The 57,671-nt window shown below is 35.7% G+C and carries 57 protein-coding genes and 1 pseudogene (2 of these 58 running past the window's edge); 17 read left to right on the top strand and 41 right to left on the bottom strand.

Annotated features, from left to right (window positions below):
* A protein-coding gene (gene trmD / locus CLV55_RS01430; protein WP_112111953.1) for a tRNA (guanosine(37)-N1)-methyltransferase TrmD crosses the window boundary here: on the bottom strand, nt 1-359 show its 5' portion. The gene continues 328 nt to the left of window position 1, outside the view; the window shows 359 of its 687 coding nt (coding positions 1-359); its start codon is at nt 357-359; its stop codon lies beyond the left edge, outside the window.
* Between the two features lie 236 nt (nt 360-595).
* Here trmD and CLV55_RS01425 point away from each other — a divergent pair, with 236 nt between their 5' ends.
* Nucleotides 596-1,504 carry a PorP/SprF family type IX secretion system membrane protein gene (locus tag CLV55_RS01425; protein ID WP_112111952.1) on the top strand — a complete coding sequence of 303 codons (909 nt, stop codon included), beginning with the start codon at nt 596-598 and terminating at the stop codon, nt 1,502-1,504.
* On the top strand, nt 1,437-3,449 hold the full coding sequence (locus CLV55_RS01420; protein WP_245902664.1) for an OmpA family protein: 2,013 nt from the start codon (nt 1,437-1,439) through the stop codon (nt 3,447-3,449). Before CLV55_RS01425 ends, CLV55_RS01420 begins: the two co-directional genes overlap by 68 nt.
* Before the next feature lie 3 nt (nt 3,450-3,452).
* On the opposite strand, the gene CLV55_RS01415 is transcribed toward CLV55_RS01420, so the two are convergent.
* Both CLV55_RS01415 and CLV55_RS01410 read right to left on the bottom strand, forming a co-directional pair.
* On the bottom strand, nt 3,453-4,250 hold the full coding sequence (locus tag CLV55_RS01415; protein ID WP_112111951.1) for a class I SAM-dependent methyltransferase: 798 nt from the start codon (nt 4,248-4,250) through the stop codon (nt 3,453-3,455).
* Between the two features lie 7 nt (nt 4,251-4,257).
* On the bottom strand, nt 4,258-4,707 hold the full coding sequence (locus CLV55_RS01410) for a DUF1569 domain-containing protein (RefSeq protein WP_112111950.1): 450 nt from the start codon (nt 4,705-4,707) through the stop codon (nt 4,258-4,260).
* 87 nt (nt 4,708-4,794) lie between these two features.
* On the opposite strand from CLV55_RS01410, the gene CLV55_RS01405 reads away from it, so the two are divergent.
* Nucleotides 4,795-5,727: a peptidylprolyl isomerase gene (locus tag CLV55_RS01405; protein WP_112111949.1), complete on the top strand. Its 933-nt coding sequence runs from the start codon at nt 4,795-4,797 to the stop codon at nt 5,725-5,727.
* A 62-nt stretch (nt 5,728-5,789) separates the two neighbouring features.
* Complete coding sequence (locus CLV55_RS01400) at nt 5,790-6,080, top strand: c-type cytochrome (protein ID WP_112111948.1); 291 nt, start codon at nt 5,790-5,792, stop codon at nt 6,078-6,080.
* A gap of 57 nt (nt 6,081-6,137) precedes the next feature.
* Here the strand turns inward: CLV55_RS01400 and gap are convergent, their stop codons facing one another.
* The 9 genes from gap to recF form a co-directional block, all read right to left on the bottom strand.
* A complete protein-coding gene (gene gap / locus CLV55_RS01395; protein ID WP_112111947.1) occupies nt 6,138-7,136 on the bottom strand; it encodes a type I glyceraldehyde-3-phosphate dehydrogenase in 999 nt (332 codons plus the stop codon).
* Nucleotides 7,137-7,170: 34 nt separating this feature from the next.
* Nucleotides 7,171-8,055 (bottom strand): lipoyl synthase, encoded by an 885-nt coding sequence (lipA, locus tag CLV55_RS01390; RefSeq protein ID WP_112111946.1) that lies wholly within the window; start codon nt 8,053-8,055, stop codon nt 7,171-7,173.
* A 162-nt stretch (nt 8,056-8,217) separates the two neighbouring features.
* Nucleotides 8,218-9,021: an energy transducer TonB gene (locus CLV55_RS01385; protein ID WP_112111945.1), complete on the bottom strand. Its 804-nt coding sequence runs from the start codon at nt 9,019-9,021 to the stop codon at nt 8,218-8,220.
* 238 nt (nt 9,022-9,259) lie between these two features.
* On the bottom strand, nt 9,260-9,811 hold the full coding sequence (locus CLV55_RS01380) for an RNA polymerase sigma factor (RefSeq protein ID WP_112111944.1): 552 nt from the start codon (nt 9,809-9,811) through the stop codon (nt 9,260-9,262).
* Entirely contained in the window at nt 9,802-10,908 is a 1,107-nt protein-coding gene (locus CLV55_RS01375; protein ID WP_112111943.1) for a glycosyltransferase, read from the bottom strand. Before CLV55_RS01375 ends, CLV55_RS01380 begins: the two co-directional genes overlap by 10 nt.
* A 192-nt stretch (nt 10,909-11,100) precedes the next feature.
* Complete coding sequence (murB, locus tag CLV55_RS01370; protein ID WP_112111942.1) at nt 11,101-12,114, bottom strand: UDP-N-acetylmuramate dehydrogenase; 1,014 nt, start codon at nt 12,112-12,114, stop codon at nt 11,101-11,103.
* An 87-nt stretch (nt 12,115-12,201) separates the two neighbouring features.
* Nucleotides 12,202-12,876 (bottom strand): DUF2461 domain-containing protein, encoded by a 675-nt coding sequence (locus CLV55_RS01365; protein ID WP_112111941.1) that lies wholly within the window; start codon nt 12,874-12,876, stop codon nt 12,202-12,204.
* Nucleotides 12,877-12,908: 32 nt separating this feature from the next.
* Nucleotides 12,909-13,631 carry a thioredoxin domain-containing protein gene (locus CLV55_RS01360; protein WP_112111940.1) on the bottom strand — a complete coding sequence of 241 codons (723 nt, stop codon included), beginning with the start codon at nt 13,629-13,631 and terminating at the stop codon, nt 12,909-12,911.
* A gap of 55 nt (nt 13,632-13,686) precedes the next feature.
* Nucleotides 13,687-14,766 (bottom strand): DNA replication/repair protein RecF, encoded by a 1,080-nt coding sequence (gene recF / locus CLV55_RS01355; RefSeq protein WP_112111939.1) that lies wholly within the window; start codon nt 14,764-14,766, stop codon nt 13,687-13,689.
* A gap of 144 nt (nt 14,767-14,910) precedes the next feature.
* Here recF and CLV55_RS01350 point away from each other — a divergent pair, with 144 nt between their 5' ends.
* The 6 genes from CLV55_RS01350 (at nt 14,911) to CLV55_RS01325 (ending at nt 21,008) form a co-directional block, all read left to right on the top strand.
* Nucleotides 14,911-15,705 carry a tetratricopeptide repeat protein gene (locus CLV55_RS01350; RefSeq protein WP_112111938.1) on the top strand — a complete coding sequence of 265 codons (795 nt, stop codon included), beginning with the start codon at nt 14,911-14,913 and terminating at the stop codon, nt 15,703-15,705.
* A gap of 67 nt (nt 15,706-15,772) precedes the next feature.
* Nucleotides 15,773-16,273, top strand: coding sequence for a 6,7-dimethyl-8-ribityllumazine synthase (gene ribH / locus CLV55_RS01345; protein ID WP_112111937.1), 501 nt, complete (start codon nt 15,773-15,775; stop codon nt 16,271-16,273).
* Nucleotides 16,274-16,423: 150 nt separating this feature from the next.
* A complete protein-coding gene (mutL, locus tag CLV55_RS01340; protein ID WP_112112208.1) occupies nt 16,424-18,274 on the top strand; it encodes a DNA mismatch repair endonuclease MutL in 1,851 nt (616 codons plus the stop codon).
* A complete protein-coding gene (locus tag CLV55_RS01335; RefSeq protein WP_112111936.1) occupies nt 18,271-19,032 on the top strand; it encodes a rhomboid family intramembrane serine protease in 762 nt (253 codons plus the stop codon). The genes mutL and CLV55_RS01335 overlap by 4 nt, the downstream gene beginning before the upstream one ends.
* A gap of 15 nt (nt 19,033-19,047) precedes the next feature.
* Nucleotides 19,048-19,911: a rhomboid family intramembrane serine protease gene (locus CLV55_RS01330; protein WP_112111935.1), complete on the top strand. Its 864-nt coding sequence runs from the start codon at nt 19,048-19,050 to the stop codon at nt 19,909-19,911.
* Nucleotides 19,912-19,961: 50 nt separating this feature from the next.
* Nucleotides 19,962-21,008 carry an endonuclease/exonuclease/phosphatase family protein gene (locus CLV55_RS01325; protein ID WP_112111934.1) on the top strand — a complete coding sequence of 349 codons (1,047 nt, stop codon included), beginning with the start codon at nt 19,962-19,964 and terminating at the stop codon, nt 21,006-21,008.
* 9 nt (nt 21,009-21,017) lie between these two features.
* Here the strand turns inward: CLV55_RS01325 and CLV55_RS01320 are convergent, their stop codons facing one another.
* The 13 genes from CLV55_RS01320 to CLV55_RS01260 form a co-directional block, all read right to left on the bottom strand.
* Nucleotides 21,018-21,632, bottom strand: a complete 615-nt coding sequence (locus CLV55_RS01320; RefSeq protein ID WP_112111933.1) for a WbqC family protein — start codon at nt 21,630-21,632, stop codon at nt 21,018-21,020.
* 25 nt (nt 21,633-21,657) lie between these two features.
* Nucleotides 21,658-23,211: a signal peptidase I gene (gene lepB, locus CLV55_RS01315; RefSeq protein ID WP_112111932.1), complete on the bottom strand. Its 1,554-nt coding sequence runs from the start codon at nt 23,209-23,211 to the stop codon at nt 21,658-21,660.
* Nucleotides 23,212-23,258: 47 nt separating this feature from the next.
* Nucleotides 23,259-23,621: a four helix bundle protein gene (locus CLV55_RS01310; protein WP_112111931.1), complete on the bottom strand. Its 363-nt coding sequence runs from the start codon at nt 23,619-23,621 to the stop codon at nt 23,259-23,261.
* Between the two features lie 21 nt (nt 23,622-23,642).
* A complete protein-coding gene (gene dapB, locus CLV55_RS01305) occupies nt 23,643-24,353 on the bottom strand; it encodes a 4-hydroxy-tetrahydrodipicolinate reductase (protein ID WP_112111930.1) in 711 nt (236 codons plus the stop codon).
* Nucleotides 24,354-24,403: 50 nt separating this feature from the next.
* Nucleotides 24,404-24,970: a DUF5683 domain-containing protein gene (locus tag CLV55_RS01300; RefSeq protein WP_112111929.1), complete on the bottom strand. Its 567-nt coding sequence runs from the start codon at nt 24,968-24,970 to the stop codon at nt 24,404-24,406.
* Nucleotides 24,970-25,869: a ParB/RepB/Spo0J family partition protein gene (locus CLV55_RS01295; RefSeq protein ID WP_112111928.1), complete on the bottom strand. Its 900-nt coding sequence runs from the start codon at nt 25,867-25,869 to the stop codon at nt 24,970-24,972. The genes CLV55_RS01300 and CLV55_RS01295 overlap by 1 nt, the downstream gene beginning before the upstream one ends.
* Nucleotides 25,866-26,639 carry a ParA family protein gene (locus tag CLV55_RS01290; protein ID WP_112111927.1) on the bottom strand — a complete coding sequence of 258 codons (774 nt, stop codon included), beginning with the start codon at nt 26,637-26,639 and terminating at the stop codon, nt 25,866-25,868. The genes CLV55_RS01295 and CLV55_RS01290 overlap by 4 nt, the downstream gene beginning before the upstream one ends.
* Nucleotides 26,640-26,852: 213 nt before the next feature.
* Nucleotides 26,853-27,734: an SDR family oxidoreductase gene (locus tag CLV55_RS01285; RefSeq protein ID WP_170122228.1), complete on the bottom strand. Its 882-nt coding sequence runs from the start codon at nt 27,732-27,734 to the stop codon at nt 26,853-26,855.
* Nucleotides 27,735-27,812: 78 nt separating this feature from the next.
* Nucleotides 27,813-28,379, bottom strand: coding sequence for a hypothetical protein (locus CLV55_RS01280; protein ID WP_112111926.1), 567 nt, complete (start codon nt 28,377-28,379; stop codon nt 27,813-27,815).
* Complete coding sequence (locus CLV55_RS01275; protein ID WP_112111925.1) at nt 28,367-29,005, bottom strand: outer membrane beta-barrel protein; 639 nt, start codon at nt 29,003-29,005, stop codon at nt 28,367-28,369. Before CLV55_RS01275 ends, CLV55_RS01280 begins: the two co-directional genes overlap by 13 nt.
* Before the next feature lie 55 nt (nt 29,006-29,060).
* Nucleotides 29,061-30,188: a methionine aminotransferase gene (locus tag CLV55_RS01270; RefSeq protein ID WP_112111924.1), complete on the bottom strand. Its 1,128-nt coding sequence runs from the start codon at nt 30,186-30,188 to the stop codon at nt 29,061-29,063.
* 3 nt (nt 30,189-30,191) lie between these two features.
* A complete protein-coding gene (locus CLV55_RS01265; protein WP_112111923.1) occupies nt 30,192-30,392 on the bottom strand; it encodes a DUF4287 domain-containing protein in 201 nt (66 codons plus the stop codon).
* 261 nt (nt 30,393-30,653) lie between these two features.
* Nucleotides 30,654-31,427 (bottom strand): HNH endonuclease, encoded by a 774-nt coding sequence (locus CLV55_RS01260; RefSeq protein WP_112111922.1) that lies wholly within the window; start codon nt 31,425-31,427, stop codon nt 30,654-30,656.
* A 159-nt stretch (nt 31,428-31,586) separates the two neighbouring features.
* Here CLV55_RS01260 and CLV55_RS01255 point away from each other — a divergent pair, with 159 nt between their 5' ends.
* Nucleotides 31,587-32,150: a hypothetical protein gene (locus tag CLV55_RS01255; protein ID WP_245902663.1), complete on the top strand. Its 564-nt coding sequence runs from the start codon at nt 31,587-31,589 to the stop codon at nt 32,148-32,150.
* A gap of 35 nt (nt 32,151-32,185) precedes the next feature.
* Here the strand turns inward: CLV55_RS01255 and CLV55_RS01250 are convergent, their stop codons facing one another.
* The 13 genes from CLV55_RS01250 to CLV55_RS01190 form a co-directional block, all read right to left on the bottom strand.
* Nucleotides 32,186-32,593, bottom strand: a complete 408-nt coding sequence (locus CLV55_RS01250) for a hypothetical protein (RefSeq protein WP_112111921.1) — start codon at nt 32,591-32,593, stop codon at nt 32,186-32,188.
* A gap of 132 nt (nt 32,594-32,725) precedes the next feature.
* Complete coding sequence (scpA, locus tag CLV55_RS01245; protein ID WP_112111920.1) at nt 32,726-34,852, bottom strand: methylmalonyl-CoA mutase; 2,127 nt, start codon at nt 34,850-34,852, stop codon at nt 32,726-32,728.
* A gap of 12 nt (nt 34,853-34,864) precedes the next feature.
* Nucleotides 34,865-36,550, bottom strand: coding sequence for a T9SS type A sorting domain-containing protein (locus CLV55_RS01240; protein WP_112111919.1), 1,686 nt, complete (start codon nt 36,548-36,550; stop codon nt 34,865-34,867).
* Nucleotides 36,551-36,558: 8 nt separating this feature from the next.
* Entirely contained in the window at nt 36,559-37,920 is a 1,362-nt protein-coding gene (locus CLV55_RS01235) for a methylmalonyl-CoA mutase subunit beta (RefSeq protein WP_245902662.1), read from the bottom strand.
* Nucleotides 37,921-38,100: 180 nt separating this feature from the next.
* Nucleotides 38,101-38,460, bottom strand: a complete 360-nt coding sequence (locus CLV55_RS01230) for an FtsB family cell division protein (RefSeq protein WP_112111918.1) — start codon at nt 38,458-38,460, stop codon at nt 38,101-38,103.
* 12 nt (nt 38,461-38,472) lie between these two features.
* A complete protein-coding gene (gene udk / locus CLV55_RS01225; protein WP_112111917.1) occupies nt 38,473-39,081 on the bottom strand; it encodes a uridine kinase in 609 nt (202 codons plus the stop codon).
* Nucleotides 39,082-39,191: 110 nt separating this feature from the next.
* Nucleotides 39,192-39,956, bottom strand: coding sequence for a TIGR02757 family protein (locus tag CLV55_RS01220; protein ID WP_112111916.1), 765 nt, complete (start codon nt 39,954-39,956; stop codon nt 39,192-39,194).
* Nucleotides 39,925-41,649 carry an LIC_10190 family membrane protein gene (locus CLV55_RS01215; RefSeq protein ID WP_112111915.1) on the bottom strand — a complete coding sequence of 575 codons (1,725 nt, stop codon included), beginning with the start codon at nt 41,647-41,649 and terminating at the stop codon, nt 39,925-39,927. The genes CLV55_RS01220 and CLV55_RS01215 overlap by 32 nt, the downstream gene beginning before the upstream one ends.
* Nucleotides 41,646-42,308 carry an ABC transporter ATP-binding protein gene (locus CLV55_RS01210; RefSeq protein WP_112111914.1) on the bottom strand — a complete coding sequence of 221 codons (663 nt, stop codon included), beginning with the start codon at nt 42,306-42,308 and terminating at the stop codon, nt 41,646-41,648. Before CLV55_RS01210 ends, CLV55_RS01215 begins: the two co-directional genes overlap by 4 nt.
* A 69-nt stretch (nt 42,309-42,377) precedes the next feature.
* Entirely contained in the window at nt 42,378-42,695 is a 318-nt protein-coding gene (locus tag CLV55_RS12980) for a DUF6787 family protein (RefSeq protein ID WP_112111913.1), read from the bottom strand.
* Between the two features lie 179 nt (nt 42,696-42,874).
* Complete coding sequence (locus tag CLV55_RS01200; RefSeq protein ID WP_112111912.1) at nt 42,875-43,828, bottom strand: D-2-hydroxyacid dehydrogenase; 954 nt, start codon at nt 43,826-43,828, stop codon at nt 42,875-42,877.
* A gap of 53 nt (nt 43,829-43,881) precedes the next feature.
* Nucleotides 43,882-44,976 (bottom strand): 3-phosphoserine/phosphohydroxythreonine transaminase, encoded by a 1,095-nt coding sequence (serC, locus tag CLV55_RS01195; RefSeq protein WP_112111911.1) that lies wholly within the window; start codon nt 44,974-44,976, stop codon nt 43,882-43,884.
* 132 nt (nt 44,977-45,108) lie between these two features.
* Nucleotides 45,109-46,167: an acyl-CoA reductase gene (locus CLV55_RS01190; RefSeq protein ID WP_112111910.1), complete on the bottom strand. Its 1,059-nt coding sequence runs from the start codon at nt 46,165-46,167 to the stop codon at nt 45,109-45,111.
* A gap of 140 nt (nt 46,168-46,307) precedes the next feature.
* Here CLV55_RS01190 and CLV55_RS01185 point away from each other — a divergent pair, with 140 nt between their 5' ends.
* The 6 genes from CLV55_RS01185 (at nt 46,308) to CLV55_RS01160 (ending at nt 55,820) form a co-directional block, all read left to right on the top strand.
* The gene (locus tag CLV55_RS01185; RefSeq protein WP_112111909.1) at nt 46,308-46,658 is read left to right on the top strand and encodes a 4Fe-4S binding protein; all 351 of its coding nucleotides are present in this window, start codon (nt 46,308-46,310) and stop codon (nt 46,656-46,658) included.
* A gap of 98 nt (nt 46,659-46,756) precedes the next feature.
* Complete coding sequence (locus CLV55_RS01180; protein ID WP_112111908.1) at nt 46,757-47,926, top strand: carboxypeptidase-like regulatory domain-containing protein; 1,170 nt, start codon at nt 46,757-46,759, stop codon at nt 47,924-47,926.
* Nucleotides 47,927-48,031: 105 nt separating this feature from the next.
* On the top strand, nt 48,032-49,126 hold the full coding sequence (ychF, locus tag CLV55_RS01175; RefSeq protein WP_112111907.1) for a redox-regulated ATPase YchF: 1,095 nt from the start codon (nt 48,032-48,034) through the stop codon (nt 49,124-49,126).
* A gap of 222 nt (nt 49,127-49,348) precedes the next feature.
* The gene (locus CLV55_RS01170) at nt 49,349-51,208 is read left to right on the top strand and encodes a DNA topoisomerase IV subunit B (protein ID WP_112111906.1); all 1,860 of its coding nucleotides are present in this window, start codon (nt 49,349-49,351) and stop codon (nt 51,206-51,208) included.
* 154 nt (nt 51,209-51,362) lie between these two features.
* Nucleotides 51,363-54,068, top strand: coding sequence for a DNA gyrase/topoisomerase IV subunit A (locus tag CLV55_RS01165; RefSeq protein WP_112111905.1), 2,706 nt, complete (start codon nt 51,363-51,365; stop codon nt 54,066-54,068).
* Nucleotides 54,069-54,146: 78 nt separating this feature from the next.
* On the top strand, nt 54,147-55,820 hold the full coding sequence (locus CLV55_RS01160; protein ID WP_112111904.1) for a formate--tetrahydrofolate ligase: 1,674 nt from the start codon (nt 54,147-54,149) through the stop codon (nt 55,818-55,820).
* Between the two features lie 41 nt (nt 55,821-55,861).
* Here the strand turns inward: CLV55_RS01160 and CLV55_RS01155 are convergent, their stop codons facing one another.
* From CLV55_RS01155 to CLV55_RS01145, 3 genes and pseudogenes are all read right to left on the bottom strand, one after another.
* Nucleotides 55,862-56,725, bottom strand: coding sequence for a TerC family protein (locus CLV55_RS01155; protein WP_112111903.1), 864 nt, complete (start codon nt 56,723-56,725; stop codon nt 55,862-55,864).
* Nucleotides 56,726-56,766: 41 nt separating this feature from the next.
* Nucleotides 56,767-57,150: a DNA topoisomerase IV gene (locus tag CLV55_RS01150; protein ID WP_112111902.1), complete on the bottom strand. Its 384-nt coding sequence runs from the start codon at nt 57,148-57,150 to the stop codon at nt 56,767-56,769.
* 21 nt (nt 57,151-57,171) lie between these two features.
* Nucleotides 57,172-57,671, bottom strand: a pseudogene (locus CLV55_RS01145) (DUF1572 family protein); it runs 77 nt beyond the window's last position.

Below are 57,671 nucleotides of genomic sequence, written 5' to 3'. Positions count from 1 at the left end.
CGCTGGTCAACGCCTTTGTAATGACCACATAGAATAATAATGTTTTCATACAAAGACAAAGAATTTGCCATTTTCTGATTCAAAGTTTCTCCGTCTGGGGTCATGTAAATGATTTCGTCGTAATCCCGTTCGCTTTTGAGTTTGGTGATGCAGTCATCGATAGGTTGAATCATCATAACCATACCTGCTCCTCCGCCAAAAGGATAATCGTCTACACTTCGTTGCTTATTTTTTGTATAATCTCTAAGATTATGAAAATGAACTTCAACCAAGCCTTTTTTAATTGCTCTTTTCATGATTGAGGCTTCAAAAGGGCTCTTTAATAGATCCGGTAAGATGGTGATAATGTCGATTCTCATATTTTTTAAAACAAGTATGCAAAAGTAGCTAACTCCCATAATAAATAAAAATTAATCAAAAAGTTTTGATTTTGCTTAAACAAGTTCTATTCATTAAATGATTAATGGAATTGTCTTAGAAAATGAATCGTATTTATAAAACAATTTGTATCTTGCATTAAATATTTTGTTTTTGTAGATTTTTGTGTAAAAATTACTTTTTTACTAAAAAATAGTAATATGAAGTACAGGTACTGATGGTTCAAAAAATGTTGTTTTTCTGTTTATTTGTGTGTTATCTTGGATTTGCGCAACAAGATGCTCAATATACTCAGTACATGTATAATACCATTAATATTAATCCAGCGTATGCGGGTTCAAGGGGAGTAATGAGTGTTTTTGGATTGTATAGAAATCAATGGGTTGGAATGGATGGAGCTCCTGTAACGGATGCATTTTCGGTAAATACACCGTTAGGAATTCGTTCGTTCGGAATGGGAGTTTCATTTGTTGGTGATAGAATTGGACCCTCTGTTTCGTATAATTCTGCTATAGATCTTTCTTATACGATTTCTTTATCAGATTCCTACAAAATGGCATTTGGATTGAAAGGCTCTGTTCAAAACTTCACTCTTGAGGCATCAAAATTAAATCCATCCAACAATTACGATCCTTCTTTGTTTTCTATCAGAAATACCTATTCAACCAATATAGGTTCGGGGTTGTATATTCATTCGGCAAAGAACTATGTTGGCATATCGATACCTAATATTTTTCAAACGAAACGATATTCCGACAATGAGATGGTCGTTTATCAAGAAAAGTATACATTTTATGGTATTGGTGGTTTTGTGTTTGATATAACTCCTGATATTAAATACAAACCTGCTTTTTTAGTTAAAATTGTTCAAGGCGCTCCTATACAATGTGATGTATCTTCCAATGTGTTGCTCTATGAAAAGTTTGTTCTTGGAGCGGCATGGCGGTGGAATGCAACCATGAGTTTTTTAACGGGGTTTCAAGTCACAGACGGACTTTATATCGGTTATGGCTATGATTTAGAGACCACCAAACTTAATAATTATAATTCGGGTTCTCATGAAATTTTTATGCGATGGGAATGGAATAAAAAACAAAGTCGGATCGTTTCCCCAAGATTCTTTTAGTAGTATGAAGTGTAAATTAATTTTTCAAATAGTTGTTTTGGTTCAATCTTGTGTTATTTTTTCACAAAAAAGAATAGAACAAAAAGCTGAAAAGGCGTATGAGAAGCTGGCGTATGTTAATGCTATTAAAACGTATGAACGATTGGTTTCAAAAGGGTATGTTTCCGTCGAAATCTTAGAAAAGTTAGCCGATAGTTATTATTTTAAAGCAGATTATGAAAAAGCGGCTCAATATTATAGTCGTTTAATAGATTTGAATCAAGAGGTTTATCCAGAATATTATTATCGTTATGCGCTCACATTAAAAACCCTAGGAAATTATAAAAAAGCAGACGAAATGATGGTCTTTTTTGCCGATAAAAGGAAGCAAGAAACTCGCGCACTATTGATTCAACAGGGAAAAGAGTATTTGAAAACTATAGAAAAGAATTCTGGATTTTACAGTATAGAAAATACAGAAATTAATACAAAGTATGCCGATTTTGGGGGAGCTTTTTTGGAAAACAAATTAGTGTTTGCTTCGGCTCGAGATACGGGAAGTATCGGAAAACGTGTCCATTCTTGGACAGGAGAGCATTTTACAGAATTGTACGAGTCAGAATGGGATGAGGAGGGAAAGTTACATACACCGACAAAATGCGCTGGTTCTATTAATTCAAAGTTTAATGAATCATCCTTAGTTGCTACACGGGATGGAAAAACCATCTATTTTACAAGGAACAATTATAATGATGGTAAAAAAGGAAAAGATTCTCTACATTCAACACTGTTAAAGATTTACAAAAGCACATGGCAAGAAAATCATTGGGGGAAATGTACGGAATTGCCTTTCAATAGCAACCAATACAGTGTAGCGCATCCAGCATTGAGCGTTGACGAGAAAACACTTTATTTTGCATCTAACATGCCTGGAAGTTATGGACAGTCCGATTTGTATAAAGTAAGCATTAATGACGATGGAAGTTATGGAACCCCAATCAATTTAGGGCCCACTATAAATACAGAGGGAAGGGAAACATTTCCTTACATTTCAACGGATGGATTTTTCTATTTTGCTTCAGATGGGCATCCTGGTTTGGGAGGTTTAGATGTTTTTCAAACCAAAATAGCCTCTGATGGCACAATACAAAAAATAATAAATTTAGGCACTCCTATAAATAGTCCGTTTGATGACTTTGCTTTTGTCATGGCGCCAAACAAGCACTTTGGATTTGTTTCTTCAAATAGAAGTGGCGGAAAAGGGAATGATGATATTTATAGAATAAAACCTATTAATAAAATATGTACGCAATCTATAAGAGGTTTGGTGCTGACAAAAGGAACCGAAGTTCCGTCAACGTCAATAATGGTTGGTTTGTATGATAACGAGCACCGATTGATAAAAACTATAACTGCTGATTCAAAAGGAAATTTCGTGTTTGATGAAGTGGCTTGTCATGCAGATTATGCGATTCGAGTGGAAGGAAAAGATTTTGAAACAAAAGAAGAAGCTATTCGGGTAGAAGATGAGGGAATTGAAAAACAAATTCAGATTAATGAGACGATTCAAGTATTGAAAGTGGGAGATGATTTGTCTAAAGTCTTCAATATAAAAAATATTTACTTCGATTTAGATCGATTCGAAATTCGTCCCGATGCTGCTGTCGAATTGGCAAAAATTTTAGATGTTTTGGAAGCATATCCTCACATGTCGCTTGCTATTCGCTCGCATACTGATTGTAGAAATCGTGCGACTTATAATTTGATCTTATCAGAAAATAGAGCTAAAGCCACACTAGAGTGGTTGGTTTCAAAAGGAATCAATGCTTCAAGACTTACGGCTAAAGGATTTGGAGAAACGCAATTAATAAATGCGTGTGCTTGCGAACCAATCAATGATTCCAATTGTACAGAGGCTCAACATCAGGCCAATAGAAGATCAGAGTTTCTTATTACAAAATTATAAAAGTTAAGGTTTCACGGCTTCCAATGCATATACCATCGGGATTTTATTTTGTAAACTTTTAATGCGAAATTTTCCTGTTTCAAATTCTTCTACGTTATTAAAACAAGAATATGGTGAATAATCATATTCATGAAAACAAGAAAGCGTCAATCCATTTGAGAGTAGGGCGTTCAGTATTTCTGAAATTGGATGATTCCAACTGATTGTTTTTGAGATTATCGAGGCTTCCTTGTCAGCATAGGTTCCTGTTTCTTCTTCAATAATGGGTTCTACATTAAAATAACTGTAAAAAACTTCTTTAAAATCAGTATCATACATCCAGACGACTGGATGAAAATCGGCCATGATTAGTCGGCCAGAGGGTTTTAAAAAATGAGCGATAACTTTTGCCCATTCGTTTAAGTCGGGAAGCCATCCAATAGTGCCGTAGCTTGTAAATACAATATCAAAGGTTTCGTTGATGTATTGAGGAGTGTCGTATACGCTACAACAAACAAATTGCGTGTCTAAATGAAGTTCTTGAGCAATTTCTTTTGCTTTTTCGATGGCTTTGTTGGATAAATCTATTCCTGTAACGTGGGCTCCCATACGAGATAAAGTCATCGAATCTTGTCCAAAATGACATTGAAGATGTAGTATCTTCTTTCCTGTGACCTCTTTTAGTAATTCTAATTCAATAGGGTTTAAAGTTGATTTGCCCTCCAAGAACGCATTCATCTCATAAAAATCTGAAGCCACATGAAATGCTGTTTTTTCATTCCAAGCTTTTCTGTTGATTTCGATGTAATTTTGAGAATCCATAAAAATATTACACTCCGAATTGTTTTAAATGATGGTCGAGATGTTTCCACATCAAGGCATCCCAATCTTCATAACTCATTTTGCCCCAAAAAGGATGTTCCATCAATGAAATTGCTGCATGACCTTCTTGAGCAAATTTTTGAATGTTTGTGATGAGTTCTGTCTTGGCTTTTTCAAATTCTATAGTATCCGTGATTACAAACTCTTTAGCGGTGGGCGAATTTTTTCCCATATCACCACCATAAAATACTTTTTTCTTTAACAGTTTTCCCAAAAGTTTCATTATAATAGTAACTTTGATGTCCATTTTGCCAAAAGCAACATCACTTGCCAATTTGCAATGAGTTAGCATCTGTCCTACAGACATTTTACCCCAAAGAGGCTGGCTATCGGGTTGTAGTGTATTGATTCGATTTATCAAAAGAGCATTTGAGTGCGAGTCGTATATTGAGTTCATAGTTTAAAATTTACTCTTCAAAGATACAATATTTATGATAATCTACAAGAATGTGCTAAATTTGCCGCTCAATTTAAATAGAATACAATGGAAAACGGAATATACGCTAAATTCAATACAACGAAAGGCGCCATTTTAGTAAAACTTACACACGATATTACTCCGGGAACTGTAGGTAATTTTGTAGGTTTAGCCGAAGGTCAATTAGAAAATACGGCACGACCTATGGGTAAACCCTATTATGATGGATTAAAATTCCATCGTGTGATTCCCGATTTTATGATTCAAGGAGGATGCCCACAGGGAATTGGTTCAGGAGGGCCAGGATATCAATTTGATGACGAGTTTAGCGTCGATTTAAGACATGACAAGCCAGGAGTGTTGTCGATGGCCAATGCTGGACCAGGAACGAATGGCTCACAGTTTTTTATTACACATGTGCCTACAACTTGGTTGGATGATAAGCATACGGTTTTCGGACATGTGGTTGAGGGACAAGATATTGTTAATGAAATTGCCCAAAACGACATTATTGAAAATATAGAAATCATTAGAGTAGGAGAGGAAGCTCAAAAATGGAATGCTATTGAGGCGTTTCGCACGTTTGAAGGGTCACGCGCTAAAAGAATCGAAGCAGCACGTAAAAAAGCCGAAGAGGCCCTAGAAAAACTAGCGGCAGGTTTCGAAAAAACAGAAAGTGGATTGCGTTATCAATTCATTCAAAAAGGAAATGGCAAAAAAGCAGAACCTGGGAAAACAGTTTCGGTTCATTATTCGGGGTCATTAGAGAATGGAAAAATATTTGATAATTCCTATTCAAGAAAGAAACCGATTGAATTTCCTTTAGGGAAAGGACATGTCATTGAAGGTTGGGATGAAGGCATTGCATTATTGCAAGTAGGCGATAAAGCTCGTTTTGTTATTCCATCTTATTTAGGGTATGGTTCGCGTGGCGCAGGAGGGGTAATTCCACCTTATGCTACGTTGATTTTTGATGTGGAATTAATGGATGTAAAATAATTAGAAAAAGCTGTTTGGAAAAACAGCTTTTTTCATACATTTATATTTCAAAATAATAAGATATGAAAAATAAAATTTACGTAGTAGCTGTGGTTGCTTTGGTCTTGTTTTCTTGCGGAACTTCAAAAAATACGACAAAACCTGAGGCCCTTAAAAAAGTAGAAATGACTCCTGAACTGGCAGAGGGAAAAGTTCTTTATGAGAATAATTGTGCCAAATGTCATAAATTGTATGAAGCCACCGATTTTACTAAAGAAGCTTGGAAACCTCTTGTCTTAAAAATGCAGAAAAAAGCACATTTGACAGATGCAGAAGGGATAAAGATTTACAATTACATTGTAGCAGGGATGTAAAACGACCTCAAATAAATAAAAAAGGTTCTATGATTTTTTTCGTAGAACCTTTTTTTACTATCTTGACATTTGATGTAATACTAAAATCAAGTCTATAAGTCGGGAGGAATATCCAATTTCGTTATCATACCAACCTACAACTTTTACCATTTTATCAATTACAGACGTTAATTGTGCATCAAAGAGGCAGGAGTTGGTATTTCCTAAAATATCTACTGATACAATAGGGTCTTCTGTGTAATCTAAAATGCCACGATACCTTGTTTTAGCCGCATTTTTAAAAGCTGTATTAATTTCTTCAATGCTAACTTTTCTACTCACATTAAAAGTGATATCCGTTAGTGACCCATCTGGAACAGGAACCCGAATACCACAACCTCCAATTTTGCCCTCCAATTCAGGAAAAATTTTAGTCAATGCTTTGGCAGCTCCCGTTGTGGTTGGTACAATCGACTGACTTGCTCCCCGAGCTCTACGGAGATCTTTATGGGGTTGGTCGTGCAAACTTTGGTCGGTTGTGTAAGAATGGACGGTGGTAATATAGGCTTGTTCGATCCCACATAAATCATTAATGATTTTCATCATTGGAGCCGCATTGTTTGTCGTACAACTCGCATTAGAAACAATGCTTTCCGAACCGTCAAGTATCGATTCATTTACCCCCAAAACTATTGTCTTAATCTCGGGTACTTCTGACGGCGCTGATAGTAAAACTTTATGAGCTCCAGCAATAATATGTTGATTGAGTTCTGCAAAGGTTTTGAATTTTCCTGTTGATTCTACAACTATATCAATACCCTCCCAATTTAATTTCGAAATGTCTTTCTCGTGATAAAAAGTGTATTTTTTTTCAGCTACTTGTATTGAATAGTCATCATAACTAACCTCATAAGGTAAAATCCCGTGTATGCTATCATATTTTACTAAGTGAGCCATGGTACGATTATCGGCGATATCGTTGATAGCCACAACTTCGATGGTGGGATGATTAAGCAACAATCGGAAAAGATTTCTCCCAATTCTTCCAAATCCATTGATAGCAATTTTTATCATAATTTTAAAAAGGAACTACTTAGTTCATACGTGATGTTTACAAAATATGTTTTTGTGCGTGATAAGACGATCGTACCAATGCGCCGCTTTCTACATGTCGGAATCCCATCGCTTTTCCTATAGTTTCATAGTGTGCAAATTGCTCTGGAGTAATAAATTCTTTAACAGGTAGATGTTTTTTACTAGGTTGTAAGTATTGCCCGATGGTGATAATATCCACATTTTGATCACGAAGATCCTGCATGGTTTCTAATACTTCTTCTTCGGTTTCACCCAATCCGAGCATGATGCCTGATTTCGTTCGGCGAATGCCTTGTTCTTTTAGATACTTTAATACCGCTAAACTTCTGTCATACTTGGCTTGAATTCGGACTTCACGAGTTAAACGACGAACGGTTTCCATATTGTGAGAAACCACTTCAGGATTTGCTGCAACAATACGATCAATATGACGTTCTACGCCTTGAAAATCAGGGATTAGGGTTTCTAAAGTAGTTTCGGGATTCATTCTACGAATCGCTTCTACTGTTTCTTGCCATATAATTGACCCCATGTCTTTCAAATCGTCACGGTCAACACTCGTAATGACAGCGTGTTTGATTTTCATGAGTTTTATTGAGCGTGCCACTTTTTCGGGTTCATCCCAATCCACATTTTCAGGACGACCCGTTTTTACGCCACAGAAACCACAAGAGCGAGTACAAATATTTCCTAAAATCATAAAGGTTGCAGTACCATCACCCCAACATTCACCCATATTTGGACAACTACCCGAAGTACAAATAGTATTTAATTTGTATTTATCGACCAAACCACGAAGTTCTGTATATTTTTGTCCAATAGGCAATTTTACCTTGAGCCATTTTGGTTTTGCACCATCTCGGGTTCCAATAGGAAGTGTATTTTCTGTAACCGATTCCATACATGAAATTTTGATTTGCAAAGATACGAATGTAGTTTTTAGATTTCGAACATTAGATTTCGCTTTTTCGTGTTCTTAAGAAATTTTTATCAAATGTTATCTAAAAAAGCCTGTCGCTCTTGTTGCGACAGGCTTTCAAACTAACAAATTTAATAGAAGATTTTATTCTGATGTAACCGTAATAGGCATTGTGAATCGAGTTCTCACGGGTGCTCCATCTTTATAACCAGGGCTCCATTTTGTTTTTAATGATGTAAGAACACGAAGGGCTTCATTGTCAATTACGGGTGTGGTTTTGTTGATAATTTCGATGTCTGTCATTGTGCCGTTTTTTTCAATGACAAAGGAAACAAGCACACGAACAGTTTCCCCTTCTTCCATTTCTTGACGTTCAAAATGAGAGCCAACATATTCACAGAAGTTTTTAATACCTCCGGGAAACATGGGTTGACGATCTAATTCTTTAGAATTTACTGGCCCTTCAACAGGGGTAGGCAAAATGGATAAACCGCCGCTGTTATGATTTGTTGGAAGGTCGGAACTAATTCCTGTTCCAATGGATGAGGTCGAACCACTATTTTTTGGTGTTTCGGCATTTATTGTAACTGAAGTTTGAGCTTGATGCGTTTCAACCACTACCAATGGTGCATTAAGAGTTAAGGGTTTTGCTGATGGAGCTTTTGCCTCAGTTTTTTTTACTTCGGGTTTTTTAGGTTCTGTTTTCGGTACAACCGGATTAACATGACTTGCACGGGGTAATGTACAGGCAATAATTTTTTCCTTAGGTTTTGTGTTAAATGAGCTTAATAAAACGATGGCTCCAACAAGAAATCCAATTCCAAAAATAAAAGCAAAAAAGGTTGTTTTGGCGCTTTCTAGACGTAATTGATAGGCACCATATTGTTGATTTTTGCCTTCAAAAACAAGGTCTAACCACTTTTTTTCAAAGATACTTACGTGTAACATAATTCAAAATTTTAAAGGTTAGGTATCATTGTTACATAGGCCTTATTTTTACATGTAAAAGAAGTAAAGCGGATTTATGATAATAACGCAAGTATTTTGTGAATATTGTGTAGGTATAGTAATAAATATGATTTTATATTGAGATATTTTTTAAAATCACCTAGATTTACTGAGTATGTTTAAATAAAAAACTCGTTGTTTTAAATTTTGTGTGCAAACGTAAAGGAAGAACAGAAAACTAACGCTTAGTTTGAATAATTTCAGCAAGAAGTTTTTTAGCACGCAACAGTTTGATTTTTATATTATTAAGTGGCTCGTTCAGTTGTTCTGAGATTTCTTGATAACTCATTTCTTGAAAATACCGCAAATGAATCACCTCTTGATAATGAGGTTTCAATTCTTTAATAAATTGAAGGAGTTGAGATAAATTTTGTTCCGTAATGAGATCGTCTTCTGCGCTAGGGGAGGTGTCCGCTACGTTGTAGGCTTGCTGATCTTCTTCATCAGTAATTTCAATAAAAAGAGAGGATTTCTTTTTTCGTAATAAGTCGATATGAACATTTTTTGCAATGGCAATCAACCAAGTATTGAATTGGTACTCCGGATTATAAGTAGCTAATTTGTCGAAGGCTTTTGAAAAAGTTTCTATGGTTATATCTTCAGCATTGGTTTCGTTTTCAGTACGTTTTAGCATAAAACCATACACTTCGTTCCAATAGTGGTCTAAAAGAAACGTGAACGCTACTTGGTCGCCTTGTTTGGCTTTTTCTATGTAATGAGTTATTTCCAATGCACTGGTTTTGAAAAAGTATTGCTTATAAACACGAACAATTGTGTGAAAACAAGGAGTAATTCGATAAAAGGAAACCAATATATGGTGTCTTTTTCTTGCAGTTTTCCAGCGGCAAATCCGAGCGAAATCCAAGCAAATAAGTATCTAAATCCCAAGATGCTTAATACTATAATCCATTGAAATTGATATGAAAGTAAAATGATAGGCAACACAAGGAATAATAATTGCGTCATATAAAATAAGCCTAGCTGCATTCGATCAAATGATTTGTAATGTTGAGCTGTAGCGACGTGTCTTCTTTTTTGTGTAAACCACTCTTTGAAAGTCGTTTTGGGTTTTGAATAAGTAAAACTGTCGGCATGAAAGCATATGGTGGTATTTGAACCTGTCGCCGCTTGATTAATGAACAAATCATCATCGCCTGAGCGAATTTTCATGTGGTCAATAAAGCCTCGAACCCTGAAAAATTCTTCTCGTTTGTATGCCATATTACGACCTACACCCATGTAAGGTTTGCCTATTTTTGCCCAAGCAAAATATTGTGTAGCGGTCAATAGTGTTTCAAAACGAATCATTTTGTTTAGAAACGAATTTTTAATCTTTTCATACGCTCCATACCCTAAAACGATAGTTTTTTCCTTAGTAAATTGCGCACTCATTGTCTGAATCCAATCGGTGGTTTTTGGGTAACAATCCGCATCAGTGAATAATAAATATTCGTTTTTAGCGGCCTTAATGCCAAGTGTCAGTGCAAATTTTTTATTACCCCAAAAAGCTTCGTTATTTTCTACTTTTACCAATTTAATGTTGCTGTATTCCTTTTCAAAAGCTTCAAAAATTTCTAGAGTATCGTCTCGAGAGGCATCGTCAATCAACACAATTTCATAATCAGGATAATTTTGATGGGCCAACAAAGGAATAAAGTTTTTTACGTTTTCCTCTTCGTTTTTAGCACATACGATAACCGAAATGGGCACTCTTTTGGGGTTAATAGTTTGTGGTTTGGCAAAGGAAAAATTTCCAAAAACTATAATATAATACACAAGTTGCAACACAACTACGGCAATGAACAAACAAAAAAGAGTGAGTAGCATAACAGTTTAAAAGTCTTAAAAAAAACGTATGCAAAACTACAAAAAAGCATTTTAGAAAATAGCGAAGCAATCTAGTTTTTTTAACAAATAGATACTCACTCAGATGAATCACATATCATGATATTCAAAAGTGGATTTTATTTACTTGATTAAATTTCATCAAGAATATACTTTTATGAACAAGAAAAACTGTTAAACAACGTTTACTTCTGCTTCAATAGCAATGTTGTATTTTTTTAAAACGGTATCTTGAACATACTTGGATAAGTCTAAAAGCTCTTGACCTGTGGCAGAACCATAATTGACCAAAACCAAGGCTTGATTTTTGTGTACGCCCGCGTCGCCTTTTCGATACCCTTTCAATCCAGCTTGTTCAATAAGCCATCCCGCTGGGACTTTTACTTCAGTGGGCGAAACTTCAAAAAATTTTACATCGGGAAATTGGGCTTGCACTTTTTCAAAATGAGTTTTAGAAATTATAGGATTTTTGAAGAAACTTCCACTGTTACCTAGTACTTTTGGGTCGGGTAATTTTTGTTGACGAATAGCAATCACAGCATTCGAAATGTCTTGTAGTGTTGGATGTGTAATGGATTTACGATCAAGTTCAGACCTAATATCGCCATAGTCTGTGTGTATGTTGTGGTTTCGTTTGGTAAGTTTAAAAACCACCGAAGTAATGATATATTGCCCTTTTACTTCATGTTTGAAAATACTTTCACGATAGCCAAATTGACACGCACTATGGGTAAATATTCTTCTTTCTTGAGTTTCGACATGAATGGCTTCACAAGAAACAAATGTGTCTTTAATTTCGGTACCATAAGCACCTATATTTTGAACAGGAGTTGTGCCAACATTCCCTGGAATTAGAGACATATTCTCTAATCCACCGAAGTTTTGAGCAATAGTCCACAAAACAAAATCATGCCAAACTTCTCCTGCTTGTCCTTCGACCCAAACAAAATCCTCATCTTCTTGTATGATTCTTTTTCCTTTTAAGTCCACATGAATGACTAAAGCATCAATATCTTTTGTTAAAAGCATGTTGCTTCCTCCCCCTAAAATGAATTTTTTTTCATTTTGATGTTGTTTTAATAGGGTTTCTAATTCATCCAAGGTATGTACGGCAACAAATTGTTTTGCTTTGGCTTCGATGCCAAAAGTGTTATGTTTTTTGAGGGAAAAGTTATTTTGAATGTGCATAAATAATTACGAATTGTGAATTACGAATTGCAAAAGTATTGAAATTAAAAATTCGTAATTCGTCATTTTTAATTTATGAATTAAAAACTATTCTTCGGTTTCTAGAGCGCGGCTCAAAAAATCATTCAATGGTTTTAAGGCAATTAGTTTTTGAGCAACTTTTTTACTAAAATCAGCTTTAGTAAATTCATGTTCATCAATTTTATAAGAAGCAGTAAAACTTTTTAATTTGAGAAATTCTATTGCCGGATGACTAGGATCAAAATCTTTAGGGGCTTTTTTTAGCATGTTTTCATCAGATTTATCCAAGTCATTGAAAATCGTCTTAAAATTTTTTGCAGTAAGGATAGATTCTAAATCATCGTAAAAAAATTCAATTTCTTTACGAATGAGTTTTAATTCATTTGGTTCAGGGCACCAAACGCCTCCCGCAATAAAACAATTACCTTTTTCAAAATGAATGTAATAGCCTGGAGCATTTTTACGATTTTTATTTTGTGACAGCCAAACGCCCATATTCGTTTTGTAGGGAGACTTATCTTTGGAAAACCGAATATCTCGATTGATTCGAAAGGTACAATTTTTTATTTCTAAGCCCTCGATTTTTTCGTCTAAAGGTTTCATTTCAGATAATAACAAAGAAATAAAGTTGTGATACTCTTTTTTGTAGGCTTCATAACGTTTTTTATGGTTATGCATCCATTCAGTATTATTGTTGGCTGATAAATCTTCTAAAAAACGAAGTGCTTCGGTGCTAATCATATTTTTAATTTATTGCTATCTACTTTTTTGATTTAAATATGTTTTCTTAGTTCATCTTCTGAAATAAATCCAATGTTTTTCCAAACTACTTTTTTGTTTTCATATAATAATAATGTAGGCAGACTTTCTATGCCGAGAGATCCCGCTAAGGTAGTGTTTGAGTCTACATCTATTGAAATAATAGTAAGATTTTCTTTAAGTTCATCTTTAAGTTTTTCTAAATAAGGAGCCATTCTTTGACAGGGACCACACCATTTCGCATTAAAGTCTATAAGAACTTTATTGTTATTTTGTATTAATTTTTGAAAATCAGACTGAGACATTCCGCTTGCATTTGTTTGTTTATTATTCAATCCCATAGCGTCCCATTTCATCATGCCACCTTCCATATTGTAAAGTTCGGTAAATCCCATTTGTTCCATAAGTTTTACAGCTTCACTACTTCTTCCGCCACTTAGACAATAAACAAAAGTAGGTTTGGTTTTGTCTAATTTAGCAATTTGATTTTCAAATTCAGGATTGTTGTAATCTACATTAAGAGCATTTGGAATGTGATTTGACTCAAATTCTTCTGGAGTTCTCACGTCAATTAATTGTGCATGATTTGTGCTTTTAAGTTTATTAGAAAAAGATAGGGCATCCAAATTGCACGAAATTACTTGCGTATTTGCATCAGTAAAAGAATCTTTACTTTTTTCTTTGCAGCTAAAAAAAATTAAACTAAGTACAAAGAATAGTGTAATTTTTGTTTTCATTTTTTTGGGGTTATTGTTGTTTAAAAAGGTAAATATATGAATTGTATTCTAAAAATCACAAATTAAATATTTTATAAGTTTGTAAAGTACTTTTTACAATGGTTTCGGTCCGCTCAGCATGAGTATCTGAAATAAATAATTGTCCAAATGTATCTTGATTTACCATTTCAATAATTTTTCCCACTCGATCTTCGTCCAATTTATCAAAAATATCGTCAAATAGTAGTATAGGGAGTTTGCCGGATTGTTTTTTTACAAAATCGAATTGGGCCAGTTTCAGAGCAATTAAAAATGATTTTTGCTGACCTTGTGAACCAAATTTTTTAATGGGATGTTGATCAATTTCAAAAGATAAATCGTCTTTATGAATCCCAACGGATGTGTATTGTAGTGCTCGATCTTTAGTTAAATGTTGTTCTAAGAGGGTGTGCATCGAGTTTTGATGCAAATGACTTTCATAGATCAATTGTACTGCCTCAGCAGCCCCAGAAATCGTTTGATGGTAGAAATTAAAAATAGGTATAAAGGCTTCAATGAATTTTTTTCTTTTCTCAAAAAGGGGAAGGCTTAAGGTATTCAATTGGTCATTATATATCAATAAGGTGTCGTGATCAAAGACGTGATTCAAAGCAAAATATTTTAATAATGCATTGCGTTGACTCAATACTTTGGTATATTGGATTAATTCATGAAGGTATTGGGAGTCTAGTTGTGAGAGTACTGAATCTAAAAAACGTCTACGGGTTTCACTTCCTTCAATTATTAAATCACTATCAGCAGGAGAAATAATCACCAAAGGGATTAAGCCAATGTGATCTGAAAACTTATCGTAAATTTTTCCATTGCGTTTTAAGATTTTTTTTTGTCCTTTTTTATAACTCGCAATAATTTGTTCCGTTCGTTCTTCTAATATGAATTGACCATCTAAAACAAAAAAATCCTCTCCATGTTTTATGTTTTGTAGTGTAATGGGGTTAAAATAACTTTTCCCGTTTGCCAAATGATAAACAGCATCAAGAATCGTTGTTTTGCCTACACCATTTTTTCCTACGAAACAATTGATTTTGGCATCAAAATCAAAATTTTCTTCCGAAATATTTTTATAATTGAAGAGAGATAATTTTTTTAAAAACATTGAAATGACTTAGATTTACGTGCTGTAAGCTCTTTTTTGGAAGCTCTTTTTTTTCAAGCCTGCAAATTATTGAAAAATATCGATAAAAATCGCTTTTAAATTTGAATAAAAATTTTATTTTTGCGCACACTAAATTAAATTTAAATGGCAACTTTCAATAAAAGAGGTTATAAAGCTCCGAAACCAAAAGAAGAAAAAGTAGAAAATACTTTTATCGAAGAAACACCAGAAATCGATACAAAAGATAGTACTACAGCTAAAGCCTTTGACGCTTTAGACGAAACGGCATCAAAAACCGAAGAATGGGTAGCACGCAATCAAAAATATATTATTGGTGTAATTGCAGCGGCAGCTTTTGTAACTCTTGGATATTTATCATTCCAAAAATTTATTGTAGAACCCAAAGAGGAGGATGCTACAACAGATTTATTTGTGACTCAAAACAATTTCCAATTGGCAACTGATGCAACTGATGCAAAAAAACAAGACTCTTTGTATACGCTTGTATTAAAAGGTGCTGAGGGGAAACAAGGTGCTCCTGGTATTGCAGAACAATTCTCTGGGACTGATTCTGGAAATATAGCTAACTATTATGCAGGGATTGCTTCTTTAAATTTAAAAAAGTATGACGATGCAATTTCATATTTAGAAAAGTTTTCTTCAAAAGATGCGTTCTTGGGTTCTATTGCCATTGGTGCCATTGGAGATGCTTATGCACAAAAAAATGATGCCAAAAAGGCGTTAGAAATGTATGAGAAAGCGGCACACCAAACAACAAATGAGTTTACTACACCTAGATATTTGTTTAAAGCTGGACAAACTGCATTATTGTTAGGCAATAAAGCAGAAGCTTTAAAATATTTTACTGAAATCAAAGAGAAATACGATGCTACACCAGAAGCTCAAAATATTGATGCTTTGATTGGAATGGCGCAATAATCAGTATTCATCAGTGTTTCGTTTTCAATAACTATGTTAACTGGGACTGAGACTGCAAACAAATAAAATGGCTACAGCTAATAAAAATTTATCAAATTACGATAAAAATACAATCCCAAATGCGAAAGATTTTCGGTTTGGGATTGTTGTTTCAGAGTGGAATGACCACATTACGGAAGGCCTTTACAAGGGTGCTCTAGCAGCATTATTGGATTGTGGTGCGATTCAGGAGCATATCATTCGATGGAATGTACCTGGTAGTTTCGAATTGGTGTATGGAGCACAACGCATGATTGTTACCCAAGAAGTAGATGTTGTCATAACTATTGGATGTGTAATAAAAGGGGAAACCATGCATTTCGAATTTGTTTGTGAAGGGGTAACTCAAGGAATAAAAGATTTAAATGTGCAAACCGACGTGCCTGTAATTTTTTGTCTGCTGACAGATAATAACGAGCAACAATCCATTGATAGAAGCGGAGGGGTTCACGGAAATAAAGGAACTGAAGCTGCTATAGCTGCGATTAAGATGGCTGAGCTAAGGCGTGCCACGGCTCCTATAAAGTAACTAACATCGAAAGCCTATTTTTTAAATAGGTTTTCTTTTTTTAGGAACTTCTTAACTATATTAACCAATAGATTTTCCTTAATTTTGCTATCTTTGGTTTTTATGCCATTCTTACTGAAAACTAATTATAGAACACTGAAAACTAAAAAAATGTCTAGCATCATTCAATTACTTCCTGATCATGTAGCCAACCAAATAGCCGCTGGTGAAGTAGTACAACGTCCAGCTTCGGTAGTAAAAGAGTTGCTAGAGAATGCGGTAGATGCAAAGGCAACTGATATAAAATTAGTACTCAAAGATGCTGGAAAATCTTTAGTTCAAGTCATTGATAACGGCATTGGCATGAATGTCACTGATGCACGTTTGTGTTTTGAGCGTCATGCTACTTCTAAAATTCGTCAAGCAGAAGATTTGTTTTCACTCCATACTAAAGGATTTAGGGGAGAGGCATTGGCTTCCATTGCCGCTATTGCTCATGTCGAAATGAAAACGCGTCAAGAGCAAGAGGAACTCGGAAATCATATCGTTATCGAAGGAAGTAAATTTGTATCGCAAGAACCCGCAGTACTTCCAAAAGGAACATCGTTTTCAGTTAAAAATCTATTTTACAATATTCCAGCACGACGTAATTTCTTAAAATCAGATACGGTTGAATTACGACATGTTATAGATGAATTCCAACGCGTGGCATTAGCTCATCCAAATATTTATTTTACCATGTATCACAATGGGAGTGAAGCATTCAATTTGCCCAATTCAAATGTGAGACAACGAATTGTGAATATTTTTTCGGGAAAAACCAACGAAAAGTTAGTACCTATTCAGGAAGAAACAGATATTCTATCAATCCAAGGATTTGTGGGTAAACCTGAATTTGCTAAAAAAAATAAAGGAGAACAGTTTTTCTTTGTAAATGATCGATATATAAAAAGTGGGTATTTACATCATGCTGTGATGAGCGCCTATGAAGGGCTATTGCCGGCAGGGTCACAACCCAGTTATTTTATCTATTTGCAAGTGCCACCCCACACGATTGATATCAATATTCATCCTACTAAAACAGAAATTAAGTTTGATGATGAACAGGCGTTATATGCAATTTTACGCGCTACCATTAAGCATAGTTTGGGACAATTTAATGTGGCTCCGGTATTGGATTTTGATCGGGATCCGAATTTAGATACTCCTTATGCATTCCAAAACAAAGCAGCTGAATACCCTACGATTCAAGTAGATCGTTCATACAATCCGTTTTCTGACGAGAAAAAAGAACGAAGTGGCAGTACAAAAAACCATTACCCCAAAACAGAGAGTGCTTCTAGTTGGGAAAGTTTATATGTTGGTTTGAAGCAAGAGGCTTTTGATATTGCGCCTTTTGAAGTTGAAAATGAAGAAGTCACAGCTTCATTATTTGAGGATGAACCTACGGAACAATCGGTAACCAAAACCTATCAAATTCAAAAAAAATATATTGTAAGCCCTATAAAATCGGGTATGGTGATTATAGACCAAAATCGAGCGCATGAACGTATTTTGTATGAGCAGTTTTTGAAAAACATGACTGTCCAACACGCATCGAGTCAGCAATTGTTGTTTCCTTTACATTTATTTTTTACGAGAAATGAAATTCATCTATTAGCAGAATTACAAGCGGTACTGCATAGCATTGGTTTTATTTTTGAAGGATTTGAGTCAGATGCAGTTCACATTTCAGGGATTCCGGCACACACTTCTGAGTCTGAAATTCCACCCTTATTAGAACAATTGATGCGCGATTTGTCGGAAGGCATTCCAGAAAATAGTTTTAGTTTGAATGACTCAATAGCCAAATCGATGGCTAAGAGTTTAGCTGTAAAAAATGGAGTTTATCTTTCCGAAAAAGACCAAGAAAATATAGTAAACAATCTTTTTGCTTGTAAAGAACCTAATACAACACCTTTTCAAAAAAACACTTTCATCACCATGCGTGTGGAAGATATCGATAAAAAATTTGCCCTATGATGAGAATCACCCCTGTTGTAAAACAACTCTTGATATTAAATATCATTTTTTACATTGGATCGCAGTTTCCAAGTGTTAGAGCCTATCCTTTGTTTTCAGAGTTTTATTTTGAAAATTCAAATTTTAGAGCTTGGCAACCTTTGACTAGCATGTTTATGCATGCACCATTACCAAATTTTACACATATTTTCTTTAATATGTTTGCATTGTATTCTTTTGGAAGCGCCTTAGAACATTTTTGGGGAGGTACCAAGTTTTTATTTTTCTATATTTCTTGTGGAGTAGGTGCTTTTTTATTAAACCAAGGAATCCATTATTATCAATTTCATCATGCTTTAGAATTGTTAAATGAAGCAAATGCATCACAGAATGATATTACTGTTTTTTTAAATGAAGGAAGATATAATTCTAATATCCTAAATTTTATTTCAATTTCAGATTTAGGAGACATGTATCAAGCATATAATTCTCAAACTTTAGGAGCTTCAGGAGCCATTTATGGTTTATTAGTGGCATTTGCCTTTATGTTTCCCAATGCAGAGTTGGGTATTATGTTTATTCCCATTCCAATTAAAGCAAAATATTTTGTACCGGGTTTGTTGGCCGTAGACTTGTTTCTCGGATTAAAAGGACAATCCATTTTTGGTGCTGGAAGTACTGGAATTGCTCATTTTGCTCATATCGGAGGTGCTATCACCGGATTTATTATGATGTGGTATTGGAAGAAGAATCAGTTTAATCATAACCGTTGGAACTAATTTATTATTTCTACTATGACTATTTTAGACGATATTAAGTGGCAATATAAAACGGGTGGAATGGCCAATAAAATCATCTATTGGAATGTAGGGGCTTTTCTTATTTCTATTCCTTTGTTTTTCCATTTTAATGAGTATGTCTTTGATTATCCCACTTGGATCGCTTTAACTTCCAATTGGCATCAGGTGCTTTATTTTCCCTATACGTTGGTGACCTATTCGTTTCTTCATGCGGGATTTTGGCATTTGTTTTTTAACATGATGATGCTTCAATTTGCAAGTCGCTTGTTTTTAACGTTTTTTACACAAAAGCAATTAGTAGGCTTGTATATTCTCAGTGGCATTTTTGCGGGGTTATGTTTTGTAGGAGTATCCTATTTTATGGGAATAGAAAGCAATCTTGTTGGAGCTTCAGGGGCCATTATGGGGGTTTTGGTTGCCACGACAACCTACCAACCGTTGATGGGAGTTCGTTTGTTTTTGTTTGGAGCGGTAAAATTATGGCATGTAACGGGGGTGATATTGTTGCTTTTTCTTTTGCAGATTGGAGTAGACAACACAGGCGGGCATATTGCTCATTTTGGTGGCGCTTTTTTTGGATTTTTCTATATTAAATTGCTTCAAAATGGAACCGATTTAAGTATTTGGATTTCAAAAGTGATGGATTTTTTTGTTACTTTGTTTCAGCCTAAAAAGAAAACCCCTTTTAAAAGCGTTCATGTAAATTATAAAAAGCCTAATACAACTCCAAAAAGTTCTATTATACTCAAAGATAAGCAACAACAACAAGTAGATGAAATTCTTGATAAAATAAGTAAATCAGGCTACGATAGCCTCACAACAGAAGAAAAAGAATTTCTATTTAAATCGGGAAAATAAACCTATATGGCATTATGAGTATCGCCAAAACTTGAGTTGAGACAAGAATTATGAAAAAACTGTCTACCTTCAATAAAGTAATGTTTTTTTTCAATATAGTCCTTACTGTATTGACTGTCTTGGCGTATGTTTTACCTTTTCTAGCACCTAATTTTTTTCCTTTTTTATCGGTATTAACACTTGTTTTACCCTTGTTCCTTATTCTTAATGCCTGTTTTTTTCTGTATTGGTTGTTTCAAGTTAAAAGACAAATGATTTTGTCGGGTATGGTTCTTACTATTGGAATTACCTTTATCAACACGTTTTATAAATTTTCTTCAAATGAACAGCCTGTATTAGAAAAAGATTTTCTTGTAATGAGTTACAACGTGCGTTTGTTCAATTTGTTTCAGTGGATTCCGAGAGAGCATGTTGGAAGTGATATTAAAAAGTTTATAGACGATATCAATCCTGATATTCTATGCATTCAAGAATATTCAGAAACCGCCAAAGTCGACCTTCGCGTGTACAAGCATAAATTTATTTTTATGCAAGGCAAAAAGATTAAAACGGGACAAGCAATTATGTCTAAATATCCTATTGTGAATCAAGGAAATATCAACTTCCCAGAATCGGATAATTTAATTGTTTTTGCTGATATTCGCAAAGGAAAAGATACCATTCGTGTGTACAATATGCACTTGCAATCCATAAAAATATCACCCGATGTTACGGAGATTGAGGAGAATGTGGATTCTATTAGCAAACAGAAATCACAGCTTTTAGTGAGACGAATTTCTAAAGCCTTCAAAAAACAACAACGACAAGCCGAAATTTTAGTGAAACATAAAAAAGAATGCCATTACCCCATGATTATTTGTGGCGATATGAATAATAGTGCTTTTTCTTATGTATACCGAAATATTAAAGGGAATCTAAATGATTGTTTCGAAGAAGCTGGAAATGGCTTTGGACAAACTTACAATTTTAAATACTATCCAGCACGTATCGACTATATTTTTGCTGATAGAAAAATGAAAGTAAAGAGTTTTCAAAACTTTCCCGAATTTAAAAACTCAGATCACTATCCAATTCTTGCCCGATTGGCTCTCGACTAGTTTTTTGGTTTATAATACTTGAGATTTCAGATAATCTAAGGCAAATTTTCCTTCGTTAAAGAGCACATCTAGGATGCTTAAATTATTCAAAAAACCATGTTTTTGTTCGAAAACTTGTGTGTAGGGTGTCACTAGGGTTGTATCTTTTTTGCCATTAGCTAAAGGTCTCAAATCGATTACTCCTTCGGGTTCATGGAAGTATTCAATGGTTTTAGTATAGTCTAAAGGCATACGTAAACAACGGCTTACCAAATCTAACGTATCCAAATTCAAGTCCATTAAATAGGTGTAGTGTTTCTCAAAAATTACCCGAATGTCATCTTCAAAATATTCAAAAAAAGGGGAGCTTCTATAGGCAGCGTCCAACGATTTGAAATGCTGTTTTTGCCAACCAAAATCATTTTCAATGCGTACTTCTTTTGTTTTTTGATGGTTTTTTGCGCTGTGTTTTACAGGCACATTAAGCAGTTGAATCCCATTCGGACTGTATATATACATCCTGTTTCGGTTGGTTTGTTTTTGAAAATGATCTTCTACCTCAAGAACAATTCGGTCTGCTTGAGCCATCGCCACAAAATGACTAATGGAACCAAAATAAGTAGGATATAGTAAAACGGGATTCATGAATTTGTCAGTGTAAAAGGGTCAATTACAATTTGTTTTTACGTTTTTTCCAAAAATGTTCTCCCACAAAGTATAATGCTAAAAAGATGAGGAAAAATTTAAAATATGATTGAGGTTGTCCTTCACCATTTACTGTAGTAAACAGACGTTCCCAGCGAATTTTATTAAGGATGCCTTTTCCGTCACTATCCCAACTCATCCAAATAAATACTGGTTTTCCTACAATGTGATTTTCAGGAACAAATCCCCAATATCTACTATCTTCAGATCGATGGCGGTTGTCTCCCATCATCCAATAGTAGTTTTGTTTAAAAGTGTATGAATCTGCTTTTTTACCATTGATGTATATAACGCCCTCTTTTACTTCTAATGTATTGCCTTCATATTCAGTGATGATTCTCTTGTATAAGGGTAAAGATACCGAATTTAAAGCTACTTTTTTACCTTCTTCAGGAATATAAATTGGACCGTAATTATCGATATTCCATGGTTTGCAATGAGGGAAAACAGCTAAGTCAGGTTTCTTATTAACAAAACGGGATACCGTTAGACCTGAAACTTGTTTTAGTTTTGCTGCACTTTCTGCCGTTACCGCTGGGAAATAAATAGAATCTCTATTGGCATTTAATGGAAAAGGAGCGTCAGCCTGTGTAATTTTTAAATTTTGTAATAAACCATCGACATCAATAGGTGTTTTTTTGTCCCAAATTGCAATATACGAATACTGAGGTTTAGCTCGTTCTGGTAAAATTAACTTATTTCCATTAACGAATATTTCTCCATCTTTAATTTGAAGGGAATCGCCAGGAGTTCCCACACAACGCTTTACATAATTTGATTTTTTATCAATTGGTTTATCTACACGTGGTCCTTTTTTGTCGAAAAACTTTACCACTGTATCCCCTGGCCAGTTGAATACTACAATGTCATTCTTTTTGATTTTTTCAAAACCAGGTAATCTAAAATAAGGCAATTGCGGCCATTTTAGATACGACTTTGTCTTGATAAGAGGCAAAGTATCGTGCACCATAGGCGCCGCAACGGTTGTCATTGGCGTACGCGCACCATAATTGAATTTACTCACAAAAAGGAAATCACCAATAAGCAATGATTTTTCTAACGACGATGTTGGAATGGTAAACGGTTGAATAAAGTAGGTGTGTACAAAAGTTGCCACAATCACCGCAAAAAGTAATGAACTAATGGTATCCCCTGTTTTGGTTGTTGCTTTTGTACTTCTTTCAGGTTCGTGAGTCACCTCTTGTGTATAATTAATATAGTACAAATAAAGACCACAACTAAAAATTCCTAGTAGCGTGTCGTTTGTAGATTTTTTTCCAAAACTACGTAAGGTTTCCACCCAAATTACAGGAAACATGATTAAGTTGATGATAGGAATAAAAAGCAACAAAGTCCACCAAGTAGGACGATTGATGATTTTCATTAATACAATCGAATTATACACAGGTACAGCAGCTTCCCATGCTTTTCTACCTGCTTTTACATATAATTTCCATGTTCCTAAAAAGTGAATGACTTGAACTATTAGGAAAAACAAAATCCATTGATACATTGACATAGTTTTTTATTTTTAAGATTAAAGAAAATAGAGAATAGAAATTAGACTTATATCAGCCCATTTTGAAAGGACATCGTCATCTTTTGAAATTCTTCTACTTTTGTTTCTAAATTTTGAAATAGTATTTCAGTTATATATTTTCTGTGTTTTGTAATAATTAATTGTGAAGTAAATTCAAATGAAGAACCTAGCGAAATATCTAAAAAAGGACGAAATGATTTATCTGTCCTTGATGAACCTTCAGCAACAGTATTTGGTATGGATACCGAACATCGACTTATTTGAGCGCTTAAATCATATCGTTCAGGTGTTGGAAAGTCAATTAAAATATCTGATATATCATTAGCAATTTCAATTCCTAATTGCCAAATCTTCAAATTTTTATAATTATGACGTCTATTTGAACTCATTTTAAATCTTTGTTCTATTCTCTATCTTCTTTTTTCTAAATCCAACACATCACGCATGGTGTAAACCCCTTTTTTACCAATCAACCATTCTGCTGCGATAACAGAGCCTAGCGCAAATCCATCACGATTGTGAGCCGTATGTTTTATTTCAATAGTATCTACTGCTGACGAGTAAAAAATACTATGTGTGCCAGGTACGTTTTCTATTCTTTTGGCATCAATGTGAATTTCATGGTTTGTTGCTTTTTCTAATGTCCAATGGGTATAATTGGAATGTTCAATAATTCCTTTTGCTAGGGAAATTGCTGTTCCGCTTGGCGCATCAAGTTTTTGGGTATGATGAATTTCTTCCATGGATACGCTATACTGATTGAATTTTGACATCATTTTAGCCAGATAATCATTCAATTCAAAAAATAAGTTAACGCCCAAACTGAAATTAGAACCATATATAAAAGCCCCATTTTTTTCTTTACAAAGTGCGGTCATGGTATCATAGTGGTCGAGCCAACCCGTTGTTCCAGAGACAATAGGAATGCCTCGATGTAAACATTCGGAAATATTTTCCACCGCTGATGTGGGGACACTAAAATCAATTGCAACCTCTGCCAATTCAAGTCCGTCAAAAGGGGTGTTACTCGATTTTTTTAAAACAATCTCGTGTCCACGTTCTAAAGCAATTTGTTCAATTACTTTTCCCATTTTTCCGTATCCTAAAAGTGCTATTTTCATGTTGGATTAGTTTTTAAGGTCTCCCAATTGTTACAAATTTTATGAAAATTTTATAATTTAAGGCGTAAACAAATGCCTAATTCTTGTTTTTTCGTAAAATCGTTGTTATAGAAATCAGGTTTTATGGTGAGGTTGTCATTGACGTTAAACTGCATTAAATGAGCATCTACATTTGCATCCACAATATTTAATACATAAAAAAGTGCAGTAAGTAAGGCTGATAAATCTCTGTTATTCTGGTAGAACTTTTGGGCATATATTAGACGGGAATCATCTAGGTAAGAGTAATTGTCGTCATAATAGCCTTCCAAACGTCTTTTATACGCATCTCGATATTGATGGTATTTTTTGTTATTGCTGATGTAAAAATAAATAGTGGTTCCCAAAGCGCCATACACAAGGGGAAGCTTCCAATATTTCTTATTGTATGCCTGTCCCATTCCTGGAAAAACAGCCGAATAAAAAGCTGCTTTTGCTGGAGCTAAGGGATTAATCGTTGTTTTTTTTATAGCCACAGAATCTTTAGGAATAAGGACTAACTCTTTTTTATCTTGAGCAAAGCCAATACAATTTCCTAAAAGAAATACAACAACAGCTATGTAAAAAAACTTACGCACTAGCTGTTGATTAATTTTATAATTCGATGAAAGTCTTCCTCAGAATGAAATGGAATTGTAATTTTTCCTTTTCCTTTTCCTGCCACTTGGATGTCAATTTTAGAGCCAAAAAATGAGGTTAAGGCTTTTTTCTGTTCTTCATTTACCGCAAAACTTCCTTCTTTCTTAGTGACAGCGACATTGGGTTTTGTGCCATCTTGATGTTTTTTAACCAATGCTTCGGTTTCACGAACAGAAAGATTTTGACTCACTATTTTTTGATAAATATCGCTTTGAACGTCTTGGTCGTCAATGCTTATAAGCGCTCTACCGTGCCCCATGCTGATAAAACCATCTCGGATTCCAGTTTGAATAATCGGGTCTAATTTTAGTAGGCGAAGGTAATTTGTAATGGTCGAACGTTTTTTTCCAACACGTTCACTCATTTGTTCTTGTGTGAGTTGAATTTCATCAATCAACCTTTGGTAGGACAATGCAATCTCAATTGGGTCTAAATCATGGCGTTGGATGTTTTCTACCAAAGCCATGACCAAAGATTCATTATCGTTGGCAATTCGGATATAGGCAGGAACGGTTTGTAAGCCTACAATTTTTGAAGCTCGTAAACGACGTTCCCCAGAAATGAGTTGGTATTTATTGAAATCTAATTTTCTAACCGTAATAGGCTGAATCAACCCAAGTTCTTTAATGGAAGAAGCTAATTCTTGTAAGGCTTCCTCATTAAAATTGGTTCGTGGTTGAAAAGGGTTAATTTCAATAGCATCAATATCAACTTCTAAAATGTTTCCTACAACTTTATCGGCGTTTTTATCCTCAACCGATTTGATGTCGTTTTCAGGATCTTTTAATAATGCTGACAAGCCTCTTCCTAAAGCTTGTTTTTTTATTGCTTTTGTCATAAATCACTTGCGGTTTTTTGTATAATTTCTTCGGCTAGACTGAGGTAGTTTGTAGCTCCTTTACTCGTAGCATCAAAACTAATAATACTTTCTCCAAAACTTGGGGCTTCGCTCAACTTTACATTTCGTTGGATGATGGTTTTAAACACCATATCGTTAAAATGTTTTTGAACTTCTTCTACCACCTGATTGGATAATCTCAATCGAGAATCATACATGGTTAAGAGCAATCCTTCAATATCGAGGTTCGGATTATGTATTTTTTGAACACTTTTTATGGTGTTTAACAATTTACCCAAACCTTCCAAAGCAAAGTATTCGCATTGAATAGGAATCACAACACTATCGGCAGCTGTAAGCGCATTGAGCGTGAGTAATCCCAAAGAAGGCGCACAATCAATTAAAATATAATCGTATTTTTCCTTAATGTTTTCTAGGGCTTGCTTCAGCATGTATTCCCTATTTTCTTTGTCTACCAATTCAATTTCAATAGCAACCAAGTCAATATGTGCTGGAATGACGTCTACATTGGGAGCAGTAGTGGTTACTAGGGCTTCTTCTGGGGTATTGGTGTGTTCTAAAATTTGATAGGTTCCGATTTCCACACCCTCCACATCAATTCCCAATCCTGAACTGGCATTCGCCTGTGGATCGGCATCGATTAAGAGTACTTTTTTTTCTAAAACGCCCAATGAAGCGGCAAGATTTACGGAAGTTGTTGTTTTTCCAACGCCTCCTTTTTGATTGGCGATTGCAATGATTTTACCCATTTCTTAATATCAAATTTTGAGGTGTAAAAATACGATTTATTATCGTTTGTGAAAGTGTTATTTGTTAACAATCTTGTAATTTTTTGAATAAAGATAAAAGATGAAGGAGAAAAGAATATAGAATTCAGCTACATAGAAAAAGTCAGAAAGAAATTTCTATCTAAGCTAATTTAGTAAGTACGCAACTGATCACTGAAAACTGATCATTGAAAACTATTTATTGCCTTTGCTTTTTATCATCATTTCAAGCATGTCCCACATTTCCTGAGGGATTTTTTCAAGAATGTTGAATTGTCCCGCTCCTTGCAGCCATTCGCCTCCATCTATGGTAACGACTTCTCCGTTGATGTAGCCTGAAAAATCGGAAACTAAGTAGGCGGCCAAGTTGGCTAATTCTTGATGGTCTCCCACACGTTTTAAAGGTACTTTTTTGCTCATGTCAAATGTATCGGCTAAGTCACCTGGTAAAAGACGGTCCCAAGCGCCTTTTGTTGGAAAAGGTCCTGGTGCAATGGCGTTCATGCGGATGCCATATTTGGCCCATTCTACAGCCAAACTTCGCGTCATGGCGAGTACTCCTGCTTTGGCAGTGGCACTAGGCACCACATAGGCAGAGCCTGTCCAGGCATAGGTAGTTACGATATTGAGTACTACAGTGTTTTTTTGTTGGGTGTGTATCCAATGTTTCCCAAAAGCAAGGGTACAGTTTTTACTTCCTTTGAGTACGATGTCGATAATGGTATCAAAAGCATTGGCAGACAAACGTTCTGTAGGCGATATGAAATTTCCAGCAGCATTGTTGAGTAATACATCTACCGCACCAAATGTCTCAAGAACGTGAGCAAGCATCGCTTCTACTTGGTCGTAATGGCGCACATCACAAGCCACAGCAAGACAAGTTCCTCCAGTTTCTTTTTCAAGTTCTTGGGCTGTATGTTGCAGTTTTTCGAGGTCTCGAGAGGTAATGGCTACTTGTGCACCCAATTCCAAGAAGTATTTTGTCATGGCTTTACCCAGACCGCTTCCGCCTCCTGTAACTACAATGGTTTTTCCTTTAAGGGCGTCGTCTCGAAGCATTTTTGCCGATGTATTCATGTGATGAAAATTAAAATTCAAAGATAAGAAAAAAAACTAGGCGTGCATACTATTTTAATACATCCTCGTTTTTTTGTTTTAGAATGCATTGATGTTGAACGCTAAGCCTGCTGAAAAGCGTACTTCATTCAAACTCTTTGCTAGAGTGTATTTGTGTGTGCCTTCAATGAATCGGGTTTCCACAAAGAAATGAAAGAGTTTGTTTACATAAAAATTGTATCCTACCACTTCAGAGATAACAGGATTAACTCCCATTTTGGATTCGATATCTGGAACGAGATTCGAGTTAATTTTTGTGAATGAAACCCCAGGTTGTAGTCCTATATACAGATCATGATTATTCGAAACAAAGTGTTTGGATGCCCCAAAAAATAGGTTGTGGTTGTATTGAAAGGTGCTTTCTTGTGTCCCCATTGCCCCCATAGAATAGTAGCTTTCTCCTGAAAACGAAAGGGTATTAGTGACAAATCCTTCCAAAGCCCCATGCAGGTAAAAATAGGATTCGTTAGTGGAGAGCATTTTCGATGGACTCAATGTGAGTTGCATATTGATTAAGCCTTTTTTGATTATTTTAGACTCTTGCGCTGCGAGGGTTCCTGTCCCCAAAAGGAACAACAGCAGTATGTATTTGGTTATCGTTTCCATAATTTGAAAAGTTTGTAGTTGAAACTTACAGTAGTTAATAAATGTCCTTCCAACGAAGTCGGTTTTTGTTCGGTGATGGTGACCTCATCTCCATCAATATCAGCATCCAATTCCTTGGTGAGGTGAATCATGTATTGGCAGGTAAGGGAAATATCAAAACGATCGGTGATGTTGATATGAGTTCCTAGACCGGCTTGAACCGCAGAGCCCCAGCGTTGTGCCGAATTTGAAGCATCGTTTAACGCTGTTTTTTTATTATAATCAAAACAATGTCCTGCTACAATATAGGGTTGGATTACTTTTGGAAATTCCCGATGGTTAAAAGGGTAGAAGAGCACCGACCAACCAATGTGTGCATAATCGCTTCGCACTTTGTCTTGGACGTTAATCGAAATGTAATCGGCAAACCAATCGGTGTTGACTTGATTGCTCAACTGAATTCGAAATTGTCCTCCTGTTCCGATGCCAGTACCATCTCCGTCAAAAAGACTCAAAGTGCTTCTGCCACCTAACGAAAACCAACCCGATTGCGAATCACTCTTGTTGATAACCGCTTGGGCTGCACTCTGTTGGGAACAACTCAATAGGAGTCCCCATACAACTAAAAAAAGGAGGTTCTTTTTCATACGTTCTTGTGTTTAGTTAAAAAACGTAACAATTGTTAAAAAATTGTGAAAGGAGTTATAAATTACGTAAACGTTTGGCTGCTTCTTGCAGGGTGTGGTCTTCTTTGGCAAAACAAAATCGAATGCATTGTGTTTGTTTATTGTCAGCATAAAAAGGCGAAAGCGGAACTGCAGCAACGCCATATTCTGTGACCAGTCGTTTGGTAAAATCCAAATCATTTTCTTTAGAAAGCGAGGCATAGGAGGCGACTTGAAAATAAGAGCCTTCAGAGGGCAATAATTCCAATGGTGTTTCGTGAAGAAGGCTTCTGAAAAAATCTCTTTTATGTTGATAGAAAGCCCCTAATTCGTTCACATTGACCAATTCCATGTAATCGTTCAAGGCATATTGAGCCATACTATTCACACTAAAAACCAGAAACTGATGAACTTTTTTAATTTCGTTCATTAACGGTTCTGGGGCAATCAAATAGCCTATTTTCCAGCCTGTAATGTGAAATGATTTTCCAAAAGAAGATACAATGATGCTGCGGTTTTTTAATTGCTCTCGTTGATTAATGGAACGATGTTTTTGTTCAAAAGTGATGTATTCATACACTTCGTCGGCAAGAATCAGAAGGTTGGGGTAGAGGGTTACGAGTTGTTCCAATTGTGTGAAATCGTGTTCCGACCATATTCTTCCAGAGGGGTTATGCGGATTGTTGATGATAATCATTTTGGTATTGGCGTTTAGGGTGTTACCAATTAATTCCCAGTTTGGCGTAAAATCATCCTTTAAAGGGATGCGTTTGGGAATGGCATTGCCTAATAAAATAGGGGTTTCATAACAATCATAGCTTGGGTCTAGAATGATTACTTCCTCTTTCGGGTGGACTAAAGCTTGAAGGGTTGCAAAGATACCTTCAGTTGCTCCAGCAGTGATTAGAACCTCCGTATTTGGATGGACGCTTCTTCCATAAGATTTTTGCGTAAGTATTGCAATTTTCTCTAACAAGGGAGGAAAACCAGCCATGGGAAGGTATTGATGAATTTCTTGACTGCTCCAATGGGCTACAAGGTTTTTCAGTCGATTGTCTACTGGGAAGTTTGGAAATCCTTGAGAGAGGTTGATGGCATTGTGCTCGTTGGCCATGTGCGACATCGTGCTAAAAATGCTTGTACCGATATGAGGAAGTTTGGACATGATTTATTGTTTTAGATAGCGTGTGGTAAGCGTTCTTGCCCAGTAGCGAGGCACTTCAAATTCTGATTGAAGGTAGGCTACAACCTCATTCGATTTCTTATTGTGTGCTTGGTATTGAGATAAAATTTCAACCCATTCTTCGATAGTTTTGCCTGTTTTAGCCACTACTTGTTCGTTAGAGACGTCCCAATATTCTTTTTTCACGTGCTATTCTTTTTACAAATTTAATAGAATAAATGATACCTTGGCACACCTCTTTTAAAAGTAGTTTATGGCTACGACAAATATACCTTTGCTATGCCTTTGCTATACCTTATCCATACCTTTGGCATACACTCCTCATACATCAAGCATACACTCGTGATACACTCGCCATACACTATGAGCTATCCTAAAATAATTTTATAGAGTAATACAAATTTTACGACAATGGATTTTGATTTTAAACTTATTGCGCATAAAGTATTATTTCTCAAAAATGACATCCATGTGATATTCTAAAAATTCTTTTCTTGGAAAATAACTTAAAGGTTCGGTTATTTTTTGGTTTTCTACTGAAGCAAAGTGATTGGAATAAAAAGCAGTTTCTTTTTTAGTTTTTAACTCTTTAGACAAAATGATTTGATAGTTGGTATTGATACCAATTAATCCTTTGTCAAAAGCTTTGTCGTATAGAGGAGAAAGACAAATGCCATTTTCAGGGTTTAACCTTTCTTTTTCGTTTACAGACCAAGGCACAATATGGCTTGCAAATAATAATTGAGGAATATCAATGCCTGTTATAGCGCATTTGCTAGAATAGTTCGCTAAGACCATTTGTCTAAAAACTGATTGATTGACTCTGGTTTTTACTTCACGAATTGCAGTTTCTCCTTTTAAATCTTTAAGGTCAAAAAGAATGTCTTGGTATTTATTTTCTATTGATGTATTTTCTTTTTGTGCTAGAATTTGTTCGCTTTGGAATACTAATGCTTCTTGATTGTTGTAAAATTCATCCCAAATAGGTTGCACAATTTTAGTGCCGCCACTCATTCCTTTTATTCCTCTGGCTTTTAGTATTGGGTCAACACTTGCGAAATTCACTAATCGTAAAGCTATAGAATTGGGTGTTCTACCCATTATATTGGCTAAATGAATGATATCTTTGTTTCTTGATCCAATCTTTGAAAAAGGTATTTTTAAATATAAATTGAATGCAAGGATTAGTTCTTCACGTGTCCAGAGGTTTCGGGTTGCCATAAAAATTAATCTGAAAATTATATATTAGCTCTTAAAACAAAAGTACATTTTATTTGTTAAATTTTACAGAATTATAAGCAAATTTACCTTGTTTTAGATTTGTAATTCTAAAAATATATTATTAAGCTAATTTCGATAATTTTATCTTTACCAAAAAACATGAAAATAATCATTATGACTCCCATGCCAGTGGAGCACGAAAAAATGACCTTGGCTTTGGCTGAAATAGGAGGAGGGTCACATAAATATGAAGTGGTGGTGTCGGGTATTGGGCGAGAGCAAACGGCAAAGACTTTTATGAACTTGCCGCCTCATGACGTATGTGTATTGTTGGGGTTTGGTGCGATAGTAGGTGTAGCGGAACAATTGCCTCCTACGCTGCACTTGGGCATGCCTGTCGAGATTACGCAAGCCTCATTGTATGGCTATGAAGGAGGGTTGTTTGAAAATGGGGCTCCGCTTGTGGCACCTGCGCGTTTGGATGTGCCCGGTTTGCAGTCGTTAACCTCAGATAAGTTTGTTCGTACTACCGATTTGGCGGTACAAACCGTGGTAAATATGGAGGATTATACGTTTATGTATTTGAAGAAACCACAGGATTTTATTGTGCGCGTTATATCAGACTTTTTACCTCATAACACTGCGATTGATTTTTTTGAGGAAGTGGCACCTATCTCGTTTGTGCCTGCGCTTGAGGCTTTGGAACGGTATTTTGCATTATAGGCTGTCGGGTTTTAAACCTGACAGCCTATAGTGGGTTATACATATAGCGGATTCACCGCATTGAGTAGTTTGGAAAAATAGTTTTTAATAAAAGCATGTTGCTCGGCAAAACTCATTTTATCGCTTGATTTGGTTTCGATAAAAAGAGTATCAAATTTATGGTCTTTTTTGATGAGGTTGTAGAGTTCTGTTTTTGCAGAAGTGGGGCCAAAAAGGAGGACTTCATCATAATTTTTTATTTGATCCATAAGGCTTTTATAATAGCTATGGCGTGTTTGATTTTCTCTGTGCTGAATTTCTTTTTCGGTATGTTTTAAGTCGTTTTCGGACGGGTTTTCAGAAAGAGCGTTTATGGTGTTTACTTTAAAATTGTCTGTGGTGTATTCCATGAGGTGGGCGTGGGTATGGTCGAGCCATATTCCGAGTCTTTTTTTCGCTTTCATAACGTTACATTTAAAGAATAAATACTAGGTTTAAATTCTATATTAAAGGTACGAATTTTTTTATAAGTAGACAAGTTAGAACGATTTTTTTTAACCTGTCAGGATTTTAAACCTGACAGGTGTAGGAACACTTTAATCCTCCAAAAGGACCTCCAAGATGCTAATAGCCGCATCACTAATTTTAGTACCTGGGCCAAAAACGGCTACGGCACCCGCATCGAATAAGAATTGGTAGTCTTGTGCGGGGATAACGCCACCCACAATCACCATAATGTCTTCTCTTCCGTATTTTTTTAGTGCTTCAATTACTTGAGGGACCAATGTTTTGTGACCTGCTGCTAGTGAGGAAACGCCCAAAATATGCACGTCGTTTTCTACGGCTTGTTTGGCGGCTTCTTGAGGTGTTTGGAATAACGGACCAATGTCTACGTCAAATCCTACGTCAGCATACCCTGTGGCTACTACTTTAGCGCCACGGTCGTGACCGTCTTGCCCCATTTTGGCAATCATAATACGTGGTCGACGTCCTTCTTTTTTAGCAAAAGCGTCGGCTAATTGTTTGGCTTTTTCAAAGCTCTCGTCGTTTTTAATTTCTTTACTGTACACGCCACTAAAACTTCTAATTTGTGCTTTATATCTTCCGAAAACGGCTTCTAGAGCATCACTGATTTCACCTAAGGTGGCTCTGTTTCGTGCTGCATCGACGGCTAAAGATAATAAATTATCACTACCCGTTTGTGCTGCTTCGGTTAATTTGGCTAAACACGCTTGCACCTTAGCGGTATCTCTAGTCGCTTTGATGTGTTCCAAGCGTTCTACTTGTTGTTTGCGCACCAACTGGTTGTCTACATCCAAAATTTGCAATGGGTCTTCTTTTTCCAATCGGTATTTATTCACGCCTACAATAATATCTTGTCCGCTATCAATACGGGCTTGTTTGCGAGCCGAAGCTTCTTCAATACGCAATTTTGGAATCCCCGATTCGATGGCTTTGGTCATACCGCCTAAGGCTTCTACTTCTTCAATCAACGCCCAAGCTTTATCGGCAATTTCTTTGGTTAGGGTTTCCACGTAGTAGCTACCTGCCCAAGGGTCGACCGTTTTACAAATTTTAGTTTCTTCTTGTAAGAAGATTTGCGTATTACGAGCAATACGCGCCGAGAAATCGGTAGGCAAGGCAATCGCTTCGTCTAAGGCATTGGTGTGTAAGGATTGCGTACCCCCAAACGCCGCAGCGGCAGCTTCGATACAGGTACGTGCCACATTATTAAAAGGGTCTTGCTCGGTCAAACTCCAACCGGAGGTTTGGCAATGCGTACGCAAGGCTAATGATTTTTCGTCTTTCGGGTTGAATTGTTTTAGTAATTTCGCCCACAACATTCTACCGGCACGCATTTTGGCAATTTCCATAAAATGGTTCATGCCAATCGCCCAGAAGAAGGACAATCTCGGTGCAAAATCATCAATTTTCATTCCGGCAGCCAAACCCGTACGGATGTATTCCAAACCATCGGCTAGGGTATACGCCAACTCGATATCGGCAGTAGCACCCGCTTCTTGCATGTGGTAGCCTGAAATGGAAATCGAGTTGAATTTCGGCATGTTTTTGCTGGTATATTCAAATATATCCGCAATAATTTTCATCGATGGCGTAGGCGGATAGATGTAGGTGTTACGCACCATAAACTCTTTCAAGATATCGTTTTGAATCGTTCCAGAAAGTTGACTAGGCGCTACACCTTGTTCTTCGGCTGCTACGATGTAGAATGCCATAATTGGCAATACGGCACCGTTCATGGTCATGGAAACCGACATTTCTCCCAAAGGAATTTGGTCGAATAAGATTTTCATGTCCTCTACCGAATCAATCGCTACACCGGCTTTCCCTACGTCACCCACCACACGTTCGTGATCGGAATCGTAGCCTCGGTGCGTAGCCAAGTCGAACGCTACCGACAATCCTTTTTGACCTGCGGCAAGGTTTCTTCTGTAGAACGCATTACTTTCTTCAGCAGTAGAAAATCCTGCATATTGACGAATCGTCCAAGGACGGCGAACGTACATGGTAGCATAAGGTCCACGAAGGTTGGGTGCAAAACCCGCTCCGAAACCTAAATGTTCCATGCCTTGAAGGTCGTTTTCGTTGTACATTGGTTTAACTTCAATGTTTTCGGCGGTGTGGAAAGTAGCTGAAGTATTGTGTTTTGGAGTTTCCTTTTTGGAATTTTCCAAAGTGATATGTTGGATGTTTTTTCTCATGATGTTTGAGATTTACTCTTTTATGAATTTTTGACAGAAACCATTATTTGTAGTAAAGAAATAGATTCCCGTTTTTAAGTTGCTTACTTCAAATGAATAATTTGAACTGTCTGTAATAATCCCATTATTAATTATTCTACCAGAAGTATCAGTTATGGAATAACTTGTTCCTTTTAAATTTTCAATTCCACTAATACTTAGGTTGTCATTTACTGGATTTGGGTACATTGTGGCTAAATTTTTATTAAAATCAGTAGTTGTTAAGTTGTTATCAATCAATTTAGCAAAAAAAGATTTATTATAAGAATTTGTACTATTTGTATCAAGTAGATTAAAATTATCAAAACTTATATTTTCACAATTATAAACACCTGTCATAATAATTTCATTTTGATTATTATATGTTAGTGTATTAGGATAATTTCCATTTTGATTTCCTATTCCGGTTGCACTTTTAGTCCAAATATAATTAAAATCAGCATCTAATTTAATAAACAAAGAAGTAAAGGCTCCATTACATACGTAATTAGAGTTGTTAATTGTAAAATTACCAATTGGATTAAAATCAGAACCGATTAGGATATTTCCGTTATGAGTTATAAAACAATCTGCATTTAACTCGAAGTTCTGAACTCCAATACTTTTTGCCCATAATAAATTTGCATTTGAATTAAATTTTGAGACATAAATGTCTTCTGTTCCTATTTTGTTTAGAGTTGTAGAGCCAATTTGCAAAGTGTTATCTATAAAAGTTCCATATAAAAAGATACTGCCATCTTCATCTATATAGCAATTATCTTGCGAACTGGCATTGGAATCGAATGGACAATCAACATAATAATTGAAAGAAATAAAATTACCATTCAAATCTAGTTTTAAAAGGATTAGCTTGGGAATATTTGTATTTCCCATGTGGAAAGAATTATTTTGAAATGAAAAATCTTCAGAAAAGGTTTTTGCTACTAAAACTAAATTCTGGTTGTTAATAACTTTTATTTTGGGGTCAAGTAAAATACAATTAAAGTTAAATGGTTCAGCCCAGATGAGATTATTGTTGTTTTTTTTAAGGATATAAAAGTCTGCTCCAGAAGCAGTTGTTGATTGTAATAATGTGCCTTCAATTGAAATCGAAACATTATAATCTCCAAAAAAATAATAATTATTTGAATTATCAATATCTCCACTATATAAGGAGGACTTTCCAAAATCAGTATCGTACCAATCAGCCGAACCAGTAGTAGCATCAATTTTCATCGAAAAATATCTTGAATTTCCGAGATTTGGAGTTGGTTCAAAATAGATGCTCGTTTCATCATTATAGTTAATATTTCCTGAAAAAGTATTTAGACTAGCATATCCACCCATTAAGATGTTATCGTTAATATCTATTTTTAAAAAAGAGAATATAATATTATTCACCCCTCCATTTTCAATTTTCTTTGCCCAAATAACATTGCCAGATGGATCAAATTTTGTTAGGTAGTTAGCGCTGTAGTTGGTAGTTAAAGATATGGTTTGAAAATTGATGCCAAGATAAAAACGACCTAATATATAAATGTTATTTTGAGAATCAGTTACTGTTTTTGTGATATAATTGATATCTGTGCCATTCATGGATTTTGCCCAAGACCAAGAAGGTGTTTGAGCATTCAAATAGATTGTAAAAAATGGTAATAGTATTAGAAAAATTTTCTTCATATAAGCTATTATTCTTGAGCTAGGCGTTCTTGTTCTAATTTTTCCGCCAATCGTTTTTCAATAATCGGTGTGATGAGCGTTTTGCGTGGGTTTTGTTTCACAAACGGATACAATTCCAAATCGTCTTTCATGCGGTCGTTTTTATTAGGGTATTTATTGGTTCCTAGTAAAATCTCTTTACCGTTATCAAACAATTCTTGTTCTTTTTGGGCACTTTCGCTAATTTTTCTTTGAATGGTGCCTTCCATCAATTGGGTGATGAATCCGCCATTCGCTTCAATATCTTTGAAAAGCAACAACGCTTTTTCGGCCAATTGTTGGGTTATCGTTTCAATATAGTAAGCGCCATCGGCAGGGTTGTGTACTTTATCAAAATAGCTTTCGTGTTTTAAGACCAACAATTGATTTCTGGAAATTCTATCTCCAAATTCGTTGTCTTTGTGGTATAGCGCATCATAAGGTAGATTGGCAACGGCATTGGCGCCTCCCAAAATTGCACTCATGCATTCGGTGGTAGTACGCAGCATATTGACATTATAGTCGTACAATGTTTTGTTTCTTTTTGTTGGCGTAGCGATGATGTGGCACTCAAAATTATGATGGTATTCTGTAGCAAGTGTGTTGAAAAGAATACGCAACGCACGTAGTTTGGCTATTTCAAAGAAATAATTCGTTCCTACGGCTATTTCAAAGGTTATAGGATGTTTTATGGCAGGAATTCGATTGAAGTATTCGTTTGCATGGGCTAGGGTATAGGCCAATTGCTGTGCGATATTTGCTCCAGCATTTTGGTACAATCCAGCGTTAACACTTAGGAAGTTTACTGCAGAAGCTGCTGCAATGGTATCAAGTTTTTCGATGTCTTTTTCAATGCTTTCAAACCAATTGCCTTCTTTGGCTAATTGTCCAATAGGGTCTACTAGCAAGACAAATTTTGCTTGATGTTTGGTGGCATAATCGCTAAGATTTTTAGCATACGCTACAGAAAGAAAAGGAAGATTAAAATAATAGGTCGCAGTTAAAGGCAGGTTTTGCATCAAATCCTCCACGATGATGGATTCGTTTTCTATGGTAAAACGTATGCTTTCGGCACCACGATTTAGCGTGTCAAGTGCTCGTTCGTTTGATTTTTTTACATCGTGTACAAAAATATTTTGAACAATTGCGAAGGCCTTTTCAGGAGCATGTGTATGTAGATTGACAGCAGCCTCATCAAGGTGATAAAACGGTTTTACTTTAATGCCTTCTGGACTTTCCCAAACGAGGGTTTCGTTGTAATCTGCCCCTTTTAATTCGTATTGAATTTGTTGTTTCCATTGTTTGGAAGATACAGCTTCAAATTCAGAAAAAAGATTAGTTTTAGTGCTCACAAGGTTTGTTTTTATAATTAGTCCAAAGTTAGACAAAAAATAAATCTGTATCTTACAAACCGTGTAGTTTTTTTGTAAAATAGGTATATATTGCGACCGAATTGGCACGGAGTACCCTCAAACGAGAGAGTACTAGGTGTCGTTTTGGTAAAGGAATCGGATGCGATTTTGGAAATAAGATTAATGGTTTTTTTCGGCTTCAGCGAGGCTGTCTTTAATTCGCTGGTCTTCTATATCGATGATGTAAATGTCTTCACTATCTCTTTTCATAAAATATTTTTCACGAGCATAGCGTTCGGTTTGTCCTGTGTTTTTAAGGTTTTTGATGCTTTGCTCGTCTTTAGCAATTTCTTGTTTATAGTATGCTTTGTTGTCTTCCAATTCTTCGATTTGTTTGTCTAAAACTCTTTGATCCATGTAGGATTGATTGTCTAGAAAAAGCATCCATAGAATAAAAAATAGAAACACCAAAGCATATCTGTTTCCGATCCATTTTAGCAATCGATTGTTTGATTTTAGACTTTGGAGTTTTTTAAACATGTGCTATTGGTTTTAAGCAATTCGTTGATTGATCACGGCACGCACTACATCGATGGCTACCGTATTGTATTTGTCATTTGGAATGATGATGTCAGCAAAGGCTTTTGTGGGTTCGATAAATTGTTGATGCATGGGTTTTAGAGTGGTTTGGTATCGGTTTAATACTTCTTCCATATCTCGGCCTCTTTCGGCAATATCTCTTTTTAAACGACGGATTAAACGTTCGTCTGAATCGGCATGAACAAAGACTTTTACATCAAACATTTCGCGTAGTTCAGGATTGGTAAAAATAAGGATACCTTCCACAATCATGACTTTTCTGGGGTGTGTCACAATGGTATCGTCGGTACGGTTGTGAGTCACAAAAGAATATACAGGTTGTTCGATAGTTTTTCCAGCTTTAAGTTCTTTAAGGTGTTCCACTAAAAGTTCGAAGTCAATCGCTCTAGGATGATCAAAATTTATTTTACTACGTTCTTCATAACTCATTCCCACGTTGTGTTTGTAATAGGAGTCTTGCGATATAATTCCTACTTCCGTTTGTGGCAATTCATTCATAATTTGGTGTACAACCGTTGTTTTACCCGAACCGGTACCCCCAGCAATTCCAATAATAAGCATGTTAAAGTGTTGTGTTTTGGTTTGTACAAAAATAGTAATTAGTAATTAGTAAATAGTAATTAGAAGGAAAAAACATCCAAAAAAGAGTTAGTGTATTCTCTTTAAAAGGGTTAAAATTTTTCAAAAACGCCTAAACCAAATAGTGCAAAATCATATTTTACGGGGTCATTGGGGTCTAATATTCGGAGATTGCTGTCCAATTCGAATAATGCTTTGGCATCATTTTGTTTCCGAGTGAGGAGTTCTAATTTTCGGGCTACGTTTCCAGAATGGACATCTAGTGGACACGAAAGTGCAGCCATGGGAATGGTTTTCCAAATTCCAAAATCGACACCTTTTGTATCCTGACGTACCATCCAACGTAGAAACATGTTGATGCGTTTGGCAGCCGAATTATTTGATGGGTCGGAAATATGCTTTAGAGTTCTGTTGGGGTATTCGATTTCAAAGAAGATTTTTTTAAATTCGGATATGCTTGGCTGCACGGATAGATTTAACGTATTCTTGGCAAATACAGCTTCCAAACCGTGGTGTTTTTTGTATATGTTTTGTAGGGCTTTGATGAAAAAAATAAAATCGGTTCCATTGAATGTTCGATGTACAAAATGTTCTATTTTCTCCAAATGATGGTTCTCGTGGTTGAGCACAAAATCATAGGGGGAATTTCCCATTAGAGTCATCATTTTTTGTGCGTTAGAGATAATCATTTTCCGATTTCCCCATGCTATGGTAGCGGTAAGAAAACCAGCAATTTCAATATCTTCTTTTAGAGAAAATTGATGAGGGATTTGAATGGGGTCACTCTCAATAAAGTTAGGGGTATTGTATTGGGCTGCTTTTTCGTCAAGGAATGTTTTGTGATCTAATGGGGTCATTTTCCAGAATTGGTTTACTATAAAATCCATCAGCTAATGATGAAGATCTTTTTTGTGGTATAATCTTAAGTTTTTTTGCAAAAAAATCTATTTGTTGTTTGTTAACACAAGGTAAATCACCATCACCAGTTCTCCAAAAAAAATCATTTTGTACTGGGGAGTAAAAAGTGAGGTTGCCATAAGTTTCTTTTTTGTATTTAATATTTTCCTTTGAGTTTTTATATGGAAAAAGGAGTTGCTCACTCATAAAAACCGCATTATGTTTTAATAGTTTATTATGCGTTAGGAGTGATAAATTAAGAGGAATAAAAACAAGAATTACTAAAAGAAGAGTACTAAATCCTAAGACGGGCGTTATAAATTTTGGTTTTATTGACAAAAAGGTTGTTCCGTTTATGCTTATGAACAGAAGTGTAAAATGTATGAAAAACCTATATAAAGGAGCATTCCAAATGAGAAAAATAAGCTGAAAGCAAAACACAGAATAGAGTATCCAAAGAGATTTTTTATTTCCAAATTTATAGATGCTCCATGGGGTAATGATGAGTGTTCCAAAGGTTAAAAAGTAGAAAAAAGTACTTATTTTTTCGAAGAATATGGCTTTTAGGAAAATTTGTAGTGTTGTAAGGGTATGAAATTCGTTTTTTGTGATAAAAAATCGATACAAGCGTTCTCTAGAAAAATGGTATTGTAACACATGATTTGGAACAGCATAATCTATTTTAGGAATTGAAAATGTTGTTAAAGGGAATAGAGGATACCCCGTTAAAAGGCAGTTTTTTACTACCAAGAGCACCCCAAAAAGAAAAGCAATTGTTACTGTGGGTATTGTTTTTTTGAATGTTGTTCTGAATAGTGTTCTTCCGAAGGCAATAGGAAGAATCAATAAAGTAAAATATATAGGTTTTATATAGAGTAAGAAAGTAACAAGCAATAGAATTAGATTAGTGTCTTCTACCGTTGGTTTGTTGTATTTTTTTAGAAAAATGTAAAAAATAATAAATGTTAGCCAATAGATAGGTAAATCGGGTGATGGGGCACTGATAAATTGTAGAAAGTAGCCTTGTGCCAACATTAAAATTCCTATGCAGAGATCTACTTTATTTCCGTTCGTTAGGTAATTGTTGAGTTTTTTAAAAGAAAAGGCAGTGGCTAACAGTAGAAAAAAACCGCTTAAATCATTAAAGTTTTTGTAGAGAAATGAAAAATTAAAAGCACTTTGTAAGATATGCCAACCACTAGTTTGACCGAAGAAAATATGCACATTTGCTAGACCCTTTACCAAACCGTATTCATTGAGCCATTTTATTGTTTGAATATAATAAGATTCATTGTCAATAATGTAAGGAGGCGCTGCGCATTGTGCTAATATGATTATACTATTGATAATAAATAGAAGTTTGAAAGGCTGGTATAATTGCGTAAAATCTTTGTAAAAGATCTTGAAAATATCTCGTATTTCCCTAAAGAAGACAATTGTAATAACACTGTTCAAAAGTAACAATGTGCTATGAAACTCTACATTTATCCTTCCAAATATAGCCCAAATACTTGCTAATATAGTTGTTGTAATAAGTCCGAAAATAGAGGTTATAATACCATTTGTTTTAATAGAAACAATTTTTCCTAGACCGATTCCAAGGGTTATAGTCGTAAAAAAAATATATATCCAAGAAAGAAAAATGAGTATCATAGCGCGATTAACCCGTCAATCATAGTTAGTTTTCGGTCGGCCATGTTGGCTAATTCTTCGTTATGGGTTACAATGACAAACGTTTGTCCGAATTCATCCCGAAGTTGGAAAAATAACTTATGAAGATTTTCAGCCGCATGGGTGTCTAAATTTCCAGAAGGTTCATCAGCAAAAATAACGGCGGGATTATTAATTAACGCCCGTGCCACGGCTACCCGTTGTTGTTCCCCACCCGAAAGAGCATTGGGTTTGTGCTCTATTCGATGGGATAATCCCAAATAATGTAATAATTTTCTAGCTTCTTCTTCGGTTTCTTTTTTTTCTTTCCCTGCAATAAACGCAGGAATACAAACATTTTCAAGAGCCGTAAATTCGGGTAACAGTTGATGAAACTGAAAAATAAAACCTAAGTGCAAATTTCTGAATTTTGATAAGTTTTTATCATTCATTTTTAAAACAGCTTCGCCGTGAATAGAAAGAGTTGTTTCGGAATCGGCTTGAGGTTTATCTAATGTTCCCAGAATTTGAAGTAAGGTCGTTTTTCCTGCTCCAGAAGCGCCTACAATGGATACAATTTCCCCTTTTTTGATGTGTAAATCGACTCCTTTTAATACATGGAGTTTGTCATAGTATTTGTGGATGTTTTTGGCGATAATCATAGCATTGATTTTTACAAAGAAACAAAGAAATTACGAAACTCTATTCATGAGGATCAAAATTCTTACGAATTATTTGTTTCGAAATAGGTTAAAAATCACATTAAATTTAAGGGTTTTAAGTAGTTTTTTTTCAAAAGCCCAAAAAAATGAAAATTGCCCCATAACAAAACCTATACTTAATAGCAGTATTTGGTAAATTGGAAAAAGTACTAAAAGGTAAAGGCCATAATACTCCACCAGGTTGAGTGTAATTTTGGAGATTCCAAAATAAGCCAATATAGGCTTAGTGAGCCATGCTGTAGCCGACCCAGTACAGGCAAACACGAGAATAATTACAAAAACCTGAAAGTTTGATTTTACATTCCAACGATGCTTGATGTTTTTCATACAAACAAAGATAGTACTTTTTTATAGGAAGTGCTAATTATTGTAAATTATGTTTTAAAAAATATGTTGTTCAAATAATTGTGAAACAGTATTTTAGAAAACTCTTTTTAATAATAAAAAAGAAAAACCCAAATTAGAAAGGATTCCTGATTTGGGTTTTGAAAAAATATATGAAAAACTTAATTACATAATAATCCGATGATTTGTTCGGCTAATTCGGTACCAATACGGTCTTGTGCTTCAAGCGTTGCGGCTCCAATATGAGGGGTAAGCGACACTTTTGGGTGCATGAGAATTTGGATTTCAGGTTTAGGTTCGCTTTCAAAAACATCCAATCCAGCAAAAGCCACTTTTTCATTTTCTAAAGCTTCAATCAAAGCGACTTCATCCACAACCCCTCCTCGAGCACAATTGATGATTCCCACGCCTTCTTTAAGTTGAGCAAATTCCGCCTTACCAATAACATAACCTTCTTGTGCGGGAACATGTAATGTGATGAAATCGGAATGCTTAAATACATCTTCCAAAGGTTCTGTTTCAATGGCAACATTGATGAATTGGCCGTTGTAAAAATCTACTTTTACGTCTACTTTACTCACAAATTTATCGGCAGCAATGACTCTCATTCCCAATCCTAACGCCATTTTTGCCACCGCTTGCCCAATTCGACCAAACCCAATAATCCCAAGCGTTTTTCCACGCAATTCGATACCGTTGGCATACGCTTTTTTCAGTCCTTCAAAATTTGAGTCTCCTTCCAAAGGCATTGTCCGATTGGAGTCATGTAAAAAACGAACCCCTGTAAAAAGATGTGCAAACACCAATTCGGCGACACTCTCAGAGGACGAAGCAGGCGTGTTGATTACCTGTATTCCTTTTTCACGGGCATAAGCGACATCTATATTGTCCATTCCTACGCCTCCTCTTCCAATGATTTTAAGTCCAGGACAAGCGTCGATGAGGTCTTTACGCACTTTAGTTGCGCTTCGTACTAAAAGTACGCCCACATTATGCGCGTTGATATAATTTGCTACTTGTTCCTGTGCTACTTTGGTTGTGATTACTTCAAACCCCGCTTTTTCTAAAGTATTGATACCACTTTTAGAAATTCCGTCGTTAGCTAATATTTTCATTTTACATTTATAAGATTATAATTTTAATAAAGGACACTATAAAGATTCCATTTTTAAGACAGTGTTGCTTCTTGTTTGCATACCACTAATTCTAATTCTTTCATGACATCAACCAATACGTGAACACTTTCTAAAGGCAAGGCATTGTACATGGAAGCTCTGTACCCTCCCACAGAGCGATGGCCTGTTAACCCAGAAATTCCGGCGTCTTTCCACATCTTGTCAAAAATGGGAACATGATTTTCGTCCAACAAAAGAAACGTAGCATTCATGATGCTTCGGTCTTCGGGGGCCGCAGTTCCTTTGAATAATGGATTTCGGTCTATTTCATCATATAATAATTGAGCTTTAGCTTCATTTATTTTTTCGATGGCTGCAATACCTCCTAATTTTTTCAACCAGCGCAACGTGAGAAGTGACGCATATATAGGAAATACGGGAGGAGTATTATACATGCTTTCGGCTTTGATATGTTTTTCATAATCCAACATGCTTGGGATGTATCGTCCAGTTTTTCCTAAAATCGATTCTTTAACAACCACAAGTGTGGTTCCAGCAGGGCCCATGTTTTTTTGAGCTCCAGCATAAATTAAATCAAATTGAGAAAAATCTAAAGTTCTAGAAAAAATATCCGAACTCATATCGCACACAAGAGGAACATTTGTTTTTGGGAAAGACTTCATTTGTGTTCCAAAAATAGTATTGTTGCTGGTGCAATGAAAGTATGAAGCATCATTTGGGATATCGAAGCCCTTCGGAATGAAAGTATAATTTTGCTCTTTTGAAGAAGCTACAATTACAGTTTCTCCAAAAGGTTTGGCTTCTTTAATGGCGTTGCTGGCCCAAGTTCCCGTATCGAGATAGGCTGCTTTTCCATGTTGAGCCATCAAATTGTAGGGCACCATTAAAAATTCTAAACTGGCTCCTCCTGCTAAAAATAGGACTTGATACCCTTTGTTTTCTAATTGTAATAATTCTAAAACTAAGGCACGAGCTTCTTCCATTACGGCAATGAAATCCTTACTACGATGCGAAATTTCAAGAATGGACAAGTCAGAATTGTTGAAATTTACTACTGCCTGAGCGGCTTCTTCAAAAACGTCTTGCGGTAATATGCAAGGACCTGCACTGTAATTGTGTTTTTTCATCGTAGGGTACTTTTTTAAATCGGAAGCAAATTTCTGAAATACCAATTAAAAAAGGAGTTAGAATATCATAATAATTCGATGATGTTATTAACGAAATCGTAATAGTTTATATTTTATTTTTTGATTTTACTATTACAGTTTTATTAAAAAATCGATGGTATCTACACCATCGGCATACTCCCAAAGTTCGGGTTGTTGTGTTTTTCCAAAAGGAATGCTATGAGGAATAAGATTTTTTGAAACGACACACTGGATTTGATCAGCATCTTGTTCGAGTTGTTTTTGAACTTCATCCAGATTTTCATAATATTCGTAAAAGAGTGAGGCTATGGGTGAGGCATAGCTTTTGTCTTCTTTAAGAATTAAAAACTCATTATCTAAAAGTTTGAAATTACTCATCAAAAAAACAGCCTTGTTGTAGTCATAATTATTGGCGTATTTTTCATAGTGAATATGCTCTCCAAAGCTGAAAATGGCCTTGAAAAAAGGTTGGAAATCATATTCCTTTGGGACAAATAGTTTAGATACATTGCGGCATCCGAGTCCGAAATACCTAAAAATATCTTCTCCTAAGGCTTGCAATTCTTCGTGAGTTTCACCGCCATTAAGAACGGCAACAGAATTTCTGTTTTTTCGTATTATGGATGGCTTTTCTTTAAAATAATACTCAAAATATCGCGCTGTATTGTTACTTCCTGTTGCAATTACGGCATCAAAATTTTCTAATTTTCCTTCAGTAAAGGTGATGTAATTTTCAAATTCGGGGTACATCGAAATCAAATATTTTGCCAGAAATTTTATAAGATACTGGTCGTTGGAGGAAGTTTTAACCAAAACCTTATGTCCCGAAATTAGAACCGACAAAAAATCATGAAATCCAACGAGAGGAATGTTACCCGCTAAAATCAGCCCCACTGTTTTTGGTTCAACGTTTGTCCATTCATATTTAGAGAGCCATTGGTCTAGATTTGGTTCGGTCAAAGCGTGTGCCCACGATTGAATAGCATGGTAAACTTGTTCAGGAGTGAACCACCCGTTGTGAGATTGCGATATTTCAATGAGTTGCACAAAATCATCATAAAACAAATCGTTAAAAAGTACGGTTTTATTTTTCTGAGTATCGTGCAAAGAAAATTGACTTAAAAATTGCCCTAATGCAATAAAACACTTTTTTTTCTCGATTTGTAACATAGGTAACTTGTTTTTATGTAGTATAGATTGTAATTTTGCACAAAATTAAGAAATAGAAACGAGGCACGGGCCAAAAGTTAAAAAAGTTGTATGTTTTTGATGCATACACTTAATAACTTCAAACAAATAAATTTTTTAAAATGGCAATCATAATAACAGACGAATGTATTAATTGCGGCGCATGCGAACCAGAATGTCCGAATAACGCTATTTATGAAGGTGCAGACGATTGGCGCTGGAAAGACGGTACAAAACTTAAAGGGAAAGTTGTTTTACCCGATGGAACCGAAGTAGATGCAGAGGCTCCTCAAACGCCCTATTCGGATGATGTGTATTATATTGTACCTGGAAAATGTACAGAATGTAAAGGGTTTCATGAAGAGCCACAATGTGCTGCCGTTTGTCCCGTAGATTGTTGTGTCCCTGATGACAATCATGTTGAAAGTGAAGAAACCTTGTTCAACAGACAATCTTTTTTACATAACGAATAAAATAAAATCCTGAAGAAATTCAGGATTTTTCGTAAAAAAAAGCATCATTTTTATTAATAGTAGAAAAAAACTATTAAATTTGTTAAAACACAAGGTTGATGAAAAAGTTTTTTTTGGCACTTTTTTTTATGATGCTGGGTACCTTTTATGGACAAAATGGTACGGTGACTATTGTACTTAAAGACGCCGATAGTCAAGCTCCTATTGAAGATGCTACGGTAACTGTGGTTCGAACAAAACAAAACTTTTTAAGTAATGCTGAAGGGAAAGTGAGTTTTCTTTTAAACGGAATATCCTCAATTAAAATCACACATACTTCTTATCAAACGTTTATTGTTAGATCGAATACCTTGGACAACCTTTCTTCTGTGATTTATCTAAAAAAGAATGTAAGTGATTTGGATGAAGTTATCATCACAAAACAACATCCTCAGAAGATATTGAAAAATCTTGTGGATAATTCTATTGAAAAATTAACCGTTCCTGCCCGATTAAAAGTCTACATGCGTGAATTTTTTAAATACAATGGAGCTTATTCTTATTATAATGACGGGTTGATAAATTTTCAGATTTCTGGTAAGGAAAAAGATTTTAAAACAGATATTTTGGTCGAACAAAATCGTTCTTTTAATCTGTTAGATGCAGAAGTTAGCGACTATCTCTTGGGGTATGATTTAAATAATATTATGGAAAATTATTATAATTTTAAATATTTAGAATTTATTTTAGAACCTCATGCTAGGAAAGAATTTGATTTTCTAATCAATACTTACAATGCCAATCCTGAGTGTTATTTGATGCGTATAAAACCTTTAGAAAATGCTTCAGGATTCTTAGATGAGTATACCGTATTATACGATAAAAAGAAAAAAATAATATTGGAAGTAACGGCCTCCTTATCGCCAGCTGTAGTAGCGAGAAATAAAGAAAAAACGACTGTCGGAGCAAAAAATCTATATAAATCCTATTTTAAAAACACCTATAAGTTTGATGGTTCAAATTATTATTTGATGAGTTCTAAAGAGGAAATTGGATTTGACAAAGTCGAAAAGAAAGGGGTAAGTTCGATTGAAGTGAGAAATTATATGGTAATCAACAATTTTAGTACGCAGAAATATAGTTTCTCTAAAGAGGATGTCTATAAAGACAAAACGTTATTTAATAAAAAAAACGTAATATTGTCTGATTATTGGAACGTTTCAGGACTTACGGCCACAGAGGATGAACTCGACATCATAAATTCGGTAGAAGAGAGACTTCAAAAATAACTTAAAAAAGCCTCATTTGGTACTTGATTTTATTGCACTATATTTGCAAGCGTAAAAAAATAAAATCAAACTGTTGGCCACTAGGCTGACTGTAAAATTAATACCATGAAAGCAGGAATTGTAGGATTGCCCAACGTTGGAAAATCAACCTTATTTAATTGTTTGTCAAATGCTAAAGCGCAAAGTGCAAACTTTCCGTTTTGTACTATTGAACCCAATATTGGTGTGGTCAATGTGCCCGATCCAAGAATAACACGTTTGGAAGAATTAGTAAAACCTGAACGGGTACAAATGGCAACGGTAGATATTGTGGATATTGCTGGACTTGTAAAAGGGGCAAGTAAAGGAGAAGGTTTAGGAAATCAATTCCTAGGAAATATTAGAGAATGTAATGCCATCATTCATGTATTGCGTTGTTTTGATAATGACAATATTGTACATGTCGATGGGAATGTCAACCCGATTCGGGATAAGGAAACGATTGATATTGAGTTGCAACTCAAAGATTTGGAAACCGTTGAAAAACGATTGGAAAAGGTTAATCGTGCAGCCAAAACGGGTAATAAAGAAGCACAAGTTGAGAAAGTTTTATTAGACAGAATCAGAGAAGCATTGTTGCAAGCAAAATCGGCTCGAACTGTACAACCTCAAAATCAAGATGAAGAAGAACTTATGAAAGAGTTTCAACTCATTACAAATAAACCTGTGTTGTATGTTTGTAATGTAGATGAACGTTCGGCTGTTACGGGTAATCAATATGTTGATCAAGTTCGTGAGTTGGTAAAAGATGAGGATGCTGAGGTTATTGTGTTGTCAGTAGGGGCAGAAGCCGATATCAATGAGTTGGAAAGTTATGAAGAGCGTCAGGTTTTTTTAGAAGATTTAGGATTGAGCGAACCAGGTTCGTCGGTGTTGATTCGTGCGGCGTACAAGTTGTTGAAATTACAAACCTATTTCACTGCAGGAGTTAAAGAAGTAAGAGCGTGGACTATCAATGTAGGAGATACTGCTCCTAAAGCGGCAGGCGTAATCCATACCGATTTTGAAAAAGGATTTATCCGAGCTGAGGTTATTGCTTTTGAAGATTTTTCTCATTATGGTTCAGAAGCTAAGGTGAAAGAAGCGGGAAAATTAAGAGTAGAAGGAAAAGAATATGTAGTAAAAGATGGCGATGTGATGCATTTCCGCTTTAATGTATAGACTTTAGAAAAATAGATATAATAATATAAAAAATAGACTAGCCGCAAAAGAAATTTTGCGGTTTTTTTCTATATATATTTCTCTAAAATTGTCAAAAACATTCTTAATAACTTTAATAAAGATCGTTTTAAAATATCTCGGAATATCATTAAATTAGCTGACCCGAGGTTTCTATCTAGATAGAAGTCGAATTGAACGCAGTTAAAATCGATACCTTTTAAAATGGCTCAAGAAACACAATATAACGAAGATAATATACGCTCGCTCGATTGGAAAGAACACATCCGCATGCGTCCTGGAATGTATATTGGTAAACTCGGAGATGGTTCTTCGCCAGATGATGGAATTTACATTCTTTTAAAAGAAGTTATCGACAATTGTATTGACGAATTCGTGATGGGTGCGGGTAAAGTCATTGAGGTAACCATTAAAGATAAATTGGTTACGGTGCGTGATTATGGTCGTGGAATTCCGTTAGGAAAAGTGGTGGATGTGGTTTCCAAAATGAATACTGGAGGAAAATACGATTCCAAAGCCTTTAAAAAATCGGTCGGTTTAAATGGAGTGGGTACAAAAGCCGTCAATGCACTATCCAATTATTTTCGTGTCGAATCGGTTCGTGATAACCAACAAAAAGCTGCTGAATTTTCGGAAGGAAATTTAAAAATTGAAGAAGAAATTCAAGAATCTACCAAACGTAAAGGGACTAAAGTAGCTTTTATCGCCGATGACTCCATCTTTAAAAATTATAAATACCGCAATGAGTACGTCATCCGAATGCTTAAAAATTATTGTTACCTCAATAGAGGTTTAACGATATATTTTAATGGGGATAAATATGTTTCCGAATTTGGATTAAAAGATTTACTTATAGAAACCATTTCCGATGAGGATATGCAATATCCAATTATTCATTTGGAAGGGGACGATATTGAGTTTGCACTCACCCACAGTAAATCGCAATACTCTGAAGAATACCATTCGTTTGTCAACGGACAAAATACGACTCAAGGAGGAACACATCTGAATGCCTTCCGTGAGGCTGTAGTAAAAACCATTCGTGATTTTTACAATAAAAATTTTGAAGCTTCTGATATTCGGAAATCTATTGTTTCTGCTGTTGCCATAAAAGTAGAAGAGCCTGTTTTTGAATCGCAAACCAAAACCAAATTAGGTTCCACAGAAGTAGGTCCCGATGGACCAACCGTGCGTACCTTTATTCATGATTTTGTCACGACCAAATTGGATAATTTTCTGCACAAGAATCCAGAGACAGCCGATTTATTACTACGCAAAATCTTACAAGCCGAACGTGAACGAAAAGAGCTTTCAGGCATTCGGAAATTAGCCAAAGAACGTGCTAAAAAAGCCAGTTTACACAACAAAAAACTTCGTGATTGTAGAGTACATTTGACCGATACAAAGAATCCTAGATGTTTAGAAAGCACCTTGTTTATTACTGAGGGGGATTCGGCTTCGGGGTCGATTACCAAATCAAGAGACGTCAATACGCAAGCGGTTTTTAGTTTGCGTGGAAAACCTTTGAACTCTTATGGCATGTCGAAGAAAATTGTATATGAAAACGAAGAGTTTAATTTATTGCAGGCAGCCTTAGATATTGAAGAATCAATGGAGGATTTACGGTATAACAATATCGTCATTGCCACCGATGCCGATGTCGATGGAATGCACATTCGTTTGTTGTTGATTACCTTTTTCTTGCAATTTTTCCCTGAGTTGATTAAAGATGGGCATTTGTATATTTTACAAACTCCTTTGTTTCGTGTACGTAATAAAAAAGAAACCATTTATTGCTACTCCGACCAAGAACGTGTGGATGCTATTGAAAAACTTAAACCACGACCAGAGATAACCCGATTCAAAGGGTTGGGTGAAATTTCGCCTGATGAGTTTCGTTTTTTTATTGGGGAGGATATGCGTCTCGATCCTGTAATGCTTGATAAAACTACTACAATTGAAACCTTGCTTGAGTTTTATATGGGAAAAAATACACCTGACAGACAAGATTTTATCATCAATAATTTGAAAGTAGAATTGGATAAGGAATTGATGGAGAAATAGTTAATGGAGCACAAAGTATCACAATGTAAGGCACAAAGTGACACAAAAACATTGCGAAACTTACTATAAAACGTTGAATAAATTTGCTCTAGATAATAAAAAAAACATAGTGAAACTTTGTGAAAACTTTGAGTAACATAGTGCTACAAAAAATATGAAAGACGAAGAAGACAACATCATCCCAGAAGATGATTTTCAGGATGAATCAAATGAAACCAACGACGACCTAATCGACGAAGGTTTTGAAGACATCGTTTCTACTGGAAATCATTTCTACGAAAACGACGAAAATCCAGAAGACACCATAACCAAAGTAACAGGCATGTACAAAGATTGGTTTTTGGATTATGCTTCCTATGTGATTTTAGAGCGTGCAGTTCCTGCGATCGAAGATGGTTTCAAACCCGTGCAACGTCGCATTATGCATTCTATGAAAGAATTGGATGATGGACGGTATAACAAAGTAGCCAATATTGTTGGACATACCATGCAATATCACCCCCACGGAGATGCCAGTATTGGAGATGCTATTGTTCAAATTGGTCAAAAAGACTTGCTTATAGACATGCAAGGAAACTGGGGGAATATTCTGACTGGAGATGGTGCAGCTGCGTCTCGTTATATTGAAGCTCGAATATCTAAACTGGGTCATGATATTTTATATTCTCCCAAAATTACAGAATGGGGCTTGTCTTATGATGGTCGTAGAGCCGAACCCATAAACCTTCCTGTAAAATTTCCTCTCTTGCTCGCACAAGGCGCTGAGGGAATTGCTGTAGGGCTTTCTACAAAAGTATTGCCACACAATTTCAACGAACTCATTGATGCTTCGATAAAAATTTTAAAAGGAAAAGCATTTACGTTATATCCTGATTTTCCAACCGCTGGGATTGCTGATGTGTCCAATTATAACGATGGAATGCGCGGGGGTAGAGTTCGAATTCGTGCTAAAATTTCACAATTAGACAAACAAACCCTCGTCATTACCCAAATTCCATTCTCTACCAATACTACTACATTAATTGATAGTATTCTTAAAGCGAATGAAAAAGGAAAAATTAAAGTAAAAAAAATAGAAGATAATACAGCGGCTGAGGTTGAAATAGTTATTCATCTTCCCCCTGGAGTTTCTCCTGATAAAACCATTGACGCCTTGTATGCTTTCACTGCTTGTGAAACCTCCGTGGCTCCTCTTGGATGCGTGATAGAAAATCATAAGCCTCTCTTTGTGGGGGTTTCTCAAATGCTTAAAATTTCTACGCATCGTACTGTAGATTTGTTGCGTCAAGAGTTGGAAATTCAATTGGAAGAATTAAAAGCCAAATGGCATTTTTCTACGTTAGAAAAAATCTTCATTCGGGAAGAAATGTACATTGATTTCAAATTGTACTCTGATAGAGAGACGCTTTATGAGTACATGTACAAGCGCTTCGAACCGTTTACAAAGTCTTTTGTAAGAGCTATTGTTGATGAAGATTTGCAGAAATTAACGCAAATTCCGATGATTCGTATTACGCGTTTTGATTCAGATAAGGCAGATGACTTCATTGCTAAGTTGGAAGACGAAATGAAAGAAGTGCAACATCATTTAGACAACCTCACCGACTTTGCTATTGATTACTTCGCTAAATTGAAAGAGAAATACGGAAAAGGTCGTGAGCGTCAAACGGAATTGAGAAGCTTTGAAAATATCGAAGCCACAAAAGTGGTATTACGAAACACCAAACTGTATGTCAATAGAGAAGAAGGGTTCTTTGGAACGGGCTTGAAAAAAGACGAATATGTGGCGGATTGTTCTGATATTGATGATGTGATTGTATTCCTTCGCGATGGAAAAATGATGATTTCTAAAGTGGATGATAAAAAATTTGTAGGAAAAGACATTATCCATATTGGCGTGTTTGATAAAAATGACAAACGCACCATTTACAACATGATGTATCGCGATGGTAAAAATGGGTCTACTTTTATAAAACGTTTTAATGTATCGGGAGTCACTCGTGATAAATTCTACGATTTAACCCAAGAAAAACCAGGCTCACAAGTGTCTTATTTTTCGGCTAATCCGAATGGTGAAGCAGAAACAGTCACGATATTATTGCGTCAAGTAGGCAGTGTCAAAAAACTAAAATGGGACGTCGATTTTTCGGATATAGCGATTAAAGGGCGTGCGTCTCGTGGGAATACGGTGACTAAATATCCTATCAAGAAAATTGAATTAAAAGAAAAAGGTATTTCAACCTTGCGTCCGAGAAAAGTGTGGTTTGATGATACTGTACAACGTTTGAATGTTGACGGAAGAGGGGAGTTGCTTGGCGAATTTAGACCCAATGACCGACTTTTAATTATCAATCAAACCGGAAAATTAAAAACCATTATTCCTGAGTTGACCACGCATTTCGATGAAGACATGATCGTGCTCGAAAAATGGAATCCTAAGAAACCCATTTCGTGTATTTATTATGATGGAGAAAAAGAACGTTACTTTGTGAAACGCTTCTTGGTGGAAAACGAAAACAAGGAAGAAATTTTTATCACCGAGCATGAGAAATCCCAATTGGAAATTGTTTCTACGGATTGGCGACCAGTTGCTGAACTTATTTTTGCCAAAGTAAAAGGCGTTCAAAAAGACAATCAAACGGTCGATTTAGAACAATTTATTGCGGTCAAAGGAATCAAAGCGTTAGGAAACCAATTGACCACTGATAAATTAAAACAAGTCAATCTACTAGAGCCATTACCTTTTGAAGAACCAGAAGAAGAAGTAACTCCAGAAGAGGTTTCTACTGAAGACAGCCTTTCAGATACGATTCCTACAGAATTAGACGATGATGGTCAAATTACCTTATCGTTAGAATAAAAATAGATAGCCACAGATTCACAAATTATTACATAAAAAAAATTGTGAATCTGTGGCTAAAAAATAAAAATTAGAATAATGTCAACATTTCCCTCTGATATTGAAATTGCACAACGTGCTACCTTGCAACACATCCGAAACATAGCAGAAAAAATAAATATTCCAGAAGACGATTTAGAATACTATGGCAAGTATAAAGCTAAGTTGCCCCTTTCGTTACAATCTGAAAGCCCCAAAGGCAAACTGATTTTGGTTTCTGCCATGTCGCCCACAAAGTATGGTGAGGGTAAAACCACGATGTCCATCGGTTTAACAGATGGTTTGAATTGTATTGGTAAAAAAGCTATTGGCGTTTTGAGAGAACCGTCACTCGGACCTGTTTTTGGATTAAAAGGCGGTGCTGCAGGTGGGGGCTATGCGCAAGTGGTGCCCATGGAAGATATTAATTTGCATTTTACAGGTGATTTTTCAGCGATTGAAAAGGCGAATAATTTGCTGTCTGCGGTGATTGATAACAACCTTCAAAATCCGAAATATTCGTTGAATTTAGATCCAAAGTCTATTGCCTGGAAACGCGTGATGGACATGAATGACCGCTCGTTGCGCCAAATCATTATAGGTGTGGGGACTAAAGCCAACGGCACGATGCGAGAAGACGGTTTCAATATCACTCCAGCTTCTGAAGTCATGGCGATTCTTTGTTTGTCGAAAGATATAGAAGATTTGAAAGTGCGATTAGGTACTATCTATGTAGGTAAAACTTTAGAGGGAAAAGCTATTTTTGCAAGAGATTTGAATGTAGTAGGAGCGATGGCGGTTTTACTGAAAGATGCTTTGAAACCGAATTTGGTACAAACTTTAGAAGGCAATCCTGCTATTCTTCACGGTGGACCATTTGCGAGTATTGCGCAGGGAACCAATACCGTAATTGCAACCAAAATGGGACTTTCGTTAGGCGATTATGTAGTGACCGAAGCGGGTTTTGGTGCTGATTTGGGGGCTGAAAAATTCTTTCATATCAAATGCGGACAAAGTGGATTAAAACCTGATGCGGTGGTTTTAGTAGCCACGGTTCGTGCTATAAAACATCATGCTGGGTTGAGCGCCGAGGAATTTAAGACAGAGAATACAAACGCTATTGAAAAAGGGTTTTGCAACCTAGAAAAACATATTGAAAACATTCAGAAATTTGGTATTAATCCAGTGGTGTGTATCAATGCTTTTCCAGATGATACCCAGGCAGAATATGAAGTTTTGAAAGCCTTGTGTTTGAAAAAAGGGGTGACCGCCATTGTGAGTACAGCTTTTGTAGAAGGCGGAAAAGGCTCGGCTGCCTTGGCTGAAAAAGTCATTGAAGAAATCAATAAAGGACAAGCCAACTACCAACCCTTATACCAAAAAGAGGATGCTTTAGAACACAAGATTACTACCATTGCCAAAGAGATTTATGGTGCTCGTTCGGTAGCATTTTCACCCAAATCGAAATCTCAATTAAAAATGATCAACGACCTTGGATTCAATGAGTTTTCCGTTTGTATGGCAAAAACGCCAGCTAGTTTCTCCGATAATGAAAAGTTGATTGGGCGACCAACAGATTTTGATATTACCGTTCGCGAGTTTGAAATTGCTAGTGGAGCAGGCTTTATCGTTCCTTTGTTGGGCGATGTGATGCGTATGCCAGGGTTACCTGCGATTCCCAATGCAGAACGAATGGATATTGATACGAATGGAAAAATTTCGGGCTTATCATAAATAAAAAAAGGTGATTTTAAAATCACCTTTTTTTATTTATACTAGTTGGTAATATCCTCGTCTTCCAATTTCTTATCAACGATTGTGTTATTTTTCAGTTTCACAGGTTTATTACTGTTTTTGCGCATTTTGATATTCAAGAACTCTACAAATAGCGAGAAGAAAATCGAGAAGTAGAGGTAGCCTTTTGGAATACTATTGACTTCTAAATCATCTCCAAAACGGAAATGCGCCAAGTGTGACCCCTCTGCAATCAACATGACACCAATTAAGATTAAGAACGATAATCCTAAGATTTGAATGGTTGGGTGTTCGTTGACAAATTTAGAAACGGGTCCGGCAAAAATCATCATAATCCCAATAGAAATAATGATGGATAAAATCATGATTACTAAAGCCCCTTCATAACCAAAACCGCCTTCGGCTGGGCTTTTCATGCTGATCATTCCGATAGCGGTTAGGATACTATCAAATGAAAACACAATGTTTAATAAGGCAATTTGCAACACTGCTGCCATCAATCCTGAAGCCGATTTTCCTTTAGTGCCTTCTTCTTCGCCTTCCATTTTGTGGTGAATTTCAGACACCGATTTGTATAACAAAAACAAACCTCCACCAAAGATGATGATGCTTTGCCCTGTGATGTGCGCTTCAAAGAAGCCCCAATTGACGCTCACTAAAGTTTCTTGCAAACTCAACACCCAAGTGATTCCGAAAAGTAATATAATACGAAACACCATGGCTAATGTTAAACCAATTCGGCGTGCTTTGGGTTGGTCTTGTTCAGGCAATTTTCCTGAAACAATAGAAAGGAAAACGATGTTGTCGATACCTAAAATAATTTCTAAAAACGTTAGTGTTAAAAGCGCAATCCATGCATTTGGATTGGTGATTAATTCCATCATTGGGTTGTATATATTTTAATTTATAAAGTAGTTTTACGGGATTAATGGATTTTTGTTACAATTCCGATTTGTTTTTTTGTTGCGCCAACAAAACCATACTCAAACGTGTAAGAGGCTCCATGGGTTTCTATAATACGCATAGAAATCGCCTTTTCTTCTGCTCTGTTTTTTGGATGAATTTTTTGTAAGATAAATTCGTAGTCATTGATCCATCGTACAGTAGCCGTATCCGTTTTTCCTTTGTAGGTTTCGATTTGAAGTTTATCAGTACGAATGAATTGCGTAGTCTCTTTTTTACCATTTACGGTTTGAGAAAATTCAAACGTTCCTGTTTTAAACTCTTTTGGGTTGCATTCTACTCTTTGCTGGCAAGATGAAAGGAGTATGAAGAAGAGAAGTAATAGTTGAAAGTTATAGTTTGACATTGAATAGGATATGGATTGTTGTTAGTGTAATCGGTTTAATTCGTCATCCGTAAAGTTTCTGAGGCTTTTTTCTTTAGCAAATTTAGCAGCGTTATACGAATTGGATTTGTTTTTTTGGTATCGAAAGACTGACCCATTCACTTTGCTTGAGCATTTTGGCATAAAAAATAATCTGACCAACATGATAGGGATAATGCGCCAACTGACGATTAATAGCTTCAATGACAGTATGTCCTTCGTTACGAATATAAATTATTGTTGTAAGTTGTTCAGGGGTAATAGAATCCAAGGCGTTTAGAAAACACGTCCAACCTGTATTCCAAACTTCGAGTACGTCTTCTTTGGTTTGAAGTGAGGTTTCAAATTCACTATCACGGTGGCGCCATTCTTTTTCGCCATCGGTCGTCAAAAAATCGGTCCAACGCGACAACATATTCCCAGAAAGATGTTTAATAATGGTAGCAATCGAATTAGTATCCTCGTTGACAGCAACAAATAATTGTTCAGGCTCCAATTGATCA

Origin of the sequence: Flavobacterium aciduliphilum (assembly GCF_003268855.1) — a bacterium.
Taxonomy (GTDB): domain Bacteria; phylum Bacteroidota; class Bacteroidia; order Flavobacteriales; family Flavobacteriaceae; genus Flavobacterium; species Flavobacterium aciduliphilum.
The sequence above is the reverse complement of the archived record's forward strand: the minus strand, read 5'-3'. Positions and strand labels throughout refer to the sequence as shown.

Excerpts from the sequence above, each read along its gene's own strand:
- CLV55_RS01425 (WP_112111952.1), top strand. The coding sequence starts at position 596 with ATGGTTCAAAAAATGTTGTTTTTCTGTTTATTTGTGTGTTATCTTGGA.
- CLV55_RS01420 (WP_245902664.1), top strand. The coding sequence starts at position 1,437 with ATGAAATTTTTATGCGATGGGAATGGAATAAAAAACAAAGTCGGATCG.
- CLV55_RS01415 (WP_112111951.1), bottom strand. The coding sequence starts at position 4,250 with ATGGATTCTCAAAATTACATCGAAATCAACAGAAAAGCTTGGAATGAA.
- CLV55_RS01410 (WP_112111950.1), bottom strand. The coding sequence starts at position 4,707 with ATGAACTCAATATACGACTCGCACTCAAATGCTCTTTTGATAAATCGA.
- CLV55_RS01405 (WP_112111949.1), top strand. The coding sequence starts at position 4,795 with ATGGAAAACGGAATATACGCTAAATTCAATACAACGAAAGGCGCCATT.
- CLV55_RS01400 (WP_112111948.1), top strand. The coding sequence starts at position 5,790 with ATGAAAAATAAAATTTACGTAGTAGCTGTGGTTGCTTTGGTCTTGTTT.
- lipA (WP_112111946.1), bottom strand. The coding sequence starts at position 8,055 with ATGGAATCGGTTACAGAAAATACACTTCCTATTGGAACCCGAGATGGT.
- CLV55_RS01385 (WP_112111945.1), bottom strand. The coding sequence starts at position 9,021 with ATGTTACACGTAAGTATCTTTGAAAAAAAGTGGTTAGACCTTGTTTTT.
- CLV55_RS01375 (WP_112111943.1), bottom strand. The coding sequence starts at position 10,908 with ATGCTACTCACTCTTTTTTGTTTGTTCATTGCCGTAGTTGTGTTGCAA.
- murB (WP_112111942.1), bottom strand. The coding sequence starts at position 12,114 with ATGCACATTCAAAATAACTTTTCCCTCAAAAAACATAACACTTTTGGC.
- CLV55_RS01365 (WP_112111941.1), bottom strand. The coding sequence starts at position 12,876 with ATGATTAGCACCGAAGCACTTCGTTTTTTAGAAGATTTATCAGCCAAC.
- CLV55_RS01360 (WP_112111940.1), bottom strand. The coding sequence starts at position 13,631 with ATGAAAACAAAAATTACACTATTCTTTGTACTTAGTTTAATTTTTTTT.
- recF (WP_112111939.1), bottom strand. The coding sequence starts at position 14,766 with ATGTTTTTAAAAAAATTATCTCTCTTCAATTATAAAAATATTTCGGAA.
- CLV55_RS01350 (WP_112111938.1), top strand. The coding sequence starts at position 14,911 with ATGGCAACTTTCAATAAAAGAGGTTATAAAGCTCCGAAACCAAAAGAA.
- ribH (WP_112111937.1), top strand. The coding sequence starts at position 15,773 with ATGGCTACAGCTAATAAAAATTTATCAAATTACGATAAAAATACAATC.
- mutL (WP_112112208.1), top strand. The coding sequence starts at position 16,424 with ATGTCTAGCATCATTCAATTACTTCCTGATCATGTAGCCAACCAAATA.
- CLV55_RS01335 (WP_112111936.1), top strand. The coding sequence starts at position 18,271 with ATGATGAGAATCACCCCTGTTGTAAAACAACTCTTGATATTAAATATC.
- CLV55_RS01330 (WP_112111935.1), top strand. The coding sequence starts at position 19,048 with ATGACTATTTTAGACGATATTAAGTGGCAATATAAAACGGGTGGAATG.
- CLV55_RS01325 (WP_112111934.1), top strand. The coding sequence starts at position 19,962 with ATGAAAAAACTGTCTACCTTCAATAAAGTAATGTTTTTTTTCAATATA.
- CLV55_RS01320 (WP_112111933.1), bottom strand. The coding sequence starts at position 21,632 with ATGAATCCCGTTTTACTATATCCTACTTATTTTGGTTCCATTAGTCAT.
- lepB (WP_112111932.1), bottom strand. The coding sequence starts at position 23,211 with ATGTCAATGTATCAATGGATTTTGTTTTTCCTAATAGTTCAAGTCATT.
- CLV55_RS01310 (WP_112111931.1), bottom strand. The coding sequence starts at position 23,621 with ATGAGTTCAAATAGACGTCATAATTATAAAAATTTGAAGATTTGGCAA.
- dapB (WP_112111930.1), bottom strand. The coding sequence starts at position 24,353 with ATGAAAATAGCACTTTTAGGATACGGAAAAATGGGAAAAGTAATTGAA.
- CLV55_RS01295 (WP_112111928.1), bottom strand. The coding sequence starts at position 25,869 with ATGACAAAAGCAATAAAAAAACAAGCTTTAGGAAGAGGCTTGTCAGCA.
- CLV55_RS01290 (WP_112111927.1), bottom strand. The coding sequence starts at position 26,639 with ATGGGTAAAATCATTGCAATCGCCAATCAAAAAGGAGGCGTTGGAAAA.
- CLV55_RS01285 (WP_170122228.1), bottom strand. The coding sequence starts at position 27,734 with ATGAATACATCGGCAAAAATGCTTCGAGACGACGCCCTTAAAGGAAAA.
- CLV55_RS01280 (WP_112111926.1), bottom strand. The coding sequence starts at position 28,379 with ATGGAAACGATAACCAAATACATACTGCTGTTGTTCCTTTTGGGGACA.
- CLV55_RS01275 (WP_112111925.1), bottom strand. The coding sequence starts at position 29,005 with ATGAAAAAGAACCTCCTTTTTTTAGTTGTATGGGGACTCCTATTGAGT.
- CLV55_RS01270 (WP_112111924.1), bottom strand. The coding sequence starts at position 30,188 with ATGTCCAAACTTCCTCATATCGGTACAAGCATTTTTAGCACGATGTCG.
- CLV55_RS01260 (WP_112111922.1), bottom strand. The coding sequence starts at position 31,427 with ATGGCAACCCGAAACCTCTGGACACGTGAAGAACTAATCCTTGCATTC.
- CLV55_RS01255 (WP_245902663.1), top strand. The coding sequence starts at position 31,587 with ATGAAAATAATCATTATGACTCCCATGCCAGTGGAGCACGAAAAAATG.
- CLV55_RS01250 (WP_112111921.1), bottom strand. The coding sequence starts at position 32,593 with ATGAAAGCGAAAAAAAGACTCGGAATATGGCTCGACCATACCCACGCC.
- scpA (WP_112111920.1), bottom strand. The coding sequence starts at position 34,852 with ATGAGAAAAAACATCCAACATATCACTTTGGAAAATTCCAAAAAGGAA.
- CLV55_RS01240 (WP_112111919.1), bottom strand. The coding sequence starts at position 36,550 with ATGAAGAAAATTTTTCTAATACTATTACCATTTTTTACAATCTATTTG.
- CLV55_RS01230 (WP_112111918.1), bottom strand. The coding sequence starts at position 38,460 with ATGTTTAAAAAACTCCAAAGTCTAAAATCAAACAATCGATTGCTAAAA.
- udk (WP_112111917.1), bottom strand. The coding sequence starts at position 39,081 with ATGCTTATTATTGGAATTGCTGGGGGTACCGGTTCGGGTAAAACAACG.
- CLV55_RS01220 (WP_112111916.1), bottom strand. The coding sequence starts at position 39,956 with ATGACCCCATTAGATCACAAAACATTCCTTGACGAAAAAGCAGCCCAA.
- CLV55_RS01215 (WP_112111915.1), bottom strand. The coding sequence starts at position 41,649 with ATGATACTCATTTTTCTTTCTTGGATATATATTTTTTTTACGACTATA.
- CLV55_RS01210 (WP_112111914.1), bottom strand. The coding sequence starts at position 42,308 with ATGATTATCGCCAAAAACATCCACAAATACTATGACAAACTCCATGTA.
- CLV55_RS12980 (WP_112111913.1), bottom strand. The coding sequence starts at position 42,695 with ATGAAAAACATCAAGCATCGTTGGAATGTAAAATCAAACTTTCAGGTT.
- CLV55_RS01200 (WP_112111912.1), bottom strand. The coding sequence starts at position 43,828 with ATGAAAATATTAGCTAACGACGGAATTTCTAAAAGTGGTATCAATACT.
- serC (WP_112111911.1), bottom strand. The coding sequence starts at position 44,976 with ATGAAAAAACACAATTACAGTGCAGGTCCTTGCATATTACCGCAAGAC.
- CLV55_RS01190 (WP_112111910.1), bottom strand. The coding sequence starts at position 46,167 with ATGTTACAAATCGAGAAAAAAAAGTGTTTTATTGCATTAGGGCAATTT.
- CLV55_RS01185 (WP_112111909.1), top strand. The coding sequence starts at position 46,308 with ATGGCAATCATAATAACAGACGAATGTATTAATTGCGGCGCATGCGAA.
- CLV55_RS01180 (WP_112111908.1), top strand. The coding sequence starts at position 46,757 with ATGAAAAAGTTTTTTTTGGCACTTTTTTTTATGATGCTGGGTACCTTT.
- ychF (WP_112111907.1), top strand. The coding sequence starts at position 48,032 with ATGAAAGCAGGAATTGTAGGATTGCCCAACGTTGGAAAATCAACCTTA.
- CLV55_RS01170 (WP_112111906.1), top strand. The coding sequence starts at position 49,349 with ATGGCTCAAGAAACACAATATAACGAAGATAATATACGCTCGCTCGAT.
- CLV55_RS01165 (WP_112111905.1), top strand. The coding sequence starts at position 51,363 with ATGAAAGACGAAGAAGACAACATCATCCCAGAAGATGATTTTCAGGAT.
- CLV55_RS01160 (WP_112111904.1), top strand. The coding sequence starts at position 54,147 with ATGTCAACATTTCCCTCTGATATTGAAATTGCACAACGTGCTACCTTG.
- CLV55_RS01155 (WP_112111903.1), bottom strand. The coding sequence starts at position 56,725 with ATGATGGAATTAATCACCAATCCAAATGCATGGATTGCGCTTTTAACA.
- CLV55_RS01150 (WP_112111902.1), bottom strand. The coding sequence starts at position 57,150 with ATGTCAAACTATAACTTTCAACTATTACTTCTCTTCTTCATACTCCTT.